Source organism: Pseudomonas lopnurensis, assembly GCF_015070855.1.
GTDB lineage: Bacteria > Pseudomonadota > Gammaproteobacteria > Pseudomonadales > Pseudomonadaceae > Stutzerimonas > Stutzerimonas lopnurensis.
This window is the reverse complement of sequence record NZ_JADDIX010000014.1, coordinates 57,013-109,329: the sequence shown is the minus strand read 5'-3', so window position 1 is coordinate 109,329 and position 52,317 is coordinate 57,013. Positions and strand designations below refer to the sequence as shown.

The 52,317-nt window shown below is 64.8% G+C and carries 44 protein-coding genes and 2 tRNA genes (1 of these 46 only partly in view); 21 read left to right on the top strand and 25 right to left on the bottom strand.

All coding sequences use genetic code 11. The features are described from left to right. Positions 1 to 158: 158 nt before the first annotated feature. Positions 159 to 1,838: an MFS transporter gene (locus IN820_RS02965; protein ID WP_408005182.1), complete on the bottom strand. Its 1,680-nt coding sequence runs from the start codon at positions 1,836 to 1,838 to the stop codon at positions 159 to 161. 520 nt (positions 1,839 to 2,358) lie between these two features. Here IN820_RS02965 and IN820_RS02960 point away from each other — a divergent pair. Next, a complete protein-coding gene (locus tag IN820_RS02960) occupies positions 2,359 to 5,166 on the top strand; it encodes a hybrid sensor histidine kinase/response regulator (protein ID WP_193679550.1) in 2,808 nt (935 codons plus the stop codon). Positions 5,167 to 5,337: 171 nt separating this feature from the next. On the opposite strand, the gene IN820_RS02955 is transcribed toward IN820_RS02960, so the two are convergent. Beyond that, complete coding sequence (locus IN820_RS02955) at positions 5,338 to 6,585, bottom strand: cytochrome P450 (RefSeq protein WP_193679549.1); 1,248 nt, start codon at positions 6,583 to 6,585, stop codon at positions 5,338 to 5,340. A 487-nt stretch (positions 6,586 to 7,072) separates the two neighbouring features. Here IN820_RS02955 and IN820_RS02950 point away from each other — a divergent pair, with 487 nt between their 5' ends. The 3 genes from IN820_RS02950 (at position 7,073) to IN820_RS02940 (ending at position 9,043) form a co-directional block, all read left to right on the top strand. Beyond that, positions 7,073 to 8,020: a lysylphosphatidylglycerol synthase transmembrane domain-containing protein gene (locus IN820_RS02950; RefSeq protein ID WP_193679548.1), complete on the top strand. Its 948-nt coding sequence runs from the start codon at positions 7,073 to 7,075 to the stop codon at positions 8,018 to 8,020. Positions 8,021 to 8,131: 111 nt separating this feature from the next. After that, positions 8,132 to 8,863 carry a VC0807 family protein gene (locus IN820_RS02945; protein ID WP_235989056.1) on the top strand — a complete coding sequence of 244 codons (732 nt, stop codon included), beginning with the start codon at positions 8,132 to 8,134 and terminating at the stop codon, positions 8,861 to 8,863. Between the two features lie 3 nt (positions 8,864 to 8,866). Next, positions 8,867 to 9,043 (top strand): hypothetical protein, encoded by a 177-nt coding sequence (locus IN820_RS02940; protein WP_193679546.1) that lies wholly within the window; start codon positions 8,867 to 8,869, stop codon positions 9,041 to 9,043. Positions 9,044 to 9,111: 68 nt separating this feature from the next. On the opposite strand, the gene IN820_RS02935 is transcribed toward IN820_RS02940, so the two are convergent. From IN820_RS02935 to IN820_RS02920, 4 genes are all read right to left on the bottom strand, one after another. Beyond that, positions 9,112 to 10,011, bottom strand: a complete 900-nt coding sequence (locus IN820_RS02935) for an AEC family transporter (RefSeq protein WP_193679545.1) — start codon at positions 10,009 to 10,011, stop codon at positions 9,112 to 9,114. A gap of 105 nt (positions 10,012 to 10,116) precedes the next feature. Next, complete coding sequence (gene rfbD, locus IN820_RS02930) at positions 10,117 to 11,037, bottom strand: dTDP-4-dehydrorhamnose reductase (protein WP_193679544.1); 921 nt, start codon at positions 11,035 to 11,037, stop codon at positions 10,117 to 10,119. A gap of 281 nt (positions 11,038 to 11,318) precedes the next feature. Next, positions 11,319 to 12,026, bottom strand: coding sequence for a DNA/RNA nuclease SfsA (gene sfsA / locus IN820_RS02925; RefSeq protein WP_193679543.1), 708 nt, complete (start codon positions 12,024 to 12,026; stop codon positions 11,319 to 11,321). Continuing rightward, the gene (locus IN820_RS02920; protein WP_193679542.1) at positions 12,026 to 13,198 is read right to left on the bottom strand and encodes a pyridoxal phosphate-dependent aminotransferase; all 1,173 of its coding nucleotides are present in this window, start codon (positions 13,196 to 13,198) and stop codon (positions 12,026 to 12,028) included. The genes sfsA and IN820_RS02920 overlap by 1 nt, the downstream gene beginning before the upstream one ends. 191 nt (positions 13,199 to 13,389) lie before the next feature. On the opposite strand from IN820_RS02920, the gene dksA reads away from it, so the two are divergent. From dksA to IN820_RS02840, 16 genes are all read left to right on the top strand, one after another. Then, positions 13,390 to 13,836: an RNA polymerase-binding protein DksA gene (dksA, locus tag IN820_RS02915; RefSeq protein ID WP_193679541.1), complete on the top strand. Its 447-nt coding sequence runs from the start codon at positions 13,390 to 13,392 to the stop codon at positions 13,834 to 13,836. A gap of 91 nt (positions 13,837 to 13,927) precedes the next feature. Further along, the gene (gluQRS, locus tag IN820_RS02910) at positions 13,928 to 14,833 is read left to right on the top strand and encodes a tRNA glutamyl-Q(34) synthetase GluQRS (RefSeq protein WP_193679540.1); all 906 of its coding nucleotides are present in this window, start codon (positions 13,928 to 13,930) and stop codon (positions 14,831 to 14,833) included. Between the two features lie 194 nt (positions 14,834 to 15,027). Continuing rightward, complete coding sequence (locus IN820_RS02905) at positions 15,028 to 15,204, top strand: hypothetical protein (RefSeq protein ID WP_003095129.1); 177 nt, start codon at positions 15,028 to 15,030, stop codon at positions 15,202 to 15,204. Then, positions 15,188 to 18,142 carry a sensor histidine kinase gene (locus tag IN820_RS02900; protein ID WP_193679539.1) on the top strand — a complete coding sequence of 985 codons (2,955 nt, stop codon included), beginning with the start codon at positions 15,188 to 15,190 and terminating at the stop codon, positions 18,140 to 18,142. The genes IN820_RS02905 and IN820_RS02900 overlap by 17 nt, the downstream gene beginning before the upstream one ends. Before the next feature lie 61 nt (positions 18,143 to 18,203). Then, positions 18,204 to 19,610: a sigma-54-dependent transcriptional regulator gene (locus IN820_RS02895; protein ID WP_193679538.1), complete on the top strand. Its 1,407-nt coding sequence runs from the start codon at positions 18,204 to 18,206 to the stop codon at positions 19,608 to 19,610. 838 nt (positions 19,611 to 20,448) lie between these two features. Continuing rightward, the gene (locus tag IN820_RS02890; protein WP_193679537.1) at positions 20,449 to 21,837 is read left to right on the top strand and encodes a polynucleotide adenylyltransferase PcnB; all 1,389 of its coding nucleotides are present in this window, start codon (positions 20,449 to 20,451) and stop codon (positions 21,835 to 21,837) included. A gap of 1 nt (position 21,838) precedes the next feature. Beyond that, on the top strand, positions 21,839 to 22,366 hold the full coding sequence (gene folK, locus IN820_RS02885; protein ID WP_193679536.1) for a 2-amino-4-hydroxy-6-hydroxymethyldihydropteridine diphosphokinase: 528 nt from the start codon (positions 21,839 to 21,841) through the stop codon (positions 22,364 to 22,366). Positions 22,367 to 22,506: 140 nt separating this feature from the next. After that, positions 22,507 to 23,307 (top strand): 3-methyl-2-oxobutanoate hydroxymethyltransferase, encoded by an 801-nt coding sequence (gene panB, locus IN820_RS02880; protein WP_193679535.1) that lies wholly within the window; start codon positions 22,507 to 22,509, stop codon positions 23,305 to 23,307. Beyond that, the gene (gene panC / locus IN820_RS02875) at positions 23,304 to 24,164 is read left to right on the top strand and encodes a pantoate--beta-alanine ligase (protein ID WP_193679534.1); all 861 of its coding nucleotides are present in this window, start codon (positions 23,304 to 23,306) and stop codon (positions 24,162 to 24,164) included. Before panB ends, panC begins: the two co-directional genes overlap by 4 nt. Before the next feature lie 83 nt (positions 24,165 to 24,247). Next, a complete protein-coding gene (gene panD / locus IN820_RS02870) occupies positions 24,248 to 24,628 on the top strand; it encodes an aspartate 1-decarboxylase (RefSeq protein WP_193679533.1) in 381 nt (126 codons plus the stop codon). Positions 24,629 to 25,004: 376 nt separating this feature from the next. Continuing rightward, positions 25,005 to 26,672: a glucose-6-phosphate isomerase gene (pgi, locus tag IN820_RS02865; RefSeq protein ID WP_193679532.1), complete on the top strand. Its 1,668-nt coding sequence runs from the start codon at positions 25,005 to 25,007 to the stop codon at positions 26,670 to 26,672. 173 nt (positions 26,673 to 26,845) lie between these two features. Further along, positions 26,846 to 27,721, top strand: coding sequence for an oxygenase MpaB family protein (locus IN820_RS02860; RefSeq protein WP_193679531.1), 876 nt, complete (start codon positions 26,846 to 26,848; stop codon positions 27,719 to 27,721). A gap of 79 nt (positions 27,722 to 27,800) precedes the next feature. Further along, complete coding sequence (locus tag IN820_RS02855; RefSeq protein ID WP_193679530.1) at positions 27,801 to 28,817, top strand: class I SAM-dependent rRNA methyltransferase; 1,017 nt, start codon at positions 27,801 to 27,803, stop codon at positions 28,815 to 28,817. Between the two features lie 85 nt (positions 28,818 to 28,902). Beyond that, positions 28,903 to 31,791: a DUF748 domain-containing protein gene (locus tag IN820_RS02850; protein WP_193679529.1), complete on the top strand. Its 2,889-nt coding sequence runs from the start codon at positions 28,903 to 28,905 to the stop codon at positions 31,789 to 31,791. After that, a complete protein-coding gene (locus tag IN820_RS02845; RefSeq protein ID WP_193679528.1) occupies positions 31,788 to 32,081 on the top strand; it encodes a DUF2845 domain-containing protein in 294 nt (97 codons plus the stop codon). The genes IN820_RS02850 and IN820_RS02845 overlap by 4 nt, the downstream gene beginning before the upstream one ends. Before the next feature lie 11 nt (positions 32,082 to 32,092). Further along, complete coding sequence (locus tag IN820_RS02840) at positions 32,093 to 32,401, top strand: DUF2845 domain-containing protein (RefSeq protein ID WP_193679527.1); 309 nt, start codon at positions 32,093 to 32,095, stop codon at positions 32,399 to 32,401. A 277-nt stretch (positions 32,402 to 32,678) separates the two neighbouring features. On the opposite strand, the gene IN820_RS02835 is transcribed toward IN820_RS02840, so the two are convergent. From IN820_RS02835 to rlmE, 16 genes are all read right to left on the bottom strand, one after another. Continuing rightward, positions 32,679 to 33,050, bottom strand: coding sequence for a BON domain-containing protein (locus tag IN820_RS02835; RefSeq protein WP_193679526.1), 372 nt, complete (start codon positions 33,048 to 33,050; stop codon positions 32,679 to 32,681). 268 nt (positions 33,051 to 33,318) lie between these two features. Beyond that, on the bottom strand, positions 33,319 to 35,424 hold the full coding sequence (gene pnp, locus IN820_RS02830; protein ID WP_193679525.1) for a polyribonucleotide nucleotidyltransferase: 2,106 nt from the start codon (positions 35,422 to 35,424) through the stop codon (positions 33,319 to 33,321). Positions 35,425 to 35,589: 165 nt separating this feature from the next. Beyond that, positions 35,590 to 35,859: a 30S ribosomal protein S15 gene (rpsO, locus tag IN820_RS02825; protein ID WP_003280896.1), complete on the bottom strand. Its 270-nt coding sequence runs from the start codon at positions 35,857 to 35,859 to the stop codon at positions 35,590 to 35,592. A gap of 113 nt (positions 35,860 to 35,972) precedes the next feature. After that, the gene (gene truB / locus IN820_RS02820; protein WP_193679524.1) at positions 35,973 to 36,890 is read right to left on the bottom strand and encodes a tRNA pseudouridine(55) synthase TruB; all 918 of its coding nucleotides are present in this window, start codon (positions 36,888 to 36,890) and stop codon (positions 35,973 to 35,975) included. A gap of 2 nt (positions 36,891 to 36,892) precedes the next feature. Beyond that, complete coding sequence (gene rbfA, locus IN820_RS02815; RefSeq protein ID WP_193679523.1) at positions 36,893 to 37,282, bottom strand: 30S ribosome-binding factor RbfA; 390 nt, start codon at positions 37,280 to 37,282, stop codon at positions 36,893 to 36,895. Positions 37,283 to 37,410: 128 nt separating this feature from the next. Further along, positions 37,411 to 39,912 (bottom strand): translation initiation factor IF-2, encoded by a 2,502-nt coding sequence (gene infB, locus IN820_RS02810; protein ID WP_193679522.1) that lies wholly within the window; start codon positions 39,910 to 39,912, stop codon positions 37,411 to 37,413. A gap of 28 nt (positions 39,913 to 39,940) precedes the next feature. Then, on the bottom strand, positions 39,941 to 41,422 hold the full coding sequence (gene nusA, locus IN820_RS02805; RefSeq protein ID WP_193679521.1) for a transcription termination factor NusA: 1,482 nt from the start codon (positions 41,420 to 41,422) through the stop codon (positions 39,941 to 39,943). A 47-nt stretch (positions 41,423 to 41,469) separates the two neighbouring features. Then, a complete protein-coding gene (gene rimP / locus IN820_RS02800) occupies positions 41,470 to 41,928 on the bottom strand; it encodes a ribosome maturation factor RimP (RefSeq protein ID WP_193679520.1) in 459 nt (152 codons plus the stop codon). Between the two features lie 127 nt (positions 41,929 to 42,055). Next, positions 42,056 to 42,132, bottom strand: a tRNA-Met gene (locus IN820_RS02795). Positions 42,133 to 42,227: 95 nt separating this feature from the next. Further along, positions 42,228 to 42,313 (bottom strand) — tRNA-Leu (locus IN820_RS02790). 8 nt (positions 42,314 to 42,321) lie between these two features. Next, positions 42,322 to 42,705 (bottom strand): preprotein translocase subunit SecG, encoded by a 384-nt coding sequence (gene secG, locus IN820_RS02785; protein ID WP_193679519.1) that lies wholly within the window; start codon positions 42,703 to 42,705, stop codon positions 42,322 to 42,324. A gap of 4 nt (positions 42,706 to 42,709) precedes the next feature. Next, on the bottom strand, positions 42,710 to 43,465 hold the full coding sequence (tpiA, locus tag IN820_RS02780) for a triose-phosphate isomerase (RefSeq protein ID WP_193679518.1): 756 nt from the start codon (positions 43,463 to 43,465) through the stop codon (positions 42,710 to 42,712). A gap of 65 nt (positions 43,466 to 43,530) precedes the next feature. Further along, entirely contained in the window at positions 43,531 to 44,868 is a 1,338-nt protein-coding gene (gene glmM / locus IN820_RS02775) for a phosphoglucosamine mutase (RefSeq protein WP_193679517.1), read from the bottom strand. A gap of 10 nt (positions 44,869 to 44,878) precedes the next feature. Continuing rightward, positions 44,879 to 45,730, bottom strand: a complete 852-nt coding sequence (gene folP, locus IN820_RS02770; RefSeq protein WP_193679516.1) for a dihydropteroate synthase — start codon at positions 45,728 to 45,730, stop codon at positions 44,879 to 44,881. A gap of 170 nt (positions 45,731 to 45,900) precedes the next feature. Then, positions 45,901 to 47,811: an ATP-dependent zinc metalloprotease FtsH gene (gene ftsH / locus IN820_RS02765; RefSeq protein WP_193679515.1), complete on the bottom strand. Its 1,911-nt coding sequence runs from the start codon at positions 47,809 to 47,811 to the stop codon at positions 45,901 to 45,903. A 214-nt stretch (positions 47,812 to 48,025) separates the two neighbouring features. Further along, positions 48,026 to 48,658 (bottom strand): 23S rRNA (uridine(2552)-2'-O)-methyltransferase RlmE, encoded by a 633-nt coding sequence (rlmE, locus tag IN820_RS02760; RefSeq protein ID WP_193679514.1) that lies wholly within the window; start codon positions 48,656 to 48,658, stop codon positions 48,026 to 48,028. Between the two features lie 83 nt (positions 48,659 to 48,741). Here rlmE and IN820_RS02755 point away from each other — a divergent pair, with 83 nt between their 5' ends. Beyond that, on the top strand, positions 48,742 to 49,053 hold the full coding sequence (locus tag IN820_RS02755) for a YhbY family RNA-binding protein (protein WP_193679513.1): 312 nt from the start codon (positions 48,742 to 48,744) through the stop codon (positions 49,051 to 49,053). Between the two features lie 28 nt (positions 49,054 to 49,081). Here IN820_RS02755 and IN820_RS02750 read toward each other — a convergent pair whose 3' ends face one another. The 3 genes in view from IN820_RS02750 to carB are tightly spaced (each overlapping or abutting the next) and all read right to left on the bottom strand, a layout consistent with a single transcriptional unit that may run on beyond the window. Next, positions 49,082 to 49,513, bottom strand: coding sequence for a DUF4149 domain-containing protein (locus IN820_RS02750; RefSeq protein WP_193679512.1), 432 nt, complete (start codon positions 49,511 to 49,513; stop codon positions 49,082 to 49,084). Further along, the gene (gene greA / locus IN820_RS02745) at positions 49,491 to 49,967 is read right to left on the bottom strand and encodes a transcription elongation factor GreA (RefSeq protein ID WP_193679511.1); all 477 of its coding nucleotides are present in this window, start codon (positions 49,965 to 49,967) and stop codon (positions 49,491 to 49,493) included. Before greA ends, IN820_RS02750 begins: the two co-directional genes overlap by 23 nt. Further along, positions 49,964 to 52,317, bottom strand: partial view of a carbamoyl-phosphate synthase large subunit gene (carB, locus tag IN820_RS02740; protein ID WP_193679510.1) — the 3' portion only. The gene runs 868 nt beyond the window's last position; the window shows 2,354 of its 3,222 coding nt (coding positions 869–3,222); its start codon lies beyond the right edge, outside the window; the stop codon is at positions 49,964 to 49,966. The genes greA and carB overlap by 4 nt, the downstream gene beginning before the upstream one ends.

The window sequence follows — 52,317 nt, the reverse complement described above, 5'->3', positions numbered from 1 at the left end:
TAACACTTCCCCTTGCCGGGTGTGTAGAGGACTTTCACCTCCAAGTCATCCAGCTCACCACCACAGTGAACCGAACAGCGCCAGTCACGGCGCTACGCGCCATGCCTGGCGCACCATGAAAAAGGCCCCGCACAAGCGGGGCCTTTTTTGTCCGGTACTCAGTGCCAGTTGCGCAGGTCTCTATCCTTGGTTTCCGGCATCAGGAACAGGCCGATGAGGAATGTCATCACCGCCACGATGATCGGATACCACAGGCCGTAGTAGATGTTACCGGTGGCGGCCACCATGGCGAAGGCGGTGGTCGGCAGGAAGCCGCCGAACCAGCCGTTGCCGATATGGTAGGGCAGCGACATCGCCGTGTAGCGGATGCGCGTCGGGAACAGTTCCACCAGCAGGGCCGCGATCGGGCCATAGACCATGGTCACGAACAGCACCAGCACGGTCAGCAACAGCACCACCATCGGCTTGTTGATCTGCTCGGGGTTGGCCTTGGCCGGATAACCGGCGGCGCGAATCACATCGGTCATACTGGCGTTGAAGGCGTCGGAGCGGGCCTGGAGCTGATTGGCGGGCAGGCCGGCACCAGCGAAGGAGGCGATCACCTGATCGCCGACCCTGATGCTGGCCACGGTACCGGCCGGAGCCGCCTCGTTCGAATAGTTCACCGAATTGCGCGCCAGGAAGCTCTTGGCGATATCGCAGGAAGTGACGAACTTCGAGGTGCCCACCGGATTGAACTGGAACGAGCACTCGCTCGGGTCCGCCACCACGGTTACCGGCGCCGAGGCCTGGGCATGCTCGAGTGCCGGATTGGCATAGTGGGTGATCAGGCTGAACAGCGGGAAATAGGTCAGCGCCGCGACCAGGCAACCACCGAGGATGATCGGCTTGCGTCCGACCTTGTCGGAGAGCCAGCCGAAGACGACGAAGAACGGCGTGCCGATCAGCAGCGAGAGGGCGATCAGGATGTTGGCCGTCGCGCCGTCCACCTTCAGCGTCTGGGTCAGGAAGAACAACGCATAGAACTGGCCGGTGTACCACACCACCGCCTGCCCCGCGGTGCCGCCAAACAAGGCGATCAGCGCCACCTTGGCATTTTCCCAGCGACCGAAGGCTTCGGTCAGCGGCGCCTTGGAGGTCTTGCCCTCCTCCTTCATGCGCTTGAACACCGGGCTCTCGTTGAGGGTCAGGCGGATCCACACCGAGATGCCGAGCAGCACGATGGACAGCAGGAAGGGAATGCGCCAGCCCCAGGCCGCGAACGCCTCCTCGCCGAGCCAGGTGCGGGTGCCGAGGATCACCAGCAGCGACAGGAACAGGCCGAGCGTCGCAGTGGTCTGGATCCACGAGGTGTAGAACCCGCGCCGGCCATGCGGCGAGTGCTCGGCGACGTAGGTCGCCGCGCCGCCATACTCGCCACCGAGCGCCAATCCCTGGAACAGCCGCAGGACGATGAGGATGATCGGCGCCGCGATGCCCCAGGCCGCGTAGGACGGCAGGATGCCGACGATGAAGGTCGACAGGCCCATGATCATGATGGTGATGAGGAAGGTGTACTTGCGACCGACCAGATCGCCCAGGCGGCCGAAGAAGATCGCGCCGAACGGCCTGACCGCGAAACCGGCGGCGAAGGCCATGAGTGCGAAGATGAAGGCCGCCGTGGGGTTGACGCCCGAGAAGAACTGCGCCGCGATGATCGCGGAAAGCGAACCGTATAGATAGAAGTCGTACCATTCGAAAACGGTACCCAGGGAAGAAGCGAAAATGACCTTGCGCTCTTCCGCCGTCATTGGCCGGGCCGGTGGATGTCCGGCGCCCTCTGCTGTTGCTACGCTCATGGCTGCCTCCGTGACATCCGCCAAGGAGCGCGAATCGCCCCTAGTCGGACGTCGTTTGTTGTGGTTGTTCTGTCGAAGGCTAGACACGGCCAGAAGAGTCGTTACTAGACGTTAGTCTCATTTCTATAAAATCGCTGAACGGCCCGCCATACGGGGCCTTCCACCGATTTCCCGAGCCGGATATCGGGGCTGTCGCAGCGATTCGCGGCATCGGGCAGGCGCAAGGACACCGCTCGTCGGATGATGGAAATCCGAGCAGTCAGGCCAGCCCCATCCGGACAACGACAACCGCAACGCCGAGGGAGGTTCCGGCTGCCCCACTTCCGTAAGGATTCGCCGCAACGGCTGCTGCCGGCACGACGATCAGGCTATCGCCGCATCGCTCGCGAACCAGGCCAGAACCGAACGGAGCAGTGCCGCGGAATGCGCGCGGCGGCAAGTTTTATCGCTGCCGCGCGCATTACAGCCAGGTGGCGGCAAGGGTATAATCCGCCGTCACACACATGAACGGACTTCTCTCGTGGGTCGGCTCCGGATTGCCATAGTTTTCATCGTCGGCCTGCTGCTGATCGACCTGATCCCGCTGTCGGCCCAGGCGTCCAGCGGTCAATCGCCGCCCACGCCCATCCTGGCCGCCGAGGCCGATTCCGTCCCGCAGAACTGGCGGATCCTGATCGACCAGTCCAGCCGCCTGACACTCGATGAAGTGGTGTCCCAGCGCTCCCTGTTCCAGCGCCTGGAAAAGCTCTCCTACAGCGCCCCGGCCAGCGACCAGGCCGTCTGGCTGCAGGTCAGCCTGCCGCCCCTGACCAAGCCCAAGTGGCTCTGGCTGTTCGCGCCACGCGTGCAGTATCTCGACTTCTACCTGTTGCACGACGGCCGTCTTGAGCAGCACATGGCGACCGGCGAACAACGCCCGCTGAGCGCTCGTCCGTTGCCCAGCCGCGCCTACCTGTTCGCCCTGCCCAACGACGGGCAGCCACGCGAGGCCTACATCCGCCTGCAATCCATCCACCCGGTGATGACCTGGTTCAAGACCGTCGACGACAGCGGACTGGTCAGCCAGACCAAGCCGGCCTATCTGTTCGGCGCCCTGTTCGGCGCGCTGGCCTTGCTGATGGTCTACAACCTGCTGCGCTTCGCCTACACCCTCAGCTACACCCATATCTGGCTGAGCCTGCTGCACGGCGCCCTGCTGGCCTGCGCGATAGCCAATCTCGGCGTGCTGGCCGTGTGGGCACCCGGGCTGACCTACAGCCAGCCACTGATCGCCGACCTCTCGGCGCTGGCCGCCAGCGCGGCCCTGCTCGGCTTCACCCTGGGTTTCTTCCAGCGGCGCCAGCGCAGTTGGATCACCTGGCTGCTGGGCCTCGAACTCAATCTGGTGCTGGCCCTGATCGGCAGTATCCTGCTCGGTCAATGGCTGTGGCACAGCTGGCTGATCTACTCGCTGGTGCTGCTGGCCGCGTTCAGCGCGCTGCTCGTCGCGCTCTACCATTGGCGCCAGGGCTATCGGCCGGCGCGCCTGCTGGTGGTCGGGCTGCTGCTGTTCAATGCCGGCATGGTGTTCTTCATGCCGATGCTGCTCGGCTTCGACCAGCTCGATCCGGGCTGGCTCACCGGCGGGTTGTTCAGCCTGGCGACGTTCGGCGGCCTGATGCTCAGCTTCGCCCTGCTCGAACGCCAGCGGCAACAGCAGTCCGACAGCCGCACCCAGTACACCGCCGAAGCGGTGAGCAGCGCCGAATTGAAGACCAAGGCCGACTTCCTCTCGAAGATCAGCCACGAGCTGCGCACGCCGATGAACGGTGTGCTGGGCATGAGCGAGCTGCTGCTCGGCACCTCGCTGTCGGCCAAGCAGCGCGACTACGTGCAGACCATCCACAGCTCCGGCAACGAGCTGCTCAACCTGATCAACGAGATTCTCGACATTTCCAAGCTGGAGTCGGGGCAGATCGAGCTCGACGACGTGCAATTCGACCTCAATGCGCTGATCGAGGACTGCCTGAGCATCTTCCGTGCCAAGGCCGAGCAGCAGAAAGTCGAACTGATCAGCTTCATCCAGCCGCAGCTGCCGCAGGTGGTCGCCGGCGACCCGACGCGCCTGCGCCAGGCGCTGCTCAACCTGCTGGAGAACGCCTTCAAGCAGACCGATGAAGGCGAAGTGCTGCTGATCGCCGCCGTCGACGGCCCGCTGGACGATCCGCGCCTGCGCATCACCGTACAGGACAGCGGACGGCCGCTGGAGGCCTACGAACGCGATGCGCTGCTCAACGCCGCGGTGGACAGCCATGACTTTCTTGCCGCCACGCGCCACGGCGGCCGCCTGGGCCTGATCATCGCCCGCCAGTTGGTGCAATTGATGGATGGCGACTTCGGCATCCAGACCGGTGCGACCCAGGGCAATACCCTGTGGATCAGCCTGCCGCTGGCCAGCGAGGGCCTGGCGCAGAACAATGCCGACCTGGACGGCCCGCTGCAGGGCACCCGGCTGCTGATCGTCGATGACAACGACACCTGCCGCAAGGTGCTGGTCCAGCAGTGCAGCGGCTGGGGGCTGGAAGTCAGCGCCGTGGCCTCCGGCAAGGAAGCGCTGGCGCTGCTGCGGACCAAGGCCCACCTGAAGGAATATTTCGATGTCGTCCTGCTCGACCAGGACATGCCGGGCATGACCGGCATGCAGCTGGCGAGCAAGATCAAGGAAGATTTCAGCCTCAACCACGACATCCTGCTGATCATGCTGACCGGAATGAGCAGCGCGCCGAGCAAGATCATCGCGCGCAACGCCGGCATCAAGCGCATCCTCGCCAAGCCGGTGGCCGGTTATACGCTCAAGACCACGCTCGCCGACGAACTGGCCCAGCGCCACCAGGGCACCTCCCAACGCCCCACGACAGCGCCACAGCCGTCGACACCACGGGAGATTCCGGAGGACTTCCGCATCCTGGTGGCCGAAGACAACAGCATTTCGACCAAGGTCATCCGCGGCATGCTGAACAAGCTGAACCTGCAGCCGGACACCGCCAGCAATGGTGAGGAGGCGCTGGCGGCGATCAAGGCGCGGCCATACGACCTGGTGCTGATGGACTGCGAGATGCCGGTGCTCGACGGCTTCCACGCCACGCGCCAACTGCGCGAGTGGGAAGCAGCCGTAGCGCGCCCGCGCACGCCGGTGGTGGCGCTGACCGCGCACATCCTCAGCGAGCACCGCGAGCGGGCGCGCGAGGCCGGTATGGACGGCCATATGGCCAAGCCGGTCGAGCTGTCGCAGCTACGCGAGTTGATCGACCACTGGGTACGGGTCAAACAGGCCGAGAGTGTTCATTGATCGGCTGGGTTGCCTGGCGATTGTGGGGAATGCCAGGGCCGGTTGCCGGAAGCAACGAGAACGTGACTCGGCCGGGCCGAAACCAGAAGCGTCAGAGAACGGTTTGGCGCCGCAACACCAAACGTGCCAATCCGGCATCACCCCATTTTCCTCGCAAAACGCGATCGCCCATCAATTCAGCGCCCTCACTTCGCTGATCAGCAACCCGCTCTTCGGCTGCGCCGGCATACGCGTCAGATCGACGCGCAGATCCTGCGCCGGCACCTCATAGGTCATCTCCCGCGTCAGGATCCGCAACGCCGCCTTCAGCAGCTCGATGGCCAGCGGTTCGCCCGGGCAGCGATGCCCCGCGGCCGGATCGCCGCCTCCCTGGGTCACGAAAGTGAAGGGATTGCCGTCCCAGTCGCGAAAACGCTCCGGCCGGAAGCGCTCCGGTTCGTCCCAGCGGCCCACCTCGCGGTTGGTGCCCCAGAGATCGAGCAGTACCCGCGTGCCCTTGGGAAAGCGGTAGCCCTGCCAGGTAAAGGCCTCGCGCACACGCGCCGCCATGAACGGAAAGAAGGCATACAGTCGCCGCACTTCCTGGGCGAACGGCTCCAGTTCGGCGTCATCGTCACGTAGCCGCTCGCGCCATTCGGGGTGTGTCAGCAGTTCCAGTGCGGCGAAGACGATGAAGCGGGAAACGGCCACGGTGGGGCGCAGCAGGTTGAGCAGTTCCACGGCGGCGACATGGGTTTGCAGGGGCTTGCCATCGGCATCGAGGTGTCGCGCCACCGCCATCAACGCGCATTGCGGGTCGACCATCAGCTGTCCGGCGCGAACCTGCTCGACCAGCCCGCCGGCCCAGGCCTCGGCTTCGCGACGCGCGCGGCGCGCCTGCAGCTGCCGTGCGCCGACGCCGCCCGCGCCATCGATCATGCTGGCCAGCTGATCCCGGCGGGCTTCCAGCTCGCTCTCGGCCAGCGGCACGCCGGCCCACAGGCAGACGCTGCGGGCAAGGATCGTCTGCAACTGTTCCAGCAGCACCAGCCGCTCCATCTGCGACCACGGGCCCAGCGCCGAGCGCCAGTCCTGCTCGACCAGTTGCACCAGGCGGTCGACCTCGGTCGGTGCCAGCAGCTGCAAAAACATCCGTTTACGTTGTCGATGCGCCTCGCCATCGAGTCCCTGCACGCCCCCTTGGCCGGTCAGGGTCTTCGTCAGGATCCGCGGCGCCGCATGAGCACGCTGCATGTACCGCTCGTCATAGAACAGGCGGGCCGCATCTTCCCCGCTGATGCAGATGGTGTTCTGCATCAGCAGCCGCGTCTGGAAGATGTTGCTGTGCAGATGCCGACAGCGATCACGGATGAAGGGATAGCCTTCGCCCAGCAGTGAAAGTGAACTCTCGAAACGATTGGCACGGGGGATCTCGGGCATTTCAATGCCTCCGGGAAATGGCTGGTGCATAATCGACAACCTCCGCCGTGGAGGGTTGCCTGCATGGCGCGCGGCCCCGCGGAAACTGAACAAAATCGACCTGCTGCTGCCGATTATCTGTACAGCCCGAAGCATGCGAAGGTGTCAGCCTGGCTATGGCTCGCTCGTGGGTGTTAAGAACCTGCCCAGGATCTGCTGCGCGTCGGCCCTGCTGCGTTAGAAACAGGCTGGAGCGCCAGCCCGGTCGGAGGCCGCTTGCGGCTAACGCCCTTCAGTGCGCCCCCCAAGGGACGAGCGAAGCGAGTCATGCTCATTCACATCAGTAAACTGCGCTTGCTCGCCTGTTTGATTCGCGGGTGCTCAGCCTTCGGCGGTTATTCCCGTTGGACGTTGCGCCTTGCAGGGCACCAGCTCGCGAGATCGTAAAACAGGCTCTGCGGCCTGCCAGCGGAGGCGCTGCTCAACCAGCCCAAGCAAGGAACCAGAGATGATGAAGAGGAGCGATGTCGCCTGGACCCTGGTCGGGGTCACGGCAGTGCTGCTGTCCGGTTATCTGCTGTATCAGGAGGTGCGCAACATCTCCCTCGCCGAGCTGGCCGACAGCCTGCAGGCCATCGGCACCCCCCAGTGGCTGCTGGCCGGTCTGGCGACGCTCGGCGCCTACGCCGCCCTGGCCTGGTACGACCGCATCGCGATGGCGCATCTGGGCAAGAAGATTTCCTGGTGGTTCATCGCGCTGTGCTCGTTCACCACCTACGCCCTGGCGCACAACATCGGCGCCTCGGTATTCTCCGGCGCGCTGGTGCGCTACCGGGCATATCGCAGCAAAGGGCTGACGCCACAGGAAATCGGCATTCTCATCATCTTCTGCTCGCTGACCTTCACCCTCGGCACCCTGCTGTCGGCCGGCTGCGTGCTGGTGCTGCAACCGCAATTGCTGGCGCGCATCGTCGAAGGGCCGCCCTGGGTGTCCGTGGCCATCGGCGCGACGCTGCTCGCGCTCATCGGCCTCTATGCATTCGGCGCCTGGCGCCAGTTGCCACCCTGGCGACTGGGCAAGTGGCACATCGAGTATCCGCGGCTGACGATCGTCGCGCGACAGTTGCTTGCCGGCCCCCTGGAACTGCTCTGCGCCGCGGCGATCATCTACTTCGCCCTGCCAGCCGAGCACAACCCCGGCTACCTGACGGTGCTCGGCGTGTTCCTCGCCTCCTTCTCGCTGGCGCTGCTCTCGCATGCGCCGGGCGGGCTGGGCGTGCTGGAAGTGACGTTCCTCGCTGCCCTGCCGGAATTGCCGACGGTCGATGTGCTGGCGGCGCTGATCGTATTCCGCGGTTTCTACCTGCTGCTGCCCTTTGCGCTGGCGATACTGATGGTGCTGCTGTTCGAGTACGGCCAGTGGTCCGCCAAGCAGAGCGAAACGTCCGGTCGCTGACGCCGTGCCCGTCGATCGATCACATGCCGCGTCTGCATCCCGACGAACTGGCTATGGCGAAGACGCCCCACACAGGCGATCATGGAGCCCTCTCAAAAGCCAATCGATGACATGACCGAAGCCGCCCATACCCACGCCGAACACAAACCACGCCCGCTGATCGACCTCGCCGTCAGTATCCTGATTCCCTCGCTGATCCTGATGAAGCTCAGCGGCGAGCAGCGCCTGGGCGCCGACGGCGCGCTGCTGCTGGCCCTGGCCTTCCCCTTGGGCTGGGGCCTGTGGGAGCTGACCAAGTACCGCAAGTTCAACTGGATCGCCCTGCTCGGGCTGATCAGCGTCCTGCTCACCGGCAGCATTGGCCTGCTGCAGCTGGACACCCAGTGGCTGGCGATCAAGGAAGCCGCAGTGCCGGGCATCATCGGCATCGCCGTGCTCGTCTCGACGCGAACCCGCTACCCGCTGATCCGCACCCTGCTCTACAACCCGAAGGTGCTCAACATCGACAAGATCCACGAGCAACTGGAGCGCAACGGCCAGGTCGAGCATTTCGAGACGCGCCTGTCGCGAGCGACCTACCTGCTCAGCGGCACCTTCTTCTTCTCCTCGTTCATGAACTACGTGCTGGCCAAGTGGATCGTCAACAGCCCCGCCGGCAGCGAGGCATTCAATGCCGAACTGGGCCGCATGAACCTGCTCAGCTATCCGATGATCGCGATCCCCAGCATGCTGATGATGATGGCGATCTTCTTCTACCTCTGGCGCACCATCCACGGCCTGACCGGTCTGCGCCTGGAGGACATCATGGCGACCACCGCGCACGAGCGGAAGGCCGAAGAATAGCGAATGAAAAATCGGGCGACCCGGAGTCGTCCGGGCCGCCCGATTGCGTTTGCCCCTGCCCTGTCAGAACAGCAGCTTGAAGATTCCGATCACCACGATCAGGCCGATGATGAAGATGATGCCTGCGGTTCCGCCGATGAATTTCAGCATGCTGTGTCTCCCGTTTTTTCAAGGCTGTGATTTTTGTGACAGCACCGTCCCGGGGGCGTTCGTCCAGCCAGGCGGGCCGTTCGCCCGCGGCACACAGCTCAAGCGGCCATCAGCAGCATCCAGAGCGGCAGGCTGACCGCAGCCAGCACGGTGGAGAGAAACACCGTCGAGCTGACGGCTCGGGTGTCATCGGCATGCTTGACGAACGCCAGCACGTTCACGCCGCTCGGGCAGGCCGCGAGCAGCACCAGCACGCTGCGAGCCGCGTGGCTGAGCCCGGGCAGCCAGCCGCTGAACCACCAGACCAGCAGCGGGAATAGCGCCAGCTTGACCAGTGTCAACCCCAGCACCGTGCCTCCGGGTCGCAGCCGATAGCGCGACAGGCTGACGCCCAGCACCAGCAACGCGCAGGGCAGCGCCGCCTGCGCCAGCCATCCGGCCATGCGCCAGAACGGCTCCGGCAACTCGAGCCCGGACAGGTTGAGCAGCGCACCGAGCAGCAGGCCGACGACCAGCGGATTGGCCAGGTTCTTCAGCAGCGCCGCAACGCTGACTTTGTCGCCCGCGCCGAAGGCCGCATAGAAACTCTGCAGCGAGAACAGCACCAGGCTGTGGAAGACCAGGATCGCGAACACGTAGACCAGGCTGTGCGCACCCAGCAAGGTGGCCACCAGCGGGATGCCGATCAGCACGTTGTTCGAATAGGCGGCCGTCAGCCCCAGCGGCGTCGCCCGGCCGCGCACGCGATGGGCGTTCAGATTGACCAGGCCGAAGACCAGCAGCACCGGCCCGAAGTACGCCAGCAACAGCATCGACGACATGCCGTCGCTCAGCTCGGCGCGGGCGATGCCGGTGAACAGCACCGCCGGCATGAACAGCCTGAAGGTCACATTGGCCAGCCCGGCCACGCCCTCGCCAGTCAACCACCGCCGCCAACCGAGCAGATAGCCGAGCATGATCAGGCCGAAGATCGGCAGGATCGCCTGAACCACCACCATGCCGTTTCTCCTCCCGAATGCCGGTGCCCGCGGGGGCGCAAGAATACACCGGCGCCCCGGGTCACGCACGGCAGAGTTGGGCCGCGGCGCTGGCCGCCACCCGACTCAGGCGCGGGAAAGCTGTCCCGGCGTGATCTGGGGAGACACCTGCCCGCCGAGCGCGGCGAGCACCTCGCTCAGATCGTCCTGCCAAGGCTGTGGCGGCAGGCCGAAGGTCGTCTCGAAACGGCTGCAATCGAGCACCGACCAGGCCGGGCGCCGGGCCGGCGTCGGATACTGCGCGGTCAGGATCGGCGAGACCTGCGGCTGCCGGGCGAGCAGCCCCATGGCTTCGCCCTGGCGAAAGATCTCCACCGCGAAATCGTACCAGGAACACGACGGGCTGCCGCTGTAGTGGTACAGCCCCCAGTCGAGGCGCCCGTCGCGGGCATAGCGACTGGCCAGCGTCAACAGCACCGAGGCGATGCGGCCGGCCTGCGTTGGGCACCCGAACTGATCGCTCACCACGCCGAGCGCATCGCGCTGGCGCCCCAGGCGCAGCATGGTCTTGACGAAATTGTGCCCGTGCACGCCATAGACCCAACTGGTGCGCAGGATCAGGTGCGATTCCAGGCAGGCGCGGATCGCCTCTTCGCCGGCCAGCTTGCTCGCGCCGTAGACGCCGGTGGGCCCGGTACCGTCGGTCTCCCGGTAGGGCGCGCTGGCGTCGCCGGAAAACACGTAGTCGGTGGAGATGTGCAACAGCGGAATGCCGGCATGCGCGGCGGCCTCGGCGAGGTTGCGGGCGCCGTCGAGATTGACCGCATAGGCCTGTTCGGCATGGGTCTCGGCATTGTCGACATGGGTATAGGCGGCGGCATTGATGATCAGTTCCGGCCGTTGCCGCATCAGCGCGGCGATCTGCTCGGGCTTGGAAACATCCAGCTGCGCGCGAGTCGGCCCCAGCACGTCCAGACCGAAGGCGGCAGCCCGGTCGACCAGTTCATGGCCGACCTGACCGCCCGCGCCGCATACGAGAATTCGCATTCTTTGTAAGCCTCATCGAGGACCGTCGCGCCTGACACGACCGCCCGTAATTAATCTGCCGACGGTAGCGGGAGCCCATCACAAGCCGCGCGCCGCACCGCCGGGCAAGCCATCGCGCCAGGCACGCTCGCTCGTCGACACCGCGCCAAGCGGCGGAACAGAGCCTGTCGTTGCGTTCAAGGATGTTGGTTTCCAGCCACGTTGAGGCCAGGCAGATCGTACTTTGTTCCCCAAAACCGACGCATCCGGTGATTTTTTTCCGGGGTGACGGCGCGTTCCACTCAGCAGACGACCGGGAGCGGGCGGCTCAGCCGGATTTCTTCCGGCGACAGCTCGGCGGCATAGGCCAGAACTTCCACCCCGGCGGCCAACGCCTCGTGCAATGCCGCGGCATAGAGCGGGTCGATCTCCGTGGCCGGGCGCACCGCCTCGATATCGGAAAGATTCACGCAATACAACTGCACCGCACGCACGCCGGCACGGGCCAGTGCCGCCAGTTCGCGCAGGTGCCGAGCGCCGCGCAGGGTCACCGCATCGGGAAAGGCAGCCTGCGTGCTGTCGGCGAACCCGAGGGTGACGCTCTTGACCTCGACGAAGGCCGCGGCGCCGGCATAGTCGAGACGAAAATCCACCCGGCTGTTCTCCACCCCGTAGGCCACTTCGCGCTTGAGCGCGGTGAAGCCGGCCAGCTCGGCTATGACCCCGCTCAGCAGGGCTTCCTCCACCAACGGGTTGGCCCGCGCGGTGTTCACGCAGGCCAGCCGCCCCTGCGGCGTCTCCACCAGCTCCCAGGTGCCGGGCAGTTTGCGCCGGGGGTCGCTGCTGCGCTGGAACCAGACCCGTGCGCCCTCGCCCATGCAGTTGAGCATCGAGCCGGTATTGGGGCAGTGGATGCACAGCTCTTCGCCGTCGTCGGTGACGATATCGGCGAGAAAGCGCTTGTAGCGTCGCACCAGACGCCCCCGCTCCAGCGGTTTGGCGAAGCGCATCAGGACCGCCAGCTCTGCAGGCCGCGGGCGATACGTGCGACGGCCTGTTCCAGGCGCGGCAGGGCCTGGGTATAGGCGAAACGCACGTGATGCCCGGCCTGGTGGCGGCCGAAATCGAGCCCTGGGGTGATCGCGACGAATTCGCGCTCCAGCATGTGCTGGCAGAAGGCATAGGCATCGCCGCCAAAGGCGCCGATGTCGGCGTACAGATAGAAGGCGCCCTCCGGCTCCACCGCGATCCGCAAGCCCAGCTCGCGCAGGGCCGGCAGCAGGAAGTCGCGGCGCCGGGCGAACTCGGCGCGACGCGCCTCGAGAATCTCCAGCGTCGCCGGCTCGAAACAGGCCAGGGCCGCGTGCTGGGCCATGCTCGGCGCGCTGATGTAGAGGTTCTGCGCCAGCTTTTCCAGTTCGGGCACCGCCGCCGGTGGCGCCACCAGCCAGCCGAGACGCCAGCCGGTCATGCCGAAATACTTGGAGAAGCTGTTGAGCACGAAAGCCTCGTCGTCCACCTCCAGCACGCTGGCCGCCTCGGTGCCGTAGGTCAGGCCGTGATAGATCTCATCCACCACCAGGTGCCCACCCCGGTTCTTCAGCGCCGCCGAAAGGCCGGCCAGTTCCTCGCGACCGAGCAGCGTGCCGGTCGGGTTGGCCGGCGAGGCGACCAGCGCGCCGACGCTGTCCTTGTCCCAGTGGCGCTCGACCAGCTCGGGCGTCAGTTGATAACGCACCTCGGGGCCCACCGGCACCAGTTGCGCGGCGCCTTCGACCAGCCGCAGGAAATGCCGGTTGCAGGGATAGCCGGGATCGGCCAGCAGCCAGTGCCGGCCCGGGTCCACCAGCAGGCTGGAGGCGAGCAGCAGCGCGCCGGAGCCGCCGGGAGTAATCAGGATGCGCTCGGGGTCAATAGACAGCCGGTAGCGCTGCGCGTAGAAGCCGGCGATCGCTTCGCGCAGTTGCGGCAGGCCGCGGGCGGGCGTGTAGCGGGTATGCCCGGCCGCCAGCGCGGCCTGTCCGGCGGCGACGATCGGCGCGGCCGTGGTGAAGTCCGGCTCGCCGATTTCCAGATGAATGACGTCGTGGCCTTGAACTTGCAGCTGGTTGGCCCGCTCCAACAGCGCCATGACATGGAAAGGTTCGATTGCACGGCTACGCGCGCTGTACGACGAGGTCATCTGACCTTCCTGTTGAGGACAAAACGTGAATTCTACCCAAGGTCCCAAGACCGCTGCAGCCACTGTTGGATTCGGGAGTAGCGCACCCCGGTCCGATCTGGTAAGTTCGCCCGCTTGCAGCCGCAGGGCCGGCACGGGTCGGCAAGGGACAAATCATCCTGCGCAATGGACATAGCGAGAGGCGTTCATCCATGCCCATTACTAAAGAAACACCATCGAGCAAACAACTGATTCGCGCCTTCGAGCCCTATAAGGAAAGCAAGGGCGAGGAATACATGAGCGACCAGATGCGCGCCCATTTCACCGGCATCCTGAACAAGTGGAAGCAGGAGCTGATGGAAGAAGTCGACCGTACCGTGCACCACATGCAGGACGAAGCGGCGAACTTCCCCGATCCGGCCGACCGCGCCAGCCAGGAAGAAGAGTTCAGCCTGGAGCTGCGCGCCCGCGATCGCGAGCGCAAGCTGATCAAGAAGATCGACGAAACCCTGCAGCTGATCGAAGACAACGAGTACGGCTGGTGCGAGTCCTGCGGTGTCGAAATCGGCATCCGTCGCCTGGAAGCCCGCCCCACCGCCACGCTCTGCATCGACTGCAAGACGCTGGCGGAGATCAAGGAAAAGCAGATCGGTTCCTGATCCCGAACGGGGCGCTGCGGCGCCCCGTTTCATTTCCGGCTTCCATGCCAGCCATACCGCGCCTCGCCCCCCTGACCGAGCCGGCCCGCCCATGCTTTGTTCTCCTTCATCCCAGCCTGAGCGTTACGTCGGCCGCTTCGCCCCCACCCCCAGCGGCTACCTGCACTTCGGCTCGCTGATCGCCGCCCTCGCCTCCTATCTCGATGCCCGCGCCGCCGGTGGCCGCTGGCTGCTGCGCATGGAAGACCTCGATCCACCACGGGAGATGCCCGGCGCGCAGCAGGCGATCGTCGAAACGCTGCAGCGCTACGGCTTCGAGTGGGATGGCGAGATGCTCCGCCAGAGCGAGCGCCATGACGCCTACGATGCGGCCATCGAACGCCTGCTGGACGAGGGCCTGGCCTACGCCTGCACCTGTTCGCGCAAGCAGCTCGAGGGCCATCACGGCCTCTACCCCGGCTTTTGTCGCGACGCCGGCCACAGCCTGCGCGACGCAGCGATCCGCCTGCGCGTGCCGGATCGCGCATACGCCTTCAGCGACCGCGTGCAGGGCGAGTTCCGCCAGCATCTGGGCCGCGAGGTCGGCGATTTCGTCATCCGCCGCCGCGACGGACTGATCGCCTACCAACTGGCCGTGGTGCTCGACGACGCCTGGCAGGGCGTCACCGACGTGGTGCGCGGCGCCGACCTGCTCGACTCCACACCGCGCCAGCTCTATCTGCAGGAGCTGCTCGGCCTGTCGCAACCGCGCTACCTGCACCTGCCGCTGATCATCCAGCCGGACGGCCACAAGCTGGGCAAGCGCTACCGCTCGCCGCCGCTGCAGCCCCATGAGGCCAGCCCGCTGCTGCTGCGCGCATTGCGCGCCCTCGGCCAGCGGCCGGTCACCGAGCTGGACGGCGCGCTGCCCGCCGAAATCCTTCACTGGGCCGTCGCGCACTGGGATGCCGGGCTCATTCCACGCACGCCGACGCTGGCCGAAGCGCAGTTGCGCTAATTGTAGGGCGGGTTGCAACCCGCCAAACGGAGCTGGCAGCAACTTCCTATCGGCGGGTTTCACCCGCCCTACGTCTACTTCAGGACGCCAGGATGAAGCACGCCGACATCCCAGCCAACGGCTTTTACTTGCCGCCTGTGGCTTGCCGCTTGCCGCTGCTCTACCATCGCCTCACTTCCGACACGAGTTCCAGCATGTACATCTACCGACTGGTGCTGCTCCTGGTGGTGGGGATTTATCTGTTCTCCCCGGCGATCATGGACTGGTGGATCGACCCCAACGGGGCCTGGTACAGGCCCTACCTGCTGTGGCTGATCCTGATCGTGGTGACTTTCATCCTCCAGAGCCAGCGCGATGCAGACGAGCTTTAGCCTGAGTCAACTGGTCCTGATCAGCGCCGCCTACCTGCTCGTGCTGTTCGGCGTCGCCTGGGTCAGCGAACGCGGCCTGATTCCGCGCTGGATCATCCGCCATCCGCTGACCTATACCCTGTCGCTCGGCGTCTACGCCAGTGCCTGGGCCTTCTACGGCACGGTGGGCCTGGCCTACCAGTACGGCTACGGTTTTCTCGCCACCTACCTCGGTGTCTGCGGCGCCTTCCTGCTGGCGCCGGTGCTGCTCTACCCGATCCTGCGCATCACCCGCACCTACCAGTTGTCCTCGCTGGCCGACCTGGTGGCGTTCCGCTTCCGCAGCACCTGGAGCGGCGCGCTGACCACCGTCGTCATGCTGATCGGCATGCTGCCGCTGCTGGCCCTGCAGATCCAGGCGGTGGCCGACGCCATCGGCATTCTCACCCTGGAGCCGCTGCAGGAGCGCGTGGCGCTGGGCTACTGCCTGTTGATCATGCTGTTCACCATTTTCTTCGGCGCGCGCCATATCGCCACCCGGGAGAAACACGAGGGCCTGGTGTTCGCCATCGCCTTCGAATCGGTGGTCAAGCTGGTGACCTTCGGCGCCATCGGCCTCTACGCCCTGTACGTGGTGTTCGGCGGGCCGCACCAGTTGGAGATCTGGCTGCTGCAGAACCAGTCGGCCCTGCAGGCCTTGCATGCCCCCTTGCAGGAAGGGCCCTGGCGCACCCTGCTGCTGGTGTTCTTCGCCTCGGCGATCGTCATGCCGCACATGTATCACATGACCTTCACCGAGAACCTCAATCCGCGCGGCCTGGTCAGCGCCAGCTGGGGCCTGCCGCTGTATCTGCTGCTGATGAGCCTGGCCGTGCCGCTGATCCTCTGGGCCGGCCTCAAGCTGGGCGTGAGCACCAACCCCGAATACTTCACCCTGGGCCTGGGCCTCGCCGCGCAGAGCGAGACGCTGGCGCTGCTGGCCTTCGTCGGCGGCCTCTCGGCCTCCAGCGGGCTGATCATCGTCGCCACCCTGGCGCTGTCGGGCATGGCGCTCAACCACCTGGTGCTGCCGCTCTACCAACCGTCCAGCGAGGGCAACATCTACCGCTGGCTGAAATGGACGCGGCGCAGCCTGATCCTCGCCATCATCATGGCCGGCTACGGCTTCTACCTGCTGCTCGGCGCCGAACAGGACCTGTCCAACCTCGGCATCGTCGCCTTCGTCGCCACCCTGCAGTTCCTTCCCGGCGTGCTCTCGGTGCTCTACTGGCCGACCGCCAACCGCCGCGGCTACATCGCCGGGCTGCTGGCCGGCATCGGCGTCTGGGTGATGACCATGCTGCTGCCGCTGGTGGGCAATCTGGACGGTTTCTACATCCCCCTGTTCAACGTCGTCTACGTGCTGGACGACACCAGCTGGCACCTGGCGGCGATCGCCTCGCTGGCGGTCAACGTGCTGGCGTTCTCGCTGTTCTCGATCTTCACCGAGACCAGTCCCGAGGAGCAGAGCGCCGCTGAAGCCTGTGCGGTGGAAAACGTGCGCCGCCCGCAACGCCGCGAACTGATGGCCGCCTCGCCGCAGGAATTCGCCACCCAACTGGCCAAGCCGCTGGGCGCCAAGACCGCGCAACGCGAGGTCGAACAGGCCCTGCGCGACCTGCAGCTGCCGTTCGACGAGCACCGCCCCTATGCACTGCGCCGCCTGCGCGACCGCATCGAGGCCAACCTCTCCGGCCTGATGGGGCCGAGCGTGGCCCAGGACATCGTCGAGAACTTCCTGCCCTACAAGAACGGTGCCGAGGGCTACATCACCGAAGACATCCACTTCATCGAGAACCGCCTGGAGGAGTACCACTCGCGGCTGACCGGCCTGGCCGCCGAACTCGATGCGCTGCGCCGCTATCACCGCCAGACCCTGCAGGAACTGCCGATGGGCGTCTGCTCGCTGGCCAAGGACCAGGAAATCCTCATGTGGAACCGCGCGCTCGAGGAACTGACCGAAATCCCCGCGCTGCAAGTGGTCGGCTCGCGCCTGTCGACCATCGCCGAGCCGTGGAAGAGCCTGCTGATGGACTTCACCCAACAGCCCGACGAGCACCTGCACAAGCAGCGCCTGACGCTCCATGGCCATCGCCGCTGCCTCAACCTGCACAAGGCGGCGATCGCCGAACCGCTGGCGCCGGGCAACAGCGGCCTGGTGCTGCTGGTGGAGGATCTGACCGAAACCCAGGAACTGGAAGACCGCCTGGTGCATTCCGAGCGCCTGGCCAGCATCGGCCGCCTGGCCGCGGGCGTGGCCCACGAGATCGGCAACCCGATCACCGGCATTGCCTGCCTGGCGCAGAACCTGCGCGACGAACGTGAGGGCGACGCGGAAATCGGCGAGATCAGCGCCCAGCTCATCGAGCAGACCAAACGCGTGTCGCGCATCGTCCAGTCGCTGATGAACTTCGCCCACGCCGGCGAGCGCCAGCAGCGCCTGTACCCGGTGAGCCTGGCGCAGGTCACCCAGGACGCCATCGGCCTGCTCTCGCTCAACCGCAACCGCACCGAGGTACGCTTCCTCAACCTGTGCGATCCGCAGCACCTGGCCGAAGGCGATCCGCAGCGGCTGGCGCAGGTGCTGATCAACCTGCTGGCCAATGCCCGCGACGCCTCGCCGCCGGGCGGAATGATCCGCATCAGCAGCGAAATCGCCGAACAGACGGTCTATCTGATCGTCGAGGACGAAGGCAGCGGTATTTCCAAGGAGATCCAGGGGCGCCTGTTCGAGCCGTTCTTCACCACCAAGGACCCCGGCGAAGGCACCGGCCTGGGCCTCGCGCTGGTCTATTCGATCATTGAAGAGCATTATGGCCAGATCGATATCGACAGCCCGGCCGACCCGCAAACACAACGCGGCACCCGTTTTCGCATCACCCTGCCGCGGCATGTCGAAGCGTCCCATGCCGTAAGTTGAAGAGGCGACTGCCGTATCGGCCCCTGGCCGGTTCTGCCTCCAGACCGTCGAGAGAGTACTGATGTCACACATTCTGATCGTCGAAGACGAAACCATCATCCGCTCCGCCCTGCGCCGCCTGCTCGAACGCAATCAGTACGAGGTCAGCGAAGCCGGTTCGGTGCAGGAAGCGCAGGAGCGCTTCAGCATTCCGGGTTTCGACCTCATCGTCAGCGACCTGCGGCTCCCCGGTGCCCCGGGCACCGAGCTGATCAAGCTCGCCGAGGGCACGCCGGTGCTGATCATGACCAGCTACGCCAGCCTGCGCTCGGCGGTGGACTCGATGAAGATGGGTGCGGTGGACTATATTGCCAAGCCGTTCGACCACGACGAGATGCTGCAGACCGTGGCGCGCATCCTCAACGACCGCCAGCAGGCCGAGGCTCCTCAGCCGCCGGCACGCGGTGCCGCCAATGCGCCCGCCGGCACGCAACCGGGCGACATCGGCATCATCGGCCACTGCGCGCCGATGCAGGATCTGTTCAGCAAGATCCGCAAGGTCGCACCGACCGATTCCAACGTACTGATCCAGGGCGAGTCGGGCACCGGCAAGGAACTGGTCGCCCGCGCGCTGCACAACCTGTCGCACCGCGCCAAGGCGCCGATGATCTCGGTGAACTGCGCGGCGATCCCGGAAACCCTGATCGAATCCGAACTGTTCGGCCACGAGAAGGGCGCCTTCACCGGTGCCAGCGCCGGCCGCGCCGGCCTGGTCGAGGCGGCCGATGGCGGCACGCTGTTTCTCGACGAGATCGGCGAACTGCCGCTGGAAGCCCAGGCACGCCTGCTGCGCGTGCTGCAGGAAGGCGAGATCCGCCGGGTCGGTTCGGTGCAATCGCAGAAGGTCGACGTACGCCTGATCGCCGCGACCCATCGCGACCTGAAAACCCTGGCCAAGACCGGCCAGTTTCGCGAAGACCTCTATTACCGCCTGCACGTCATCGCACTCAGGTTGCCGCCGCTGCGCGAGCGCGGCAACGACGTGGTGGACATCGCCAAGGCCTTCCTCGCCCGCCAGGGCGAGCGGATGCACAGCGGCGACCTGCACTTTTCCCGCGACGCCGAACAGACCATCCGCCACTACCACTGGCCGGGCAACGTCCGCGAGCTGGAGAACGCCATCGAGCGCGCGGCGATCCTCAGCGAGAGCCCGGAAATCGATGCCGACCTGCTGGGTATCGACATCGAACTGGACGGCCTGGACGACGATTTCGACGAGCCCATCGGCGCGCTGCACGGCACCACCGGCAACGAGCCGACCGAAGACCTCTCGCTGGAGGACTACTTCCAGCACTTCGTGCTCGAGCATCAGGATCACATGACTGAGACCGAACTGGCGCGCAAGCTCGGCATCAGCCGCAAATGCCTGTGGGAACGTCGCCAGCGCCTGGGCATCCCGCGGCGCAAATCCAGCACCACGGCAGGCTGAGGTTGTTACCGCCGGCTCACAAGCCGTAACAAAAACCGGGATCATCGGTAACGATGCCCCGGTTTTTTCTTCCCCCCGGCCTCGATCAAAAATCCCAAGCACCTGAAAACAAAGGGATTTTAAAACATGGCACGGCAACTGCTTACTCTCTGGAACAACAACAATAACAAGCAGACCCACAATAAGAACAAGACGTAACGGCTCCAGCAAAATAACGACAAGAAGGCGGAGGCGCAGCTAACTGATTCTTTTGGAGAGGACTAGCCACGGGGTTCGCCCCACGACCAGGCCGAGAACAACAAAAACTGCATTCGAAGCAGGGCCCGCACTGGTTGGATCGAAGATCACGGCAACGTCAGCGACCAAAGAAATCCGTTTGCTATTGGGCTCCCAATGTAGGAGCGAATCCCGACGGCGATAGCTGAAGGGAGCAGGCGAACAACAAGAACAGCAACGCCTGGATACCAATAACAACAAAGCACGCGACATCATTCAGAGGGGAGCTTCGGCTCCCCTCAGTGCTTTCAGCGGTTTGCGACCGCTGCGGGCAAGACGATTTCCTTGCAACTCACCGTAGGGTGGGCTTCAGCCCACCGTGGGGCTTCATCGGGTCTCTCCCGTGGTGGGCTGAAGCCCACCCTACGTGTCACTCCCAACACTTAAGCGGACATCGCCTTCCCGATACCCCGCGAGGCATCCGGCTGGCCAGGCCGTGCATTGTGCTTTTTGACACTTCCCCACGCTTCGTTCACCATCCAGTGCTCCCGGTGCTAGAATCCCCGCAGGTTTCGCGGCATTCGCGACACCGCCCCGTCATTCCGCCACACAGTGCCCCCCAATGCTGAAAAAGCTGTTCCAGTCTTTTCGTCTGCCTCTGCGCCGCATCCCGCATTCCCGCCGCACACCGGAAATACTCTCCAGCCGGCAACATTCCCTGCACCGCAGCGAAATCAGCCGCCACGCGGTCAGCGTCGTCGAGCGCCTGCAACAGGCAGGGTACGAGGCCTATGTGGTCGGCGGCTGCGTGCGCGACCTGCTGCTCGAGCTGAACCCCAAGGATTACGACGTCGCCACCAGCGCCACCCCCGAGCAGGTGCGCGCCGAGTTTCGCAACGCGCGGGTGATCGGTCGGCGTTTCAAGCTGGTGCACGTGCATTTCGGGCGGGAGATCATCGAGGTCGCCACCTTCCGTGCCAACCATCCGGAAGAGGACGACGACGCCAGCCACCTGGCCTCGCGCAACGAGAGCGGGCGGATTCTGCGCGACAACATCTACGGCACGCTGGACGACGACGCCCAGCGCCGCGACTTCACCATCAACGCGCTGTACTACGACCCGACCAGCGAACGCATCCTCGATCATACCCATGGCGTGCACGACATCCGCAACCGCCTGATCCGCCTGATCGGTGACCCCGAGCAGCGCTACCAGGAAGACCCGGTGCGCATGCTGCGCGCCGTGCGTTTCGCCGCCAAGCTCGATTTCGAGATCGAACGCCACAGTGCCGAACCCATCGCCGAACTGGCCGACCTGCTCGACGGCATTCCGTCCGCGCGGCTGTTCGACGAGACGCTCAAGCTGTTCCTCGGCGGCAAGGCCGAACGCACCTTCGAACTGCTGCTCGAATACGACCTGTTCGCCCCGCTGTTCCCGGCCAGCGCCGCGGCGCTGGAGCGCAACCCCGAATACGCCGGCACGCTGATCCGCAACGCGCTGGCCAACACCGATCTGCGCATCGAGCAGGGCAAGCCGGTCACACCGGCGTTCCTCTTTGCCGCCCTGCTCTGGCCCGCGCTGCCGGCACGCGTGCTGGAACTGCAGGACCGCGGCATGCCGCCGATCCCGGCGATGCAGGAAGCGGCGCACGACATCATCTGGGAACAGTGCCAGCGCACCGCGATCCCCAAGCGCTTCACCATTCCCATGCGCGAGATCTGGGACATGCAGGAGCGCCTGCCGCGCCGCCAGGGCCGACGGGCCGACCAGTTGCTGGAGAATCCGCGCTTCCGTGCCGGCTACGATTTCCTCCTGCTGCGCGAAAGCGCCGGCGAGCTGACCAACGGCCTGGGCGATTGGTGGACCGATTATCAGGAAGCCAGCGACAGCGAGCGCCGCAACATGATCCGCCGGCTCGCCAGCAAGGACGAAGCCAGCGGTGCGCCGCGCAAGCGCCGGCGCGGCGGCCGCCGCCGTGGCCCGGGCGACAGCGCCCCGAAGGCCGACTAGGATGGAACGCGTCTATATCGGCCTGGGCAGCAACCTGGCCGATCCGCAGCGACAATTGCGCGACGCCCTGCAGGCCCTCGCCGAGTTGCCGCAAAGCCGCCTGGTCGGCGCCTCTTCGCTGTATGCCAGCGATCCGCTCGGTCCCGCCGACCAGCCGCGCTATGTGAATGCCGTCGCCGCATTGGACACGGCCCTCGCCCCGCTGGCGCTGCTCGATGCCCTGCAGGCCATCGAGCGGGCCCAGGGCCGCGAACGCAAGGCCGAACGCTGGGGCCCGCGCACCCTCGACCTGGACATCCTGCTGTTCGGCGACCGGCTGATCGACGAGCCGCGTCTGCAAGTGCCGCATTACCACCTGCAAGCCCGGGCTTTCGTGCTCTACCCGCTGGCCGAGATCGCGCCGCGGGATCTGCAACTGGCCGACGGGCGCAGCCTCGACGAACTGCTCGCGGCCTGCCCCTTCCGTGGGCTCGAGCGCCTGAGCGCCGCCGCTGTCACCCCGACGGTAACGAACGTAACGGGCAGGTAACACTCGCGATTGACTTCGCCTTCCGCCATCCGGACTATAAGCGCCCTCTGCCGGCACGCATCGAATTGGGGCGACCTGCCCCATCCTGGTGTCCGTCGGCAATCCTGATCGCTCTGCGAAGCTCGAAGAGGACGGCATTCATGCCAGAGGTAACCCTGACCACGCTGCAAGGGCTCAAGCAGAAGGGCGAGAAGATCGTCATGCTCACCTGCTATGACGCCACCTTCGCCAAGACAGCCTGCGACGCCGGCGTCGAGATGCTGCTGATCGGCGACTCGCTCGGCATGGTCCTGCAGGGGCACGACAGCACCCTGCCGGTCACCATCGCCGACATGGTCTACCACACCGCCAGCGTCAAGCGCGGCAACCGTGGGGCGATGATCGTCGCCGACCTGCCGTTCATGGCCAACGCCACCACCGAGCAGACCCTGAACAACTCGGCGCGGCTGATGCAGGCCGGCGCGCACATGATCAAGCTCGAGGGCGCGGCCTGGCTGGCCGAATCCATCACCCTGCTGGCCGAGCGCGGCATTCCGGTGTGCGCGCACATGGGCCTGACGCCGCAGGCGGTGAACCTCTTCGGCGGCTACAAGGTGCAGGGCCGCGAAGCAGCCCAGGCGCAGCAGATGCTCGCCGATGCCCAGGCGCTGGAGGCGGCGGGCGCCGCCATGCTGCTGCTCGAATGCGTGCCCAGCGAACTGGCCGCGCGCATCACCCAGGCGGTCGGCATCCCGGTGATCGGGATCGGCGCCGGCAGCGACACCGATGGCCAGGTCCTGGTGCTGCACGACATGCTCGGGCTGTCGCTCAGCGGCCGCGTGCCGAAGTTCGTCAAGAACTTCATGCGCGAGCACGGCGACATTCCCTCCGCCATCGCCGCCTACGCGAAGGCGGTCAAGGCCACCGAATTCCCCGCAGCCGAACACGGTTTCTCCGCATGAATATCGTCAAGACGATTGCCGACCTGCGCGCCTCCGTCGCCCGCGCTCGCGGCGAAGGCAAGCGGATCGGCTTCGTGCCGACCATGGGCAACCTGCACGCCGGCCACATCGCCCTGGTGAAGAAGGCCGGCCAGCGCGCCGACTTCGTGGTCGCCAGCATCTTCGTCAACCCGCTGCAGTTCGGCCCCAACGAAGACCTGGACAGCTATCCGCGCACCCTCGCGGCGGACCAGGACAAGCTGTTCGAAGCCGGTTGCCAGCTGCTGTTCGCCCCCTCGGTCGGGGAGATGTACCCCCACGGCCAGGCGCAGCAGACCATCGTCCGCGTTCCGGGTGTGTCCGAGGGGCTCTGCGGTGGCAGCCGCCCGGGCCACTTCGACGGCGTCTCCACGGTGGTCAGCAAGCTGTTCAACATGGTCATGCCGGATCTCGCCGTGTTCGGCCAGAAGGATTTCCAGCAGCTGGCGGTGATCCGCACCATGGTCCGTGACCTGAACATGCCGGTGCAGATCATCTCCGAGCCCATCGTGCGCGCCGAGGACGGCCTGGCGCTGTCCTCGCGCAACGGCTACCTCAGCGACGCGGAGCGCGCCAGCGCACCGCAGCTGTACCGCACGCTGCGCCAGATGGGCGAGGCGATCCGCGGTGGTCGGCGCGATTATCCCGCGCTGATCGCCGAGGGTCTGGAACGCCTGCAGGCCGCCGGGCTGCGTCCGGACTACCTGGAAATCCGCAACGCCATCGATCTGCAGCCGCTGACCGACGCATCCCATGAACTGGTCATCCTCGCCGCCGCCTACCTCGGCAAGACGCGGCTGATCGACAATCTGCTGGTCGACATCGGCGCCTCTGCCTGACCGCTCCCAATCCGCCCGCAGCCTTGATCGCACTCGAGGCTTGAGGCACACTCTGCGCCGCTTGCGCCCCGGAGGACCCCGCCATGCACGCCATCATGCTCAAGGCCAAACTGCACCGCGCCCAGGTGACCCACTCGGTGCTCGATTATGAAGGCTCCTGCGCCATCGACGGCGAGTGGCTGGACCTGGCCGGCATCCGTGAGTACGAACAGATCCAGATCTACAACGTCGACAACGGCGAGCGCTTCACCACCTACGCCATTCGCGGCGAGGAAGGCTCGAAGATCATCTCGGTCAACGGCGCCGCCGCGCACAAGGCCGCCGTCGGTCATCGCCTGATCATCTGCGCCTACGCCCATTACAGCGAGGCCGAACTGGCCAGCTTCAAGCCCCACGTGCTCTACATGGGCGCCGACGGTGAACTCAGCCACACCAGCAATGCGATTCCCGTCCAGGTCGCCTGACCCATCACGACGATGGCCACCGCGAAGCCCGAAGCGTCCACTACGCTTCGGGCTTTTTTGCGTTCTGCCGGCAACCCGCGCCGGCGATCGGTTGGACAACACGGGACCTTGCGGCAGGATAGAGCGATTCGCATACGGTCCTTCGGAACGCGGCGGCGGTTTCCCCTGTCAGAGCAGTCTGTGATGGCATAGGATGTGCCGTCACCAGCCCGGTGGAAGCCGGGCTCGGTCAGCATTCCCAGCATTCAGGACGAGTGCCGGCGTGCCCGCACGATCATGAGCGTCAGTGAATCCTGCCGAGGCCATGTCGCTCGCACCGGCGCCTGCGAACCGCGCAGTTTTCAGTGGCCCGCCAAGCAAAGGAAGCCGCATTACCATGAGCTACTACCAGCACCCTCTCGATGTCACCGGCCTGCCATCCTGGAAGGCCCTGGAAGAACACCGCCTGGCCATGCAGAACTTCAACATGCGCGAGGCCTTCCAGGCCGACCCCGCGCGTTTCGAAGAGCTGTCGGTTTCCTGCTGCGGCCTGTTCCTCGATTACTCGAAAAACCTGATCACCCCCGAAACCCGCGCGCTGCTGGTCAACCTGGCCCGTGAAGCCGGCGTCGAACAGGCCGCCCGCGCCATGTTCAACGGCGAGCGGGTCAACGCCTCGGAAAACCGTCCGGCCCTGCATACCGCGCTGCGCCGGCCGATGGGCGACAACCTGATCGTCGACGGCGAGAACCTGATGCGCGAGGTACATGGCGCCCTGGCGCAGATGACCGACATCGTCGGGCGCATCCACAACCACCTGTGGCGCGGCTACAACGACAAGCCGATCACCGATGTGGTGAACATCGGCATCGGCGGCTCCTTCCTCGGCCCGCAACTGGTCTCCGAGGCGCTGCTGCCCTTCACCCAGCAGTGCGGCGTACGCTGCCACTACCTGGCCAATATCGACGGCAGCGAGTTCCGCGAGGTGACCGCCAACCTCAATGCCGAAACCACCCTGTTCATCGTCTCCAGCAAATCCTTCGGTACCCTCGAGACGCTGAAGAACGCCCAGGCCGCGCGCACCTGGTACCTGGCCCGCGGCGGCACCGAAGAGAAGCTCTACCGCCACTTCATCGCCGTGACCAGCAACAGGCAGGCGGCACTGGATTTCGGCATCCGTGAGAAGAACATCTTCCCCATGTGGGACTGGGTGGGCGGGCGCTATTCGCTGTGGTCGGCGATCGGCCTGCCCATCGCCCTTGCGATCGGCATGCACAACTTCAAGGATCTGCTCTCCGGCGCCCACAGCATGGACCAGCATTTCCTCCACGAGCCGTTCGAAAGCAACATGCCGGTGCTGCTGGCGATGCTCGGCGTCTGGTACCACAACTTCTGGGGCGCGCAGAGCTACGCCTTCCTGCCCTACGACCACTACCTGCGCAACTTCGTCAAACATCTGCAGCAGATGGACATGGAATCCAACGGCAAGAGCGTGCGCCAGGACGGCACGCCGGTGTCCTGCACGACCGGCCCGGTGATCTGGGGCGGCGTCGGCTGCAACGGCCAGCACGCCTACCATCAGTTGCTGCACCAGGGCACGCCGCTGATCCCGGCGGACTTCATCGTCCCGGTGGTCAGCCACAACCCGGTCGCCGATCACCAGGAGTGGCTATATGCCAACTGCCTGTCGCAGAGCCAGGCGCTGATGCTCGGCAAGACGCGCGAGGAGGCCGAAGCCGAACTACGCGCCAAGGGCCTGGCCGAAGCGGAAGTCCTGCGCCTGGCACCGCACAAGGTGATCCCCGGCAATCGCCCGAGCAACACCCTGGTCACCGAAAGCATCAGCCCCGGCCGCCTCGGCGCATTGATCGCGTTGTACGAGCACAAGGTGTTCGTGCAGGGCGTGATCTGGGGCATCAACTCCTTCGACCAGTGGGGCGTGGAACTCGGCAAGGAGCTCGGCAAGGGCGTCTATGGCCGCCTGACCAGCTACGACAGCCCGCCGGCCGAAGACGCCTCGACCCAGGGCCTGATCGACTTCTTCCGCGGCCGCCACCGCGGCTGAGTCACCTGCCCGCCCGGTCACATGGCCGGGCACGCCGGGCGCCCAGTCCTGGCTGGCAATACGCGCCGATCGCCGGCACGCCGGCTCCTACACCCTCCAGCCCGTTTCCCACCTTTTCTAACCCCACTCGCGACGCGGTAGCATGGCCGTCCGTTCGCCAACCAGACGTCTCCATGGAATTTCTCCGCCGCCGTATCGAAACCCAGGTCCTCAGCCTCACCGGGCTCGCGCTCGGCGGCATCGATTATGAGCACCCGCCGGGCGATCCCGGCCTGTTCGGCCCCGAGTCGGTGTGCTGGCGGGTCCATGGCGATTTCACCTCGATGCTCGTCGGCGGCATCTGCGCGCTGCTGCTGCAGGCGCTGCACCCGTTGGCGCTGGCCGGCGTATGGGACCACTCGAATTTTCGCGAGGACCTGCTCGGCCGCCTGCGCCGTACCGGGCAGTTCATTTCCGCGACCACCTTCGGCAGCCGGGCCGATGCCGAAAGGCTGATCGAGCGGGTCAGGCTGATCCACCGCCAGGTCACCGGCGTGGCGCCGGACGGCAGGCCCTACGCGGCATCCGATCCGGACCTGCTGACCTGGGTGCATGTCGCCGAGGTCAGCAGCTTCCTGAAGTCGCACCTGTATTACCTCGATCCGGCGCTGCCGGGCCACGAACAGGATCGCTACTACGCGGAAGTCGCACTGATCGCCGAGCGCCTCGGCGCCCGCGATGTGCCCCGCTCGCGAAGCGAAGTCGAGGCGTATCTCGAGCACATCCGCCCGCAATTGCGCTGTGACGAACGCTCGCGGGAAATCCTGCAGATACTGCGCGGCGCCCCCGCGCCCAGCACCCTGGCCAAACCCTTCGGCACGCTGATGCTGCACGCTGGCGTCGAGCTGTTGCCCGACTGGGCCAGCGGCATGTTCGGCCTGCAATGGACGGATAACCGGCGACGCCTGATCCAGGCCGGCGTGCGCAATACCGCGCCGGTACTGCGCTGGGCGGTGCGCAACGGTTCGGTGCACCGCGCGCGGCGGCGCATGGGATTGCCGAGTCGATAACGGGCGCGCGGCGCCCACGGCAAAGGCCGGGCTGTTTCTTGCTAGACTGCGCGCCTTCCTCTTTTTCGAGTCGCCGCGCATGCCTTCTCTCGACCAGGCGCTGCGCGCCGCCTTCGACGCCCGCCAACAACTGCTCGGCGAACTGCATCGGCAGGGCACCGACTGCTACCGGCTATTCCACGGCAGCCAGGAAGGTGCCCCCGGCCTGACGGTCGATCGCTACGGACCGCAGCTGATGGTGCAGAGTTTCCACCATCCCCTCGACCATGAAGCGTTGCGGACCATTCACCAGCAGGCCTGCAGCTTTCTCACGCAGCCGCTACAGCTGATCTACAACGACCGTTCGCAGAGCAACTCGCGGATCGACCGGAGCGACGCCGTACTTCAGCCGGAGGCTGCGGCGCTCGAGGACCAGATCGGCCACGAGTGGGGCCTGAGCTACCGCGTGCGCGCCCGCCACAGCGGTCAGGACCCGCTGCTGTTTCTCGACCTGCGCAATGTGCGCGGCTGGGTCAAGGCGCACAGCGCCGGCAAGTCGGTGCTCAACCTGTTCGCCTATACCTGCGGTGTCGGCCTCTGTGCCGCAGCCGGCGGCGCGCGGGAGGTCTGGAACGTCGACTTCGCCGAGCGCAACCTGGCGGTGGGGCGCGAGAACGGCGCGCTGAATCCACAGCTCGAGCCCATGCACTTCATCCATTCCGACTGCTTCCCGGCGATCCGCCAACTGGCCGGGCTGCCCGTCAGCGCCCGCCGCGGCCGCGTCCTGCCGCACTACCCGCGCCTGGCCCAGCGTCCGTTCGACCTGGTGCTGCTCGACCCACCGGCCTGGGCACGCAGTGCCTTCGGCACCGTCGATCTGCTGCGCGACTACCAGAGTCTGCTCAAGCCGGCGCTGCTGGCAACGGCTGATGACGGCGTGCTGATCTGCTGCAACAACCTGGCGAAAGTGCCGATGGATGACTGGCGCAGCCAGGTGCTGCGTTGCGCCGAGAAAGCCGGCAGACCGGTGCGTGACTGGCAAAGCCTGGCACCGGCCGAAGACTTTCCCTCCCACGACGGCTTACCGCCGCTCAAGGTGCTGATTCTGCGGCTTTGAGCGCATTGCCGGCGGCGACGGATTCGAGGAACCGCAGGCCCATGCCATACTCCAAGGCAACCATCCGCCAGGAATACATCCGGTCATGCCCAACGGAATGAAGCGCGCGGTCACCGGCGCCGCGCTCGCGCTGATCTGCTATTGCCTGCTCGGCTTTCTGATTCTGCCCGGCATCGCGCAGCGCATCGCCAATCAGCAACTGGCTGCCTACGCGACCGTGCCAGCAGCCCTGGAACGCGTCGAATTCAACCCCTTCAGCCTCGAACTGGACCTGTTCGACCTGCGCATCGGCGAGACCGGGGATCGCCAGCTGGCCTTCGAGCGACTTCACCTGGATCTGCAATGGGACAGCCTGTGGCAGCGGACCCTGCACCTTGCCGACGTCGAACTGACGGCGCCGCACAGCGCAGTGCGCGTCGCCGATGACGGCGTGCTCAATCTGAGCCGGCTGTTCGAACTGCCGGAGCCGGAGGCCGAGCCGGCAGCCACGCAACGCAGCGACATTTTCCCGCTGCGTATCGACCGTCTGCAGCTGACCCGCGGCTACCTGCGCTTCCAGGACCGCCGCCCGAGCGAGCCGATCGACCTGGTCTACGATTCGCTGGATTTCGAGCTGCACAACCTGACCACCCAGGCCGACGACCGCGCCGACGCCAGCCTCGCCGCCAGTGGTCCGGGCGGTGGACGCATCGACTGGCAAGGCCAGTTCAGCCTGCAGCCGCTGGCGTCCCACGGCCAACTGAGAGTCAGCAAGCTGGCCCTCGCGGATTTCTGGCCCTATGTGCGCGACGCCGCTCCGCTGGTGCTGGAGGGCGGCAGCCTCGACCTGAGCACGGATTACCGGCTGGATCTGAGCGAGGGCCTGGCACTCGACCTGCACGACGCGGCGCTGACGCTGTCGGCGCTGGCCCTCGACAGCCCCCAGGGCCGTCCGCTGGTTCGCCTGGAGCAGCTCGCGCTGGGCGACACCGCCGTGGACCTGGCCGGGCAGCAGGTCAGCATCGGCACGCTGCGCAGCCGCAACCTCGAAACCTGGGCCGCGCGCGAGGCCGATGGCGAGCTGGATTGGCAGAAGCTGTTCGCCGCCGCCGACACGCCGGGCGTCCCTGCCGAAGGATCGACAGCCGACACGCAAGGCGAACCGGACAAACCCTGGCGGGTGCGCCTGGGCGATGCGCAGCTACGCGATTACCGCGTGCACCTCGCCGATCGGGTGCCGCAGGACGAGGTGGCGCTGGAACTGGGCCCGCTGAACCTGGACGTGAAGGCGTTCGACAGCCTGGGCACCACGCCCTTGCAGCTCGAACTGGAAAGCGGCGTGGGCAAGCAGGGGACGATCCAGGCCGCCGGGCAGCTGCAACTGAGCCCGATGAGCGGCCAGCTCGCCGTCACCACCCGCGATATCGACCTGCGCATCGCTCAGGCCTATATCAGCCCGCTGGTCCGGCTCGAGCTGCGCAGCGGAATGCTCTCGAGCGAACTCGAAGTCGATCTGCAGGGCACCGAACCACTGGCGTTCAGCGTGCGCGGCAAGGCTGACGCGACCCAGCTGCATACCCTGGACACCCTCAACAACCGCGACTTCGTCAAATGGCGGCGGCTGCAGCTGAGCGGCCTGGACTACCAGCACCCGAGCAGCCTGGACATCGAGCGGATAGACCTGAGCCAGCCCTACGCGCGCTTCATCATCAACCCGGACCTGAGCACCAACATCAACGACCTGCTGGTCGAGCAGGGCCAGCCGGCGGACGCAAGCGAGGCGCAGCAGACGGAGCCGCTGGCGATCCGCATCGGCGGTATCGGCATTGCCGACGGCTCGGCGAACTTCGCCGACTTCAGCCTGCGCCCGCCGTTCGCCACCGCCATCCAGTCGCTCGAAGGCAGCGTCGGCGCGCTGGACAACCGCGAGCAGAAAGCCGCCTCGGTGAATATCGCCGGCAAGGTGGACCAGTACGCGCCAGTGACCATCAAGGGCAGCCTGACGCCCTTCGACCCGCTGCAGAGCCTGGACATCGCCACGAGCTTTCGACAGGTCGAGCTGACCACCCTCACCCCCTACTCCGGAAAATTCGCCGGCTACCGCATCCGCAAGGGCCGCCTCGACCTGGACCTGCATTACCGCATCCAACAGGGCCAGCTGAACGCCGAGAACAAAGTGGTGGTGGAACAGTTGCAGCTCGGCGAGAAGGTCGACAGCCCCGACGCGGTGGACCTGCCGGTTCGCCTGGCGGTGGCCCTGCTGAAGGATACGCGGGGCACCATTTCCATCGAACTGCCGGTGCAGGGCAACCTCAACGACCCGCAGTTCAGCGTCATGCCGATCGTCTGGCAGACCCTGCGCAACCTGGTCCTGCGCGCGGCACAGGCGCCGTTCAAGTTCATCGCCGGACTGGTCGGCGGCGATCAGGTCGACCTCAGCCAGATCCGCTTTGCCGCGGCCAGCAGCGAGCTGGACGGCGAGGCACACAAGGCCCTGGATACCCTGGTCGCCGCCCTGCAGCAGCGTCCGGCGCTGCACCTGGAAGTCGAGGGCATGAGCGCGAAAGCGGCCGATGGCCCGCTGCTGGCCGAGCGGCGTTTGCAGCAGGAATATCGCGAGACCTGGTACCGCATCCTGCAGCGCCGCGGCGACAAGGTACCGGCGGATGCCAGCCAGATCGAAATCGACGAGGACGACGAAGCGCCGTTGCTCGAAGGCATCTACCGCAGCCGGCTCAAGCAGCAGCCGCCCGCCGCGTGGCAGGAACTGGAGCCCGAACAGCGTACCCAGCTGTTGCGGCAGGCGGTGCTCGACTCCTGGGCCGGCAACGCGGCGCTGCTGCGCCGGCTCAGCCAGGAACGCGCCGCGGCGATCAAGGACCATCTCGTGCAGGCCGGGCTCGACGCCGAGCGCGTCTACCTGCTCGATACCGGCTCGGCCGAGGCGGAATCCGACGGCACGGTCGCGACCGTGCTGCATCTGGGAAGCGAATGATGAAACAGACCCTAATCGCCTGCGTGCTGCTGTCCATTGTCGCCAACGTGCACGCCGATACGCTGCGCTGCGGCAGCCAGCTGGTGAGCACCGGTGACCGCGCCTTCGAGGTTGAGCGCAAGTGCGGCCCACCGGTGCACCGGGACCTGGTCGGCTACAGCCTCAGCCGCAACGATCGCCAGGAGTACAAGCTGGAAGAGTGGGTCTATGGCCCCAGCAATGGCATGCTCAGCATCCTCACCTTCGAGGGCAACCGCCTGGTGCGCATCGAGACCCGCAGGGGCAACTGAGGAGAAAAACGATGGGCCGCCGCATGCTCGTTACCCTGCTTTGCCTGCCATTGCTCGGCTTGCAGGCGCAAGCCTCTTCCACCTATCGCTGCAACAGCCGCCTGGTCAGCCTGGAAGCGACCACCGCCGAGGTCCGCAACAAATGCGGCGAGCCGGCCAGCAACTCGCTGCTGGGCTACAAGGAGGTCCTCGACGATTACGGGTATCGCCATGAGGTAGTGGTCGAGGAATGGGTGTACGGGCCGAATCACGGCATGTTTCATTTCCTGCGCTTCGAGGGCAACCGCTTGCGGAAGATAGATAGCCGGCGCGGCAACTGAGCTTCGGTTGCATAGGAGCGACGTTGGGTCGGGATGCGTAGCCTGGGGAGCGCAGCGACGAAGCCCAGCGCGTTGTGCCCGTGCCTGTTGGGCTTCGCTGCGCTCGGCGCCAACCGCCCCGGGTGCGTCCGAGCCCGAATACCGGGCTGTTGCAGCAAAATCCAGGGAAAACACGTCCAACGAGACCCGGCGTCATGTAACGCCCATAATAAAAAAAACCCCACTGGCGTGGGGCTCTTCATGGACTTGCCGCCACCCATGGCGGCGGGCCAATCCCTTACTCGGCGGTCTTCAGACCATCGGCGGATACGTTACGCACGCCCTCGATTTCCTTGGCCTTGGCAATTGCAGCCTCCTTTTCGGCTTCGGTGGCGACGGTGCCGGACAGCGACACGACGCCATCCTTGGTTTCCACTTCGATGTCCATGCCCGGAGTTGCATCCTCGGCCAGCAGGCTCGACTTCACCTTGGTGGTGATCCAGGTATCGGAAGCGGCATCGCCAGCGTCGCCCATGGTGTCGTTGGCAGCCAGCATGACGCTGTCGGCCTTGTCGATGGCAGGCGTGGTATCTGCCAACGCGGCACCTGCGAACGGCAGGGCCAGGGCAGCGGCGATGGCGGCGGCAGTAAGCGTCTGAATAGTCTTCATGAATGTCACTCCTGTTCTCGTGGTTTCTTCGGCATGACTCCGGCCTCAGATTCATGAGGAATAGCGCAAGCGGCGTGCCAACTCCGCAGCGAATTATTTTCCTTTAAAATCAAAACGTTATTCTTTCAGCCATTGGTTCCTCACTTGCACAATGCAAGCTTGGCAACTCCGACGCGTGCATCTTGCAATCTCGAACAGCCGATCATGGAAAAATCGAAGGCAAACAAAAAGGGCCCAGAGGCCCTTTTCGTCAGCGCGGAGCGCCGGGTCAGACGCCGGAGGCTTCCGCCGCAGCCACGTCCTTGATGGACAGCTTGATACGGCCGCGGTTGTCCACGTCCAGCACCAGAACCTTCACTTCCTGGCCTTCCTTCAGCACGTCGGTGACCTTCTCGATGCGCTGGTCGCTGATCTGCGAGATGTGCACCAGACCGTCCTTGCCCGGCAGGATGTTGACGAAGGCGCCGAAGTCGACGATGCGCTCGACCTTGCCCACGTAGATCTTGCCGATCTCCGCCTCGGCAGTGATACCGAGCACGCGCTGCTTGGCCGCCTCGGCCGCTTCCTTGGTCTCGCCGAAGATCTTGATCGAGCCGTCGTCCTCGATGTCGATCGAAGCCTTGGTCTCTTCGCAGATGGCACGAATGGTGGCGCCACCCTTGCCGATCACGTCGCGGATCTTGTCCTGGTCGATCTTCATCGCCAGCATGGTCGGCGCGTTGACCGACAGCTCGCTGCGCGACTGGGCGATGACCTGGTTCATCTGGCCGAGGATGTTCAGGCGCGCTTCCAGAGCCTGGCCCAGGGCGATTTCCATGATCTCTTCGGTGATGCCCTGGATCTTGATGTCCATCTGCAGCGCGGTGACGCCCTTGGCGGTACCGGCCACCTTGAAGTCCATGTCGCCCAGGTGGTCTTCGTCGCCGAGGATGTCGGTCAGCACGGCGAACTTGTCGCCTTCCTTGACCAGGCCCATGGCGATACCGGCCACCGGCGCCTTCATCGGCACACCGGCGTCCATCAGCGCCAGCGAAGCACCGCAGACCGACGCCATGGAGCTGGAGCCGTTGGACTCGGTGATTTCGGAAACCACACGGATGGTGTACGGGAATTCGTCGGCGCTCGGCAGCATGGCGGCGACGCCACGACGGGCCAGGCGACCGTGACCGATTTCGCGGCGGCCGGTAGCGCCCATGCGACCACACTCACCGACCGAGTACGGCGGGAAGTTGTAGTGCAGCATGAAGGCATCTTTCTTTTCGCCTTCCAGGGTATCGAGCAGCTGGGCATCGCGGGCGGTGCCGAGGGTAGCAACCACCAGCGCCTGGGTTTCGCCGCGGGTGAACAGTGCCGAGCCGTGGGTCTTGTCGAGCACGCCGACTTCGATGTTCAGGCCGCGCACGGTACGAGTGTCGCGACCGTCGATACGCGGCTTGCCGTTGACGATATTCTCGCGAACGGTGCGGTATTCGATTTCGCCGAAGGCATCCTTCACTTCGCCAGCGGACGGCTGGCCTTCCTCGCCGGAGAACTTGGCAACGACCTGGTCTTTCAGCTCGCCCAGGCGCGCGTAGCGGTCCTGCTTGATGGTGATGGTGTAGGCCTGCGAGATGGCTTCGCCGAACTCGCTACGGATCGCGTCCAGCAGAGCCGTGTTGGCCTGTGGAGCGGTCCAGTCCCAGCGCGGCTTGCCGGCCTCGGCAGCGAGCTCTTCGACGGCCTTGATCACGGCCTGGAACTCGTCATGGGCGAACAGTACGGCGCCCAGCATCTGGTCTTCGGTCAGCTCCCTGGCTTCCGACTCGACCATCAGCACGGCATCCTTGGTGCCGGCCACGACCATGTCCAGGCCGGAGGCCTTGAGCTGCTCGTAGTTCGGGTTCAGCAGGTAGCCGGTTTCCGGGTGGAAGGCCACGCGAGCGGCGCCGATCGGGCCGTCGAACGGAATGCCGGATACCGCCAGGGCAGCCGAAGTACCGATCATCGCGGCGATGTCAGGATCGGTCTTCTTGCTGGTGGAGACGACAGTACAGATGACCTGCACTTCATTCTGGAAGCCTTCCGGGAACAGCGGGCGGATCGGCCGATCGATCAGGCGCGAGGTCAGGGTTTCCTTCTCGGAAGGACGCGCCTCACGTTTGAAGAAGCCGCCGGGGATCTTGCCCGCTGCGTAGGTCTTCTCCTGGTAATGCACGGAGAGCGGGAAGAACCCTTTGCTCGGATCGGCGGTCTTGGCACCGACCACGGTGACCAGCACGGTGACGTCGTCATCGACGGTCACCAGTACTGCGCCGGAGGCCTGGCGGGCGATACGACCCGTCTCGAGGGTTACGGTCGACTGACCGAACTGGAATTTCTTGATTACCGGATTCACGGTTTTTCCTTCTCTTTGTTGCCTTGGGGAAATCGGCAGAACGCTCGGGAGTCGGCCCGGAACGACCTGCAAGAAAGCCAAAAGCTGGAAGACCGAAGCTGATCGCAGGGAGATCCCACTTTCAACTTCAGGCTTCCAGCTTCCGGCTTCCAGCGCGGGCGCGTCTTAGCGACGCAGACCCAGACGACCGATCAGGGTGCTGTAACGAGTGGTGTCCTTACCCTTCAGGTAATCCAGCAGCTTGCGGCGCTGGTTGACCATGCGGATCAGACCACGACGGGAGTGGTGGTCCTTGCCGTTGGCCTTGAAGTGGCCTTGCAGCTTGTTGATGTTGGCGGTCAGCAGGGCTACCTGCACTTCCGGAGAACCGGTATCGCCTTCAGCTTGCTTGTACTCGTTAACGATCTGGGCTTTTTCTTCAACGCTCAGTGCCATGATGGGCTCCTTGAGTGAACAGGCCGGGAATCATCCCGTGTTTAGTAAAGAGAAATGACCGTGCCTGCTGACAGCCACCCTCCGACGCACCGCGTAGACGCGATGCGCAACGGTCATTCCGACCGAATCAGTCGACGCGGCGCGATGCGCCCGTCTTCGCTCACTTCGCCGATGCCGATGAAGCGGCCGTTGTGGTCCTGCACGCGGACCATGCCGTACTTCGGCGCCTCCGGCGCCCGCACCGGCTGCCCGTGCAGCCAGTAGTAGGCGCTGTGCTCGGACAGCTGCAACAGCGGCCAGTGCTCCAGCCCGCAATCCACCGGCTGCAGGAAGGCATCCAGGGCCTCGGTGCCGCCTTCGGCATGCAACTGCTCCAGCGTCTCGAGGGCGACCGTCCGGGACAGGTCGAACGGGCCGGCCTGGGTACGCCGCAACTCGGCGACATGCGCACCGCACCCCAGCAGCTGACCGAGATCCTCGACCAGGGTGCGGATGTAGGTGCCTTTGCTGCAGGCCACGGCCAGCCGCGCCTGATCACCTTCGAGCGCGAGCAGTTCCAAGCGCGCAATACTAACAGAACGCGGCTCGCGCTCCACTACCTCTCCGGCACGCGCCAGCTTGTACAGCGGCTGGCCGTCACGCTTGAGCGCCGAATACATCGGCGGCACCTGCTGGATATCGCCACGAAAGCGCGGCAGCAGGGCTTCCAGTTGCTCGCGAGTGACCGCTACCGGCTTGCGCTCGAGGACTTCGCCCTCGGCATCCGCGGTGGTCGTGGTCACCCCCAGTTGCATGACCGTCTCGTAGGCCTTGTCGGCATCGAGCAGGTACTGGGAGAACTTGGTGGCCTCGCCGAAACACAGCGGCAGCACGCCGGTAGCCAGGGGATCCAGGCTTCCGGTATGCCCGGCCTTTTCCGCGTTGAGCAGCCAGCGGACCTTCTGCAGCGCGGCGTTGGAGGTGAACCCCCGCGGCTTGTCGAGCAGGATGATGCCGCTGACGTTGCGGCGAACACGCTTGACCTGTGCCACGCTTATTCTCCGCGCTCGTCGCTGTGCTTGCGATCTTCGGCGACCGCCCGCTCGATCAGCGAACTCAACTCGACACCACGGCGAATGCTCGCGTCGTAGTTGAAATGCAACTGCGGAACGCTACGCAGCTTCATGGTCTTGCCCAGCTGCATGCGCAGGAAACCACTGGCCTCGTTGAGGATGCGCAGGTTGCCCTTGACCGCCTCCTCGTCGTCATCCTGCCCCATGATGGTGATGAAAATCTTCGCATGGGACAGATCGCGGCTGACATCGACGCCGGTGATGGTCACCAGGCCCAGGCGCGGATCCTTGATCTCGCGCTGAATGAGCAGGGCCAGCTCGCGCTGCATCTGGTCGCCGATACGCTGGGTACGGCTGAATTCTTTGGCCATATAAAAGGTGCCTCAAGCTTCAAGCGCTAAGCTTCAAGCGAAAAAAATACCGAAAAGCCAAACGGCAAGCCCAATCGGTGGATCAAACCACCTCTTGAAGCTTGCCGCTTGAGGCTTGCCGCTGCTCGTCAGAGCGAACGTGCCACTTCGACCTTCTCGAACACTTCGATCTTGTCGCCGACCTTGACGTCGTTGTAGCTCTTCACGCCGATACCGCATTCCATGCCGGCGCGGACTTCCGCGACGTCATCCTTGAAGCGGCGCAGCGATTCCAGCTCGCCCTCGAAGATGACCACGTCGTCGCGCAGCACGCGGATCGGACGATTGCGGTGCACCATGCCCTCGGTGACCATGCAACCGGCGATCGCGCCGAACTTCGGCGAACGGAACACGTCGCGGACCTCGGCGATGCCGAGAATGTTCTCGCGAACGTCGCTGCCGAGCATGCCGGTGAGCGCCTTCTTGACGTCTTCGATGATGTCGTAGATGACGTTGTAGTAGCGCATGTCGAGACCCTCGGCCTCGACGATCTTGCGGGCACCGGCATCGGCGCGCACGTTGAAGCCGAACAGCACCGCGTTGGATGCCAGCGCCAGGTTGGCGTCGGACTCGGTGATGCCGCCGACGCCACCGCCGACCACGCGCACCTGCACTTCGTCGTTGCCCAGGCCGTTGAGCGAGCCCTGCAGCGCCTCGAGAGAGCCGCGCACGTCGGCCTTGAGGACGATGTTGAGGGTCTTCTTCTCGTCCTGGCCCATGGTCTCGAAGATGTTTTCCAGCTTGCCGGCATGGGCGCGGGCCAGCTTGACCTCGCGGAACTTGCCCTGGCGGAACAGCGCGACTTCGCGGGCCTTCTTCTCGTCGGCCACCACGGTCAGGTCATCGCCGGCCTCCGGCGTGCCGTCCAGGCCGAGGATCTCGACCGGAATCGACGGACCGGCTTCCTTCACCGGCTTGCCGTTCTCATCGAGCATGGCGCGCACGCGACCGAAGTTGACGCCACACAGCACCATGTCGCCCTGGCGCAGCGTACCGTCCTGGACCAGCACGGTCGCCACCGGACCACGGCCCTTGTCCAGGCGGGACTCGACCACCACACCACGGCCAGGCGCCGACGGCGTGGCCTTGAGCTCGAGAATCTCGGCCTGCAGCAATACGGCTTCGAGCAGCTCGTCGACGCCGGTACCCACCTTGGCGGAAACCGGAATGAACGGCGTGTCGCCACCCCACTCCTCGGGGATCACGTCGAGTGCGGCCAGGCCGTTCTTGATGTTGTCCGGATTGGCTTCCGGCTTGTCGATCTTGTTCACCGCGACCACGATCGGAACGCCGGCCGCCTTGGCATGCTGGACGGCCTCCTGGGTCTGCGGCATCACGCCGTCGTCGGCTGCGACGACCAGGATCACGATGTCGGTGGCCTTGGCACCGCGAGCACGCATGGCGGTGAACGCCGCGTGGCCCGGGGTATCGAGGAAGGTGACCATGCCACGCTCGGTTTCCACGTGATAGGCACCGATGTGCTGGGTGATGCCGCCGGCTTCGCCGACCGCGACCTTGGCACGCCGGATGTAGTCGAGCAGCGAGGTCTTGCCGTGGTCGACGTGGCCCATCACGGTCACCACCGGCGCACGGGTCATCTCCTCGCCTTCGAACTTCAGCAGCTCGGCCAGTTGTTCTTCCAGCGCGTTGTCGCTGACCAGCTTGACCTTGTGGCCGAGCTCCTCGGCCACCAGCTGCGCGGTTTCCTGGTCGAGTACCTGGTTGATGGTGACCGGCGAACCCATCTTGAACATGAACTTGATGACTTCGGCCGCTTTCACCGACATCTGCTGGGCCAATTCGGCCACAGTGATGGTCTCGCCAATCGACACTTCGCGCACGACCGGTCCTGTTGGGCTCTGGAACCCATGCTGGTTACGCTTCTTGAGCTTGGACTTGCCACGACCACCGCGGCGGAAACCGTCCGCGTCGTCATCACCGCTACGCGCGGTACGCGCGAGCGGTGCCTTGGTCTTGAGCGACGGGCGATGCTGGGCATGCTTGCGATCACGACGCTCGTCGTCGTCGCTGCGCGGCTTCTCGGTGCGGCGCGGCTCTTCCTTCTTGCGCTCCGGCGCAGGAGCGACAGGCTCGACTGCGGCCGGCGCAGGCTCTGCGGCGGCAGCGGGCTCGACGGCGGCGGGCGCAACGGCCTCGCCCTCGGACTTGGCCTGCTCGGCCTGGCGGCGGGCCTCTTCCTCGGCACGCTGACGGGCTTCTTCCTCGGCCTTCAGGCGAGCGGCCTCCTCGGCGGCGCGCTGTTCTTCCAGCTCACGACGCTTCTCGGCCTCGATCTCCTCGGCGCTGCGCTTGACGAAGGTCTTCTTCTTGCGCACTTCGACGCTGATGGTCTTGCTGCCGCCAACCTTCAGCTTGGTCGTGGTCTTGCGCTGCAAGGTGATCTTGCGCGGCTCGTCCACTTTCGCCCCATGGCTGCTTTTCAAATGGGCCAACAGGGCCTGCTTCTCGTTATCGGTCACTACTTGCTCGGCGCTGGTGTGCGACAGTCCTGCCTCACGCATCTGCTGAAGCAGTCGCTCGACCGGTGTGTCGACCACCTGGGCCAGTTCTTTCACCGTGACTTGCGTCATGCATTTCTCTCCTCAGGCCGCTAATTACTTACTCGAACCAATGGGCTCGGGCGGCCATGATCAGCTTGCCGGCACGTTCTTCATCGATGCCGTCTATGTCGAGCAGGTCGTCTATGGACTGCTCGGCCAGGTCTTCGCGGGTGATGACTCCCCGCACGGCCAACTCGACCGCCAGTTCGTTATCCATGCCTTCGAGGGCCAGCAGGTCTTCAGCCGGCTGAGCGTCCGCGAGCTTCTCCTCGTTGGCGATGGCTTTGGTCAGCAGGCGATCCTTGGCCCGTGTACGCAGTTCGTTGACGATGTCCTCGTCGAACCCTTCGATGCCGAGCATTTCCTCCATGGGGACATAGGCGATCTCTTCGAGGGAGGTAAAGCCCTCCTCCACCAGCACCTGTGCCAGCTCTTCGTCGACATCCAGCTCGTCGATGAAGCTGCGCAGAATGTCGCCGGTTTCTTCCTGCTGCTTGGCCTGGATGTCGGCCTCGGTCATCACGTTGAGCGTCCAGCCGGTCAGTTGACTGGCCAGGCGAACATTCTGACCGCCGCGACCGATGGCCTGGGCCAGATTGTCTTCGGCCACCGCGATATCCATGGCATGGGCATCTTCATCGACGATGATCGCCGCGACTTCCGCCGGGGCCATGGCGTTGATGACGAACTGGGCCGGGTTCTCGTCCCACAGCACGATGTCGACCCGCTCGCCGCCGATCTCGCCGGACACGGCCTGGACCCGCGAGCCGCGCATGCCGATGCAGGCGCCTTGCGGATCGATGCGCTTGTCCTTGGAACGAACGGCGATCTTCGCCCGCGAACCCGGATCACGCGAGGCGCCCATCACCTCGATCAGGCCTTCGGCGATTTCCGGCACTTCGATGCGGAACAGTTCGATCAGCATCTGCGGCGCGGTACGCGACAGGATCAGCTGCGGGCCGCGGTTCTCGGTGCGGATTTCCTTGAGCAGCGCGCGGACACGGGCGCCGACGCGGAAGGTCTCGCGGGCGATGATGTCCTCACGCGCCAGCAGGGCTTCGGCGTTGTTGCCCAGATCGACGATGACGCTGTCGCGGGTCACCTTCTTCACCGTGCCGGAGATGATTTCGCCGAGGCGATCACGGTAGGCCTCGACCACCTGCGCACGCTCGGCTTCGCGCACCTTCTGCACGATGACCTGCTTGGCGGTCTGCGCCGCGATACGCCCGAACTCGATGGACTCGATCTTTTCCTCGATCACATCGCCGACCTTGGCCTCAGGATTACGCGCCTGTGCCTGGTCGAGAGTCAATTGAATGGCCGGATCTTCGAAGTTCTCGTCATCGACGACGGTCCAGCGACGGAAGCTGTCGTAACTGCCGTTGTGGCGATTGATTTCCACACGCAGATCGACTTCGTCTTCATAGCGCTTCTTGGTAGCCGTGGCCAAAGCCAGCTCCAGCGCCTCGAAAATCACACTCGCCGGCACGCCCTTTTCATTGGACACCGACTCCACAACCAGCAGTACTTCTTTGCTCATCGTACGCCTCGCCTTTCGCAATCCATTGGGGTCCGCGGGATCCGCCCTCAGTCAAAACGGGGAACTATGTTGGCCTTGTCGATCATGTCGATCGGCAGCAGGTACTCATGGTCATCCACCTGCACCACGACGTCCTGCTCTTCCACCCCGCGGAGAAGACCCTGGAAATTGCGCCTGCCCTCGAAGGGCGAGCGCAGCTTTATTTTTACCTGCTCACCGACATGGGCCCTGTACTGCTCGATAGTGAACAGCGGCCGGTCCATGCCCGGAGAAGAAACCTCAAGGGTGTAGTCCACACTGATCGGATCTTCCACATCGAGCACACCACTCAATTGCCGACTGACCTTTTCACAGTCGTCGATGAGGATGCCGTTGGCATGATCGATGTAGACGCGCAGCAGCGAATGCCGCCCCTGGGAAATGAATTCTATGCCCCAGCACTGATAGCCAAGCGCCTCAACCACCGGGGCCAACAAGGCCTGCAACTGTTCTAGCTTGCTCGACATCGAAGTCCCTCGCGCATGCTGTACAAATGAAAAATGGGCGAAACGCCCATCCCTTTGACCGCCTGTAAATGCCGGCGACCTGGCCTCAAGCTAATAAAAAGCCCCTGTACAGGGGCTCTTCATCGACTGGTTGCGGGGGCTGGATTTGAACCAACGACCTTCGGGTTATGAGCCCGACGAGCTACCAGACTGCTCCACCCCGCGTCAAACTGGGCACGAATTATACGACCCGCACCACATACAGGTCAACCTAAACCCTTAAAACACAAGAAAGCCCGCACTAGGCGGGCCTGCTTGTTTGGTACCGAGGAGGGGACTCGAACCCCTACAGCCTATGGCCACTACCACCTCAAGGTAGCGTGTCTACCAATTCCACCACCTCGGCAAAAACCCTTATTGCCCTTCCTCTACCTGGGGAAGCTCGCCCGCGGCATCCGCCGGCTTGCGCTCCTCGAGCACAGGAACATCCTCGACAGCCGGCTTGCTGACCGGCACTTCCAGCACGGCTGGATCCGGCAGCCCCGCCCGGGACATCTGATCAGCCTGCTGCTTGGCGAAGAACGCCAACCCCAGACTGGTCACGAAAAAAACGCCGGCCAGTATAGCAGTAAACCGACTCAGAAAGGTAGCGGAACCTTGGCTTCCGAAAACGGTTGCCGACGCACCCGAACCGAAAGACGCACCCGCATCCGCACCCTTGCCCTGCTGCAGCAGCACCAGCGCAACCACACCCAGAGCAACCAGCAGATGCACCACAATCACAACAGTCTGCAACATCTGTTCAGTTCCCCGCGGCGCGACAGATCGCACCGAATTCATCCGCTTTCAGAGAGGCGCCACCAATCAGCCCCCCATCAATATCCGCCATCGAGAACAGCTCGGCGGCATTTTCCGCCTTGACGCTGCCGCCGTACAGGAGCCTGACGCCTTCGGCGACACGGCGATCCCGGCGCGACAACTGCTCCCGAATGGCAGCATGTACTTCCTGGGCCTGCTGAGGCGTCGCGGTCAATCCGGAACCAATCGCCCAGACCGGCTCGTACGCGATCACCGCGGTCTCGAAGGCCGCGATACCCTGATCATCGAGCACCCGCGCCAACTGTCTCTCGACCACCTCGAGCGTCTTGCCCGCCCGGCGCTCTTCGAGCGTCTCACCCAGACACAACACAGGCTTCAAACCGCTCGCCTGCGCCGCTGAAAACTTTCGGCTCACCACCTCGTCGCTCTCGCCCAGAAGCAGACGGCGCTCGGAATGGCCAACCAGGACCCACTTGCAACCGACATCGGCCAACTGAGCCGGTGACACCTCGCCGGTCAGCGCCCCGAAACCTGCCTGCGTAGCGCCGTCCTGGGCACCAACGGCGATTTCGATACCGTTGACGCCATCCAGGACCTGACTGATGTACACACAGGAGGGGAATACCGCAATCTCGACCGCTGCAGGCAATTGCTGCAACCGGAGAGACTCGATCAGCTCTGCGACGCTAGCGCGGGTACCGTTCATCTTCCAGTTACCAGCTACCATGGGGCGACGCATGCTTTACCTCATCGGTCAAAGTGGGCGCAGATGTTACTCAACAGCCAACGCCCTGGCAAGCGCGATCATGCACAAACTTCAGCGACGACTTTGGCCAGTTCCTCCGCCAGGCTGCGCACCTGTTTCTCATCGTCACCCTCGACCATCACACGCACCAGCGGCTCGGTTCCCGACTTTCGCAGCAGCACGCGGCCACGGCCGCCCATTCGCCCGGTAACGCTGTCGCAGGCGGCCTGCACGTCCGGATGGGAGATGGGATCGCGATCGCCCGAGAAACGCACGTTGATCAGCACCTGCGGGCATTTATGCCAGGCAAGCCGCTCCTGGGCGAGCGTCTGCCCACGGCGACGCAGGGCCAGCACGACCTGCAGCGCGGCGATGATCGCATCGCCGGTGGTGGTGTGCTGGGCGCAGACGATATGCCCGGAATTCTCGCCGCCCAGCGGCCAGCCGCGCTCGAGCATTTCGGCGATCACATAGCGGTCGCCGACCTTGGCGCGAACGAACGGAATCTCTCGCGTCTTGAGTGCCAGCTCGAGGCCGAGATTGCTCATCAGGGTGCCGACCACCCCACCCGGGAGCCGGTCGCGCTCCTGCAGATCGGTGGCGATGATGTACAAAAGCTCGTCCCCATCGACGACGACCCCAGTGTGATCGACCATCATCACCCGGTCGCCGTCACCATCGAAGGCGATTCCCAGGTCCGCACCCTGTTCGACGACGGCCTTCTGCAGCTGTCCGACATGGGTGGAACCGACATCGGCATTGATGTTCAGGCCATCCGGCTGCGCACCGATGACCACCACCTCGGCGCCCAGCTCGCGGAACACATTGGGCGCGACCTTGTAGGTGGCGCCATGGGCGCAATCGATCACCAGCTTCAGCCCGGAAAAATCGGTACTGGTGGGCACGCTGCTCTTGCAGAACTCGATATAGCGCCCGGCGGCATCATTGATACGCGACGCCTTACCCAGCTGCGCCGACTCCACCACGCTCATCGGCGTATCGAGCAACTCCTCGATCATCAGCTCGACCTCGTCGGGGAGCTTGGTACCGTTACCGGAGAAGAACTTGATGCCGTTGTCGTGGTGCGGATTGTGCGAGGCGCTGATGACGATGCCCGCCTCGGCATGGAAGGTGCGGGTCAGGTAGGCGACCGCCGGCGTGGGCATCGGCCCCAGCAGCAGCACATCAGCCCCTGCCGCCGACAAACCGGCCTGCAGGGCCGACTCGAACATGTAGCCGGAAATGCGCGTGTCCTTGCCGATCAGAATCCGGCACTTGCCCTGCTTGCGAAAGGCCATGCCCGCCGCCCAGCCCAGCTTGAGCATGAAATCGGGGGTAATGGGGTAGTGACCGACATGTCCGCGAATACCGTCGGTACCGAAATATTTTCTACTCATGAGGACTTCCCTATTCCGCTGCCTGTACCGCAGCGATCATTCGAACCACATCAACCGTCTCGGCGACATCGTGCACCCGCACGATCTGCGCACCCTTGCTCACCGCCAGCGCCGCCAGGGCGAGGCTGCCATACAGACGCTCGCCGACGGCACGTCCCAGCACCCCGCCGATCATGCTCTTGCGCGACACGCCGACCAGCAACGGCCGGCCGAGGCGCTGCAGCTGCTGCATATGCTTGAACAGGCTGAGATTGTGTTCCAGCGTCTTGGCGAACCCGAAACCGGGATCGAGAACGATACGCTCGGCAGGGATGCCCGCCGCCGCGCAGACCGCCATCCGCTCGGCGAGGAATTCGCCGACCTCGGCGGTCACGTCGTCATAGCGCGGATCATCCTGCATGTCGCCAGGCTCGCCGAGCATGTGCATCAGGCACACCGGCAACCCGCTGTCGACTGCCGCATCCAGCGCACCGTCGCGCTGCAGCGAACGGACGTCATTGATCAGCCCCGCCCCGAGCCGGGCGCACTCACGAATGACCGCAGGCGTCGAGGTGTCGACCGAGATGACCACATCCAGCTCGCGCGCGATCGCCTCGACGATCGGCGCGACCCGCTCCAGTTCCTCGGTGGGCGACACCGAGCGGGCCCCGGGCCGAGTGGACTCGCCGCCCACATCGACCAGCGTCGCACCGGCAGCGACCATCGCCCCGGCATGGCGCAGGGCGGCGTCGCGCTCGGCGAAGCGGCCGCCATCGGAAAAGGAATCGGGCGTGACATTGAGAATACCCATCACGTGCGGACGGGATAGATCGAGGACCCGACTGCCGCAGGACAGCCGAGCTGGGGGAAACGAATCAGTCATTTTGTGAGCCTTGAGCTTTCCGGCCAGACGCCCTGCGCAGGCGATTCACGCCAGCCGCGCCACCATGGGCGAATCGGGAGGACAATTTACACCAGAAGGGGCGCCCATGCGCCCCTTCTGGATACAGCCCTTTTTTGATGCAACCGGCAGAACCCTCGGCGCCGCGGCTGTCAGTGCTCGCCCGCAGGCCCACCAATCGGCGTTTCCGGACGGCTGTCATCCGGGACGACAGGCGTTCCGGAGGCACCGGAGCCCCCTTCCCAGTCGCGCGGCTCACGTGGCTGGCGCCCGGCCATGATGTCGTCGATCTGCGCCGCGTCGATGGTTTCGTACTTCATCAACGCCTCGGCCATCATGTCCAGCTTGTCACGATTGTCCGACAGGATCTGCCTGGCCGTGCCATAGCAGTGGTCGATGATGCTGCGCACCTCTTCATCGATCATCTTGGCGGTCTCGCCCGAGACGTTGGCGTGCTGGCTACCGGCGCTACGCCCCAGGAATACCTCGCCTTCCTCTTCCGCGTACATCAGCGGCCCGAGCTTCTCCGAGAGCCCCCACTTGGTGACCATGTTCCGCGCCAGCTGCGTCGCACGCATGATGTCGTTGGACGCGCCGGTGGTGACGCCTTCAAAACCGAGGGTCATTTCCTCGGCGATCCGACCACCGAACAGCGAGCAGATCTGGCTGACCAGAGCACGCTTGGACAGGCTGTAGCGATCCTCCTCGGGGAGGAACATGGTCACGCCCAAGGCACGGCCACGCGGAATGATGGAAACCTTGTAGACCGGATCGTGTTCGGGCACCACGCGCCCGACGATCGCGTGCCCGGCCTCGTGATAGGCGGTATTGAGCTTCTCCTTCTCGGACATGACCATGGATTTGCGCTCGGCGCCCATCATGATCTTGTCCTTGGCCAGCTCGAACTCCTTCATCTCGACGATGCGCTTGTTCGCCCGCGCGGCGAACAGCGAGGCCTCGTTGACCAGGTTGGCCAGGTCGGCGCCGGAGAAGCCCGGCGTGCCCCGCGCGATGACCCCGGGCTCGACGTTCTCGCTGACCGGCACCTTGCGCATGTGCACCTTGAGAATCTGCTCGCGACCACGGATGTCCGGCAGCCCGACCACCACCTGACGGTCGAAACGGCCCGGCCGCAGCAGCGCCGGGTCGAGCACGTCGGGACGGTTGGTCGCGGCGATGACGATGATGCCATCGTTCATCTCGAAGCCATCCATCTCCACCAGCAACTGGTTGAGGGTCTGCTCGCGCTCGTCGTGCCCGCCGCCGAGGCCGGCGCCACGATGGCGACCGACCGCGTCGATCTCGTCGATGAAGATGATGCACGGCGCATGCTTTTTCGCCTGCTCGAACATGTCACGCACGCGACTGGCACCGACACCGACGAACATTTCGACGAAGTCCGAACCGGAAATGGTGAAGAACGGCACCTTGGCCTCGCCGGCAATGGCCTTGGCCAGCAGCGTCTTGCCGGTACCGGGCGGACCGACCATCAGCACGCCGCGGGGAATGCGGCCGCCCAGGCGCTGGAACTTGCCAGGATCGCGCAGGAACTCGACCAGCTCGTGCACCTCTTCCTTGGCCTCGTCGCAGCCGGCGACGTCGGCGAAGGTGGTCTTGACCTGATCTTCCGAGAGCAGACGCGCCTTGCTCTTGCCGAAGCTCATGGGCCCGCCCTTGCCGCCCGCGCCGCCCTGCATCTGGCGCATGAAGAACATGAATACGGCGATGATCACCAGGATCGGGAAGCTGGCCACCAGCAACTGGGTCCAGATGCTCTGCTGCTCCGGCTGCTTGCCTTCGATCAGCACATTGTTGTCGAGCAGGTCGCCGATCAGGCCATTGTCCTGGATCGCCGGGCGAATGGTCTTGAAGGTATCGCCGTCACTGCGTTTGCCGATGATCACGAAACCGTCGACGGTCACGCGCTCGACCCGACCTTCCTTGACCTGCTCGAGGAAATCCGAGTAATTCAGCGTCTGCGGCTCGCTCGGGCTGGAAAAGTTGTTCATCACCGTGACCAGGACGGCGGCGATGATCAGCCACAGGATCAGGTTTTTTGCCATGTCGTTCAAATTAACTACCCTCTGGAGCAAGCCCGTTATCCGCGGGCCCGCATGACGGCCGATTGCTTGCTCGGCCTAACTTACTACACAACGCACTGGAACTGGCAGCCGGTCTGTAACCCTATGAAACAGTCTAGCCCCTGTATCGCCGAAGGGGCCATCCGACCTATGCCTTGCCAATAGGACCACAAAGGCCGGCATTCGACACCACGGCCTACTCGGCCTGCTCGTCCTTGAAGCCGCGCGCCAGCAGATATTGCTCCCGGGAGCGGTCGCGAGAAGACAGCGGCTTGCGCATCTGCACCTTCTCGAAGTTCTGCCGCACCTCTTTCAGGTAGGCGTCGAAGCCCTCGCCCTGAAATATCTTGATCAAGAAATCCCCGCCCGGACGCAGCACGCGCGAGGCCAGATCCAATGCCAGTTCACAGAGAAACATCGCCCGCGGCTGATCCGCGGCCCGCACTCCACTCATATTGGGGGCCATGTCGGAAATCACAAGGTCGACCGGATTGTCGCCGATCGCCTGCAGTATCTGGCCGAACACTTCGTCTTCGGTGAAATCGCCCTGGATGAAGGTCACATCGGCGATGCTGTCCATCGACAGGATATCGGAGGCGATCAGCCGGCCCTTGTCACCGATGACCCGGCTGGTGACCTGCGACCAGCCGCCCGGGGCGGCGCCCAGATCGACCACGGTCATGCCCGGCCGCAGGATGCGGTCCTTCTCCTGGATCTCCAGCAGCTTGTAGCTGGCACGCGAGCGATAGCCGTCGCGCTGCGCCATCTTCACGTAGGGGTCATCGAAATGTTCTTTCAGCCAACGCGGGCTGGTCTTGGAGCGTGCCAAGCTGATACCTCATCTGTGCGGCCCGGTACCTCTCGGTTACACTAGCGGCCGTTTTTCAAGGGTTCTGACGCAAGGGTCGAAATATGCCGCTCACCAACGAGCAGAAGAAACAGTACAAGTCCATCGGCCACCACCTGAAACCGGTACTCATCGTAGCCGAAAACGGGTTGACCGATGGGGTCCAGGCCGAACTCGAGCGCGCATTGAACGATCACGAACTGATCAAGATCCAGTTCCGCATCACCGAGCGCGAGGATCGCCGCGCCCTGATGGAAGAACTCTGCGCGATCGGCAAATGCGAACTGGTCCAGACGATCGGCAAGATGGCCCTGGTCTACCGCCGCAACCCGAAGGCCAACAAGCAGCTCTCCAACATCCACCGCTTCCAGGCCTGACATCCGGTGGGCCGCGGCCCACCGGCACCTATCGGCGTGCGTGTCCCGGCAACGGTTGCAACACCAGGACCAGGCCGCACAGGGCCATGGCCAGATAGCTGAAGCTGGACCAGTAGAGCGCCCCGCCATCTGCGCCCGCCACCCCATGGCTGACGCCCAATAGCACAACCGCGATCAGCAACTGGCCGCGCATATCCCGCCAGAGGCTGCGAAACCCCTCGGCCAGCATCAGCACGACCAGTTGCAGCACCGCGCAGAAGGCGGCGAAGCCCACCAGCAGTGGGCGCAGACTGCTGCCGATCTCCTCGACCAGCAAGGGCGCCAGACCGATCTTGCCCAGCGCCGGCAGGACGACGAAGTGCAGCAGCCAGAGCCCGCCGACCCAGAAGGTCTGAGCCAGCTGCCAGCTTATGGTGCCAGCCCGCGGGGGCTGGCGCTCAGATATGACGGACCTCGACAATCTCGTACTCGATCAGGCCACTGGGCGTCTTGACCGTCACCACGTCGCCTTCTTCCTTGCCCACCAGGGCGCGGGCGATGGGCGAGCTCACCGACAGCTTGCCCCGCTTGATGTCGGCTTCGTCGTCGCCGACGATCTGGTAGGTCACCTGCTCGTCGGTCTCGACGTTGGCGATGTCCACGGTGGCGCCGAAGATCACCTTGCCGCTATGCGGGATGTTGGCGATATCGATGACCTGGGCGTTCTGCAGGCGGCCCTCGATATCGCGGATGCGCGCCTCGACCATCCCCTGCTGTTCACGGGCGGCATGGTACTCGGCGTTCTCCTTGAGATCGCCCAGCTCGCGCGCCTCGGCAATGGCCTGGGTGATCTGCGGGCGCAGCACGGTTTTCAGATGCTTGAGTTCTTCTTCCAGGGCGCGGGCGCCCTGGACGGTCATTGGGAATTTTGTCATGCGTTGATTCCTGCATGGAGATCCTGCAAGCGGCGCACGGTCTTCTCGGGACCGAACTTGAGCGCCTCACAGATTGCCTGACCACCGGCGATGGTGGTGGTGATGCAGATCTTGTGCTGCAGAGCGTTGCGACGAATGGAATACGAATCGGCGATGGACTGACGACCCTCGGTAGTATTGATGATCAGGGTGACTTCGTCATTCTTGATCATGTCGACCACATGCGGACGGCCCTCGGTCACCTTGTTCACCCGACGCACCGGCAACCCGGCCGCCTCGATGATCCTCGCGGTCCCGGCAGTGGCCACCACCTCGAAGCCCAGGCCGACCAAGTCGCGGGCGACCTGCTCGACATAGGGCTTGTCGTCCTCGCGCACGCTGAGAAAGGCGCAGCCCGAGGTCGGCAGGATTTCGCTGGCACCCAGCTGGGCCTTGGCGAAGGCCTCGGCGAAGCTGTCGCCGACACCCATCACCTCGCCGGTGGATTTCATCTCCGGCCCGAGGATGGTATCGACGCCCGGGAACTTGGCGAAGGGGAATACCGCTTCCTTGACGCTGAAGTACGTCGGGATGATCTCGCGGGTGAACCCGACTTCCTCGAGGGTCTTGCCCGCCATCACGCGTGCCGCGACCTTGGCCAGCGACTCGCCGATGCACTTGGAGACGAACGGCACGGTACGCGAGGCGCGCGGGTTGACCTCGAGCACGTAGATGTCTTCGCCCTGCACGGCCATCTGTACGTTCATCAGACCGATGACGTCGAGCTCCAGCGCCATCTTGCGCACCTGCTCGCGGATCTCGTCCTGGATGTGCTGCGGCAGCGAGTAGGCCGGCAGCGAACAGGCCGAGTCACCGGAGTGCACGCCGGCCTGCTCGATGTGCTGCATGATGCCGCCGATCACCACGTCGGTGCCGTCGCAGACCGCATCGATATCCACTTCGATGGCGCAGTTGAGGAAGTGATCGAGCAGCACCGGGCTGTCGTTGGATACCTGAACCGCTTCACGCATGTAGCGCTTGAGCTCTTCTTCCTCGTAGACGATTTCCATCGCACGACCGCCCAGCACGTAGGATGGGCGTACGACCAGTGGGTAGCCGATGGCCTTGGAAGCGGCGATGGCCTCTTCCTCACTGCGCGCCGTGGCGTTCTGTGGCTGGCGCAGGTTCAGGCGCTGCACCATCTGCTGGAAGCGCTCACGGTCTTCGGCGCGGTCGATGGCGTCCGGGCTGGTACCGATGATCGGCACGCCAGCCTCTTCCAGGGCGCGGCAGATCTTCAGCGGCGTCTGCCCGCCGTACTGCACGATGACGCCCTTGGGCTGCTCGACGCGGACGATTTCCAGCACGTCTTCCAGGGTGACCGGCTCGAAGTACAGGCGGTCGGAGGTGTCGTAGTCGGTGGAAACGGTCTCCGGGTTGCAGTTGACCATGATGGTCTCGTAGCCGTCTTCGCGCATGGCCAGCGCCGCGTGCACGCAGCAGTAGTCGAATTCGATGCCCTGGCCGATGCGGTTGGGACCGCCGCCGAGGATCATGATCTTCTCGCGCCCGCTCGGGTTGGCCTCGCACTCTTCCTCGTAGGTCGAATACATGTAGGCGGTGTCGGTGGCGAACTCGGCGGCGCAGGTGTCGACGCGCTTGTACACCGGCAACACCTTCAGCTTGTGACGATGGCTGCGCAGGTTCTTCTCGGTGACGCCGAGCAGCTTGGCCAGGCGCGCGTCGGAGAAGCCCTTGCGCTTGAGCCTGTACATCATGTCGCGGTCGATGCTGGACAGGCCCAGCGTCTTCACGTGCTCCTCGTCCTTGACCAGGTCCTCGATCTGCACCAGGAACCAGGGGTCGATCCTGGTCAGGGCGAAGACATCCTCGACGCTCTTGCCGGCGCGGAAGGCATCGGCGACGAACCAGATGCGATCGGCGCCCGGTACGGTCAGCTCACGCTTGAGCGTGCTCTCAGCTTCGGCGTCGGCCAGATTCAGCTTCGGATCGAAACCGGTGGCACCCACTTCCAGACCGCGCAGGGCTTTCTGCATGGACTCCTGGAAAGTGCGGCCGATGGCCATGACTTCACCGACCGACTTCATCTGGGTGGTCAGGCGCGCGTCGGCCTTGGGGAATTTCTCGAAGGCGAAGCGCGGCACCTTGGTCACGACGTAGTCGATGGCCGGCTCGAAGGATGCCGGGGTACGCCCGCCGGTGATGTCGTTCGAGAGTTCGTCGAGGGTATAACCCACGGCCAGCTTGGCGGCGATCTTGGCGATGGGAAAGCCGGTGGCCTTGGAAGCCAGCGCCGAGGAACGCGACACCCGCGGGTTCATCTCGATCACCACCATGCGGCCGGTATTCG

Excerpts from the sequence above, each read along its gene's own strand:
- IN820_RS02965 (WP_408005182.1), bottom strand. The coding sequence starts at position 1,838 with ATGAGCGTAGCAACAGCAGAGGGCGCCGGACATCCACCGGCCCGGCCA.
- IN820_RS02955 (WP_193679549.1), bottom strand. The coding sequence starts at position 6,585 with ATGCCCGAGATCCCCCGTGCCAATCGTTTCGAGAGTTCACTTTCACTG.
- IN820_RS02950 (WP_193679548.1), top strand. The coding sequence starts at position 7,073 with ATGATGAAGAGGAGCGATGTCGCCTGGACCCTGGTCGGGGTCACGGCA.
- IN820_RS02945 (WP_235989056.1), top strand. The coding sequence starts at position 8,132 with ATGACCGAAGCCGCCCATACCCACGCCGAACACAAACCACGCCCGCTG.
- IN820_RS02940 (WP_193679546.1), top strand. The coding sequence starts at position 8,867 with ATGAAAAATCGGGCGACCCGGAGTCGTCCGGGCCGCCCGATTGCGTTT.
- IN820_RS02935 (WP_193679545.1), bottom strand. The coding sequence starts at position 10,011 with ATGGTGGTGGTTCAGGCGATCCTGCCGATCTTCGGCCTGATCATGCTC.
- rfbD (WP_193679544.1), bottom strand. The coding sequence starts at position 11,037 with ATGCGAATTCTCGTATGCGGCGCGGGCGGTCAGGTCGGCCATGAACTG.
- sfsA (WP_193679543.1), bottom strand. The coding sequence starts at position 12,026 with ATGCGCTTCGCCAAACCGCTGGAGCGGGGGCGTCTGGTGCGACGCTAC.
- IN820_RS02920 (WP_193679542.1), bottom strand. The coding sequence starts at position 13,198 with ATGACCTCGTCGTACAGCGCGCGTAGCCGTGCAATCGAACCTTTCCAT.
- dksA (WP_193679541.1), top strand. The coding sequence starts at position 13,390 with ATGCCCATTACTAAAGAAACACCATCGAGCAAACAACTGATTCGCGCC.
- gluQRS (WP_193679540.1), top strand. The coding sequence starts at position 13,928 with ATGCTTTGTTCTCCTTCATCCCAGCCTGAGCGTTACGTCGGCCGCTTC.
- IN820_RS02905 (WP_003095129.1), top strand. The coding sequence starts at position 15,028 with ATGTACATCTACCGACTGGTGCTGCTCCTGGTGGTGGGGATTTATCTG.
- IN820_RS02900 (WP_193679539.1), top strand. The coding sequence starts at position 15,188 with ATGCAGACGAGCTTTAGCCTGAGTCAACTGGTCCTGATCAGCGCCGCC.
- IN820_RS02895 (WP_193679538.1), top strand. The coding sequence starts at position 18,204 with ATGTCACACATTCTGATCGTCGAAGACGAAACCATCATCCGCTCCGCC.
- IN820_RS02890 (WP_193679537.1), top strand. The coding sequence starts at position 20,449 with ATGCTGAAAAAGCTGTTCCAGTCTTTTCGTCTGCCTCTGCGCCGCATC.
- folK (WP_193679536.1), top strand. The coding sequence starts at position 21,839 with ATGGAACGCGTCTATATCGGCCTGGGCAGCAACCTGGCCGATCCGCAG.
- panB (WP_193679535.1), top strand. The coding sequence starts at position 22,507 with ATGCCAGAGGTAACCCTGACCACGCTGCAAGGGCTCAAGCAGAAGGGC.
- panC (WP_193679534.1), top strand. The coding sequence starts at position 23,304 with ATGAATATCGTCAAGACGATTGCCGACCTGCGCGCCTCCGTCGCCCGC.
- panD (WP_193679533.1), top strand. The coding sequence starts at position 24,248 with ATGCACGCCATCATGCTCAAGGCCAAACTGCACCGCGCCCAGGTGACC.
- pgi (WP_193679532.1), top strand. The coding sequence starts at position 25,005 with ATGAGCTACTACCAGCACCCTCTCGATGTCACCGGCCTGCCATCCTGG.
- IN820_RS02860 (WP_193679531.1), top strand. The coding sequence starts at position 26,846 with ATGGAATTTCTCCGCCGCCGTATCGAAACCCAGGTCCTCAGCCTCACC.
- IN820_RS02855 (WP_193679530.1), top strand. The coding sequence starts at position 27,801 with ATGCCTTCTCTCGACCAGGCGCTGCGCGCCGCCTTCGACGCCCGCCAA.
- IN820_RS02850 (WP_193679529.1), top strand. The coding sequence starts at position 28,903 with ATGCCCAACGGAATGAAGCGCGCGGTCACCGGCGCCGCGCTCGCGCTG.
- IN820_RS02845 (WP_193679528.1), top strand. The coding sequence starts at position 31,788 with ATGATGAAACAGACCCTAATCGCCTGCGTGCTGCTGTCCATTGTCGCC.
- IN820_RS02840 (WP_193679527.1), top strand. The coding sequence starts at position 32,093 with ATGGGCCGCCGCATGCTCGTTACCCTGCTTTGCCTGCCATTGCTCGGC.
- IN820_RS02835 (WP_193679526.1), bottom strand. The coding sequence starts at position 33,050 with ATGAAGACTATTCAGACGCTTACTGCCGCCGCCATCGCCGCTGCCCTG.
- rpsO (WP_003280896.1), bottom strand. The coding sequence starts at position 35,859 with ATGGCACTGAGCGTTGAAGAAAAAGCCCAGATCGTTAACGAGTACAAG.
- rbfA (WP_193679523.1), bottom strand. The coding sequence starts at position 37,282 with ATGGCCAAAGAATTCAGCCGTACCCAGCGTATCGGCGACCAGATGCAG.
- infB (WP_193679522.1), bottom strand. The coding sequence starts at position 39,912 with ATGACGCAAGTCACGGTGAAAGAACTGGCCCAGGTGGTCGACACACCG.
- nusA (WP_193679521.1), bottom strand. The coding sequence starts at position 41,422 with ATGAGCAAAGAAGTACTGCTGGTTGTGGAGTCGGTGTCCAATGAAAAG.
- rimP (WP_193679520.1), bottom strand. The coding sequence starts at position 41,928 with ATGTCGAGCAAGCTAGAACAGTTGCAGGCCTTGTTGGCCCCGGTGGTT.
- secG (WP_193679519.1), bottom strand. The coding sequence starts at position 42,705 with ATGTTGCAGACTGTTGTGATTGTGGTGCATCTGCTGGTTGCTCTGGGT.
- tpiA (WP_193679518.1), bottom strand. The coding sequence starts at position 43,465 with ATGCGTCGCCCCATGGTAGCTGGTAACTGGAAGATGAACGGTACCCGC.
- glmM (WP_193679517.1), bottom strand. The coding sequence starts at position 44,868 with ATGAGTAGAAAATATTTCGGTACCGACGGTATTCGCGGACATGTCGGT.
- folP (WP_193679516.1), bottom strand. The coding sequence starts at position 45,730 with ATGACTGATTCGTTTCCCCCAGCTCGGCTGTCCTGCGGCAGTCGGGTC.
- ftsH (WP_193679515.1), bottom strand. The coding sequence starts at position 47,811 with ATGGCAAAAAACCTGATCCTGTGGCTGATCATCGCCGCCGTCCTGGTC.
- IN820_RS02755 (WP_193679513.1), top strand. The coding sequence starts at position 48,742 with ATGCCGCTCACCAACGAGCAGAAGAAACAGTACAAGTCCATCGGCCAC.
- greA (WP_193679511.1), bottom strand. The coding sequence starts at position 49,967 with ATGACAAAATTCCCAATGACCGTCCAGGGCGCCCGCGCCCTGGAAGAA.